The organism is Marinobacter sp. (assembly GCF_041690455.1).
In the GTDB taxonomy this organism is placed as follows: domain Bacteria; phylum Pseudomonadota; class Gammaproteobacteria; order Pseudomonadales; family Oleiphilaceae; genus Marinobacter.
The window spans coordinates 1-42,628 of sequence record NZ_JAWLHI010000032.1 but is presented as its reverse complement, the minus strand read 5'-3'; the positions used below and the strand labels follow the sequence as shown (position 1 = coordinate 42,628).

Below are 42,628 nucleotides of genomic sequence, written 5' to 3'. Positions count from 1 at the left end.
CGCCTGCGTGTACCTGCTCACGTTCGCCACTACCTATCCCATGCTGCTGGTTGGCGCCCTGGGGGATGGCCTGGCGGGTGGCTCGTTCATTGTCGGGGTTGCATACACCGCTGCCTGGTTCGAGAAGGAACGCCAGGGCACGGCGCTAGGCATCTTCGGTGCGGGTAATGTCGGTTCTGCGGTGACCAACTTCGGCGCGCCCTTCCTGCTGGTGGCTTTCGGCTGGGAGCAGACCGCCCAGATCTACGCTACGGTGCTGGCCATCATGGGCGTGGTGTTTATCATCCTCGCCAAGGAAGATCCGCTCGCTGCCGAGCGCCGCGGCGAGAAAGCCAAAACCTTCATGGAGCAGATGGAGCCGCTCCGTGAACTGCGGGTCTGGCGCTTTGCCCTCTACTACTTTTTCGTATTCGGCGCCTTCGTGGCCCTGGCCCTCTGGCTCCCGCACTACCTGATCGGCGTGTACGGCCTGGACATCAAGACCGCCGGCATGATCGCCGCGCTGTATACCATCCCCGCTTCCCTGTTCCGCATCCTGGGGGGCTGGCTGTCGGACCGGTTCGGCGCCCGGCGGGTGATGTACTGGACGTTCGGTGCCTCGGTTATCTGTACCTTCCTGCTCAGCTACCCGCCCACCGATTACGTGGTGCACGGTATCGAAGGGGATATCCGGTTCACCCTGGACATGAGCCTGTCGATGTTCGTCGTGCTGATCTTCACCCTGGGCTTCTTCATGTCCCTGGGCAAGGCGGCGGTGTATAAGCACATTCCGGTGTACTACCCGATGCACGTGGGCGCCGTCGGCGGCGTTGTGGGCATGATCGGAGGCCTGGGCGGGTTCATCCTGCCACTGACCTTCGGCGTCCTGAATGACATCACCGGCATCTGGCAGAGCTGCTTCATGCTGATGTTCGTGATCGTGGCCGCCGCACTGGCCTGGATGCACTACGCCATCCGCACCGCCGAACGGGAAGAGTGGGCCGCCAACGAGGAACGGACCGACCTGCCGGAACTGGCCACGCCACATCTGTTCTACCCGCTGAATCGCCCGCAGCATAAGCCTCCGTTCGTCAAGACACCGCCGAAACGGGACTGACACGGGTTTTCTCCGGCAAGCCTCACTTGCAACACTGTGCCCCCGGGATCCGGGGGCTTTTTACTGGCATACCCGGCGGGCTGACCAGGTGAACGCATCCTCGGCCAGGCCTGAGCCAAACATGACATCAGGGTAAATACCCTACCCCCAACCCCCCGCCAGCCATTAGAATTGGCGCCGATTTTCTTTACGCGGAGCTCCAGCATGTCCCCGGAACTGAGTCCTGTTACCGGTTTCAACACCCTGCGCCGGATCGAATCCAGCAGAATCTTTCAGGGTGCGGTCATTGCCATCATCATCCTGTCGGCCCTGACCATCGGCGCCAAGACCTACGACCTGCCCCCGCTGGTGGAGCAGAGCCTGAGTGTGATGGACAACGCCATCACCGTGTTCTTCCTGGTTGAGATCCTGTTCCGGTTTGCCGCCTGCCCGACCAAACGCCGGTTCCTGTTCGACGGCTGGAACCTGTTCGACACCATCGTGGTGATCGGCAGTCTGATCCCGCTGGACAATTCCGAGGCCGTGTTACTGGGCCGCCTGCTGCGGGTGTTCCGGGTGCTGCGCCTGGTCTCCGTGGTGCCGGAACTTCGGTTCCTGATCAACTCCCTGCTCAAGGCCATCCCGCGCATGGGCTACATTGCCCTGCTGATGTTCATCATCTTTTACATCTACGCGGCCATGGGCGCGCTGTTCTTTGCCAGAGTGGACGAGGAATTGTGGGGCGACGTCGCGATTGCCATGCTCACCCTGTTCCGGGTCGCGACGTTCGAGGACTGGACCGATGTGATGTACGCCACCATGGAACAGTACCCGCTCAGCTGGCTGTATTACCTCACCTTTATCTTCCTGACCGCGTTCGTGTTCCTGAACATGATGATCGGTGCCATTCTGGAGGTCATGAGCGAGGAGCAGAATGCCAAACAGGCCCAGAAGGCCCATGACGAACGGGATGAGATCGCCCGTCAGCTCCAGTCAGTACAGGCGCAGTTACAGGAGCTGACGCGGCAGATTTCGGAGCGGCGCTGATCAGCTGAATACCGGCTTGGTCATCGCCAGATGGAAAATGGCGCCGATCTGGACAAACGCCAGAATGGCCGCCACTACCCGGGTCGGGGCGCCCAGAGTGGTTTTCAGGGCAAACAGGCCTGCCACGATGTAGCCGATCAGCAGGAAGATCTTGGCCGTCAGCCAGCCGTGAACGAAAGGCATCCAGGGTGTCACGAACAGCAGGCTGATGGCCGCTACCAGCAGGATGGTGTCGTTGGCGTGGGGAATCCAGCGCAGCGGCGTGCGCCGCCATTCAGGCCGGCCGACGGCATCCATCAGCAACCTCAGGGCAAACAGCACCACCGTGATATATGCTGTAGTCATGTGCAGGTGTTTCAAAATCAGGTAGGCACTCATAAGACTTCCATTCTGAATCAATGTGATAGATGCATTGTACGCAAAGATACCCGGTTGGGGGTATGGTCATTTCCGGCACAAGGCAATAACATATAATATAAATATATGTATTAATGGAGGCCCGCCATGCAGGCAATCCCGACCTCGGCGACCACGGATGCAGCCAGCATCCGACAACTGTTCAGCTATCCGTTCCGCATTTTTTTCCTGTCCATGACCGTGCTAGCCCTGCTGGTGGTTCCAGTGTGGGTCATGCAGCTGACCGGTGTCCTGAGCCTGCCCCTGGCCATGCCCGGCCTGTTCTGGCACCAGCACGAAATGCTGTTCGGGTTCCTGACGGCGGCCATTGCCGGCTTTTTGCTGACCGCCGTTTGCGTATGGACCGGGACCAACAGGACCCACGGAGCCAGACTGGTGGCCCTCTGGGGAGTCTGGCTGGCCGGCCGACTTCTGCTGGCCTTCGGTGGTGGTTTGCCGGACTGGCTGGTGCACACCATTAACCTGGCGTTCCTGCCCCTGGTCATGATTGATGCCGGCTGGCGCGTCTGGCATGCACGGCAGAAACGGCAACTCATGATCCTGGTGGTTCTGGGCCTGCTCTGGCTGATGCAAATCGGGTTTGTGCTGCGCCTGGACATGACCTACAGCTACGGCGCCCTGATCATGGCCATGGCGCTGATCAGTATCATCGGCGGGCGCATCACGCCGGCCTTTTCCGGTGGCTGGTTGCGCCAGCGCGGCCTCGATGCCTCCAGTATCCGTATGATACCCGCGTTGGACATGGCCTCCCTCTTCTCCATGATCCTGCTGATGGCGACCCTGGTCACCGGCTGGCATACCGTGGCCGGGTTGCTCGCCATCGTGGCCGCAACGCTGATGCTGGTGCGACTGGCCGGCTGGAAGGGCTGGCTGGTCCGCAAGGAACCGCTGCTGTGGATCCTGCACCTGTCCATTCTCTGGGTTCCGGTGGCGCTGGCGTTGCTGGCCGGTACCCTGCTGGCCGGCTGGCCGTCCAATGCCTGGAGCCATGCCGCCGGCACCGGGGCTGTCAGCTGCCTGATCCTCGGCGTGATCGCCCGGGTTTCCCTGGGCCATACTGGTCGCCCGCTGGTACTGCCCCGGGGCATGGTACTGGCCTTCGTTGCCATTCATCTGGCGGCGCTGATCCGGGTACTCACCGCCCTGGATATCATCCCCTGGCATCCCGGCATCGGCAGCAGTACCGTGTTGTGGTTTGTGGCGTTCGGTCTGTTCCTGATCCGCTACACCGGAGTACTGGCCTCACCCCGGCCGGACGGAAAGGAAGGGTAAATCAGGAAGGGAGTAATAAAGCTGGCTGCCACTCAGGCAGCCAGCTTTTCTTTTGCCAACTCGGAAAAGACCGCGCGGGCTTGCCGGAACCGGTCGGCGGGAAAGTGGATGCTGATACCCTCAAGGGCGGCCATCAGCATTTCCAGGTGCGCATCCCAGCCGGCGCAGGCGATGGGCACCAGATCGTCATTGGGCAGGGACAGAGTCAGCCGGAGCCGGGTTGCCTCACCGGACTCGAGCGGATCAAGTTTCCAGGTCAGTGGCCGCTCCGGGTCGTCACCCGAACTCCAGGAATAGGCCAGCAGACGTGGTGGCTCACAGGCCCGGATGTGACAGTCGATGGGTGTTCCGCTATTGCCGAACTCCAGCTGTACCCTGCCACCGGCCCGCTGCTCGATAACGCCCGGCGCCAGCCAGCGAGCCAGGTGCACGGAATCGGTCAACATCTCCCACACCCGTACCGGCGAATGCTCAATCTGCCGTTCCAGTTGAATCTCGACCCGGTCACCCTGCAGCGCCAGATCACCCTCGATTGCCAGTTCTTCGCCATTCATAGATACCTCCGGGGAATCCCGTTTAATGACGATTCCAGATTCAGGTTCGGATCAGGCTAGCAAAGCGCCGGCATAGGATCTTTGATGACTGTCAATTGACCCTTGCCCGGGCTTTGGCACCCCGAATTCACACAATCAACCGACAATCATCCACTAAAGGTCAATAGCACCGGCCGGAATAGGCGCTAAAGTATGAGTAAATCATTTTGTAACTGAGACACTGGCACTATGAACCCGGATCATTTTGACAAAGAAGACCTGATCAAGTGTGGCCATGGCGACCTGTTCCCCGGCAACATGCGCCTGCCCATTGACCAGATGCTGATGTTCGACCGCATCACTCACATCGCTGACGACGATGGCCTGTATGGCAAGGGCAGCGTCGTTGCCGAACTCGACATCAACCCGGACCTCTGGTTCTTCAAGGTTCATTTTGTTGACGATCCCGTCATGCCCGGCTGTCTGGGCCTGGATGCCATGTGGCAGCTGGTCGGGTTCTTCCTGGCCTGGGGTGGCGGTGAAGGCAAGGGGCGTGCGCTCGGTTCCGGTGAAGTAAAATTTACCGGCCAGGTGCTGCCCACTGCCAAGAAGGTAACCTACCGCCTGGATCTCAAGCGCGTGATCCGGCGCAAGCTGACCATGGCGATTGCCGATGGCCGGATGGAAGTGGATGGCCGGGAAATCTACACCGCCAAGGACCTCCGGGTTGGCATGTTCACCTCGACCGATGATTTTTAGGAGTTAACAGGATGCGTCGCGTTGTAATCACCGGCATGGGGATTGTCTCCAGCCTGGGAACCAACCAGAAAGAAGTAGCCCAGTCCCTCCGCGACTCAAAGCCGGGGATTGGCTTCAGCCAGGAAGCAAAGGACAACGGCCTGCGCAGTCACGTTTGCGGCCAGATTGACCTGAACCTGCCCGAGCTGATCGATCGCAAGCTCTGGCGCTTCATGTGCCCGGCTTCCGGATACACCTACCTGGCCATGCGTGAAGCCATCGAGCAGGCCGGCCTCACCGACGAGCACATCAAGGCGGATACCACCGGTCTGATCTTCGGTCAGGGCGGCGCGTCCACCGTGGAACTGCTGGACTCCATCGACACTCATCGCGAAAAAGGCATCCGCCGGGTCGGTCCTTACCGGGTGCCCCGCACCATGGGCAGTGCCATCAATGCGTCCCTGGCCACCGGCTTCGGCATCCGCGGCATCAACTACGGCATCACCTCCGCCTGTGCCACCAGCGCCCACGCCATCGGCCACGCCGCCGACCTGATCGCCCTGGGCCGTCAGGATGTCATGTTTGCCGGCGGTGGCGAGGACATCCACTGGACCCTGAGCCTGCTGTTTGACGCCATGGGCGCCCTGTCCACCAAGTACAACGACACCCCGGAACTGGCCTCCCGCACCTACGATGCCGACCGCGACGGTTTCGTTATCTCCGGCGGTGGCGGTGTGCTGGCCCTGGAAGCCCTGGAACATGCCGAGGCCCGTGGCGCCAACATCCTGGCCGAACTGGTCGGCTTCGGTGCCACCTCCGACGGTGCAGACATGGTCGCCCCCAGCGGCGAAGGCGCGGTACGCTGCATGAAGCAGGCCATGAAGAATCTGGATGGCGAAATCAGCTACGTGAACACCCACGGCACCAGCACGCCGGCCGGTGACATCACCGAACTGAAAGCCCTGAAGGAAACCTTCGGCGACAAGATCCCGCCGCTGAGCTCAACCAAGCCGCTGTGCGGCCACGCCCTTGGCGCTGCCGGCGTGCACGAGGCCATCTACAGCCTGATCATGCTGCGGGAAGGTTTCATCGCACCGTCCGCCAACATCCAGAACCTGGATGAGGGTGCCGAAGGCTACCCGATTGTCCGTGAGCGCATGGACAACCAGAAGCTGGACCTGGTGATGAGCAACAGCTTCGGCTTCGGTGGCACCAATGCCACCCTGATCTTCAAGAAAGTCTGAGGGAACGGTATTCAGCCGGGGAAGTGCCCATCCAGCGCTTGAACGCCCGGCTGAATGCACTCAACTCCGAGAACCCAAGCTGCTCGGCGATTTCCACCAGCGGCTTGGTTTTATCCTGCATGTAGGTAAGCGCCTGCTTACGGCGGACCTCTTCCAGCAAGCTGGCAAAGGTCAATCCTTCGCGCTTCAGCTTCTTGTGCAGGGTGTAACGGCTCATGTGCAACTGGGAAGCCACAACCTCCACCCCGACCTTGCCACGGGCAAGCTGCACGGTGATCAGCGAACTCACACGGGCACTCAGCGACGCCCGCGCAACCTCCGGCCTCAGAGGCTCTGATGCCATGAACAATTCCTCCTGTGTTCTATCTGGCCTTATCTGCCAAGCGGCTTAGCGTACACATGTTAGCCGAAAACAATCAATAAGACCTTTGAGCGAGATCAAAGCCCGCCCTCACGTTTTCCGGCAAACTGCGCGCCCTTGTATGTCACCATGGCGGGACTGTACCCGCCCCGCACCGAGAATACCCGGAGTTTTGCCATGATCACCCCGGAACTGCTTGCCCCGGCGGGCACCCCCGAACACCTGGAAACCGCCTTTGCCTACGGCGCCGACGCGGTCTACGCGGGCCAGCCACGCTACTCCCTGAGAGTAAGGAACAACAGTTTCAAGGACGTTGCAGCCCTGGGCGCCGGCATCAACCGCGCCCACGAACTTGGAAAACAGTTCTACCTGGTCTCCAACATCGCGCCCCACAACAACAAGGTGCGCAGCTACCTCAAGGACCTGGAACCGGTGATCGAACTGGGCCCGGACGCCCTGATCATGTCCGACCCCGGCCTGATCATGCTGGTCCGGGAAAAATGGCCGGACCAGCCCATCCACCTCTCGGTACAGGCCAACGCGGTGAACTGGGCCACCGTCGAATTCTGGCGCCGTCAGGGCATCAGCCGCGTCATCCTGTCCCGGGAACTGGCCCTGAACGAAATCCGCGAGATCCGCGAGCGGGTTCCCGACATGGAACTGGAAGTCTTCGTCCACGGCGCCCTGTGCATGGCCTACTCCGGCCGCTGCCTGCTGTCCGGCTATATGAACCACCGGGACGCCAACCAGGGCGCCTGCACCAACGCCTGCCGCTGGAATTACAAGGAAGTCCAGCACAGCCACGACCAGACCGGCGACCTGATCGCCACCTCGGCCACCAGCAACGTGCAGGAAGTGGAACCCCGGGAAATCCTGCTGGAAGAACCCAACCGCCCGGGCGGCTTCATCCCTGCCTACGAGGATGAACACGGCACCTATATCATGAACTCCAAGGATCTGCGCGCCGTCCAGCACGTGTCGGAGTTGGTCAAAATGGGCGTCCACTCCCTGAAAATCGAAGGCCGCACCAAAAGCACCTACTACGTCGCCCGAACCACCCAGGTCTACCACCGCGCCATCGACGACGCCGTCGCCGGCAAAAGCTTCGACATGGGCCTGATGAACGAACTCGAAGCCCTCTCCAACCGCGGCTACACCGAAGGCTTCCTCCGCCGCCACCTACCCCAGGAATACCAGACCTACGAACAGGGCTCCTCCTTCCTCGGCACTCAGCAGGTGGTAGGCACTGTTGCTGATGCGGATGACCGATGGCTGACCATCGACGTCAAAAACAAATTCGCCCCCGGCGACCAGCTGGAACTGATCACCCCGGCGGGTAACCTGCGGTTCAGCGCGGACAGCATGGAAAATCGGAATGGCGAGTCCATGGGATATGCGCCGGGCAGCGGGCATGTGGTCAGAATCCCGAAGCCAAGCCAGCTACCGGAATCCCTGGATTACAGCTACCTCACGCGAATCCTGCCCGCCAGCGAATAGCAATTAGTCGAAGCCTCCGGGCGGGCCTGCCTCCCAAAACCGTGCATTGCCATGGATGGCAATGCCGAGCCCCCATGGACGGGTTCACGGCGTGTTTTGGGAGGCAGGCTCGCCCGGAGGCCACCCCTATCCTTGCAGTCCTACAGGTAAAACCTATCCCCCCCGATTGCCGCTACCTTAGTGCCCCAAAGGCCGATTAAGGTATAATCCCTACACGCTCGATTTAATACCTGACTATTTTACTCTGGTATTGTATAATCGCTCGCCAGAAGCAACGGATTCGCCCACTTGAAAGCATCGGGCATCAGAAATCCGTCATCCAAAAACCGATTGCGGGGCGTACTCACACCGTGAGCGACCACTGCAACACCCACCTAGACTGATGATAGCCGCCCGCCAGCCCAACCAAACGGCTGCCGGTGACACCAAGGGCCAAGAGCCCGAGATGAGAGAATTACGGAGCGACGATCATGGCGACCACCGACAAAGAGGTGAACGAGCTGATCAAACGGGAATACGAGCACGGCTTTGTGACAGAAATCGAAGCCGACACGTTCGAACCCGGACTGAACGAAGACGTCATTGCCCGGCTTTCCGCCATCAAGAAAGAGCCGGAGTGGATGCTGGAATGGCGCCTGAAAGCCTATCGTCGCTGGCTCGAGATGGACGAGCCGGACTGGGCTCACGTCGGTTACCCGAAAATCGACTACAACTCGATTTCCTATTATTCCGCGCCCAAGCGCAAGGAAGACATGCCCCAGAGCCTGGACGAAGTCGATCCGGAGCTTCTGAAAACCTACGAAAAACTGGGCATCCCCCTGCACGAGCGGGAAAAACTGGCCGGCGTGGCCGTGGACGCGGTATTCGACTCCGTCTCCGTTGCCACCACCTTCAAGGAGCCGCTGGCCAAGGCCGGCGTCATCTTCTGCTCCATTTCCGAGGCCATCCGGGACTATCCCGAACTGGTGCAGAAATACCTGGGAACTGTTGTCCCCCACGGCGACAACTTCTTTGCCGGCCTGAACTCCGCGGTCTTCTCCGACGGCACCTTCGTGTACGTACCGAAAGGTGTACGCTGCCCGATGGAGCTGTCCACCTACTTCCGCATCAACGCCGCCAACACCGGCCAGTTCGAGCGCACCCTGATCATTGCCGACGAAGGCAGCTATGTCAGCTACCTCGAGGGTTGCACTGCGCCCATGCGGGATGAGAACCAGCTGCACGCTGCCGTGGTCGAACTGGTGGCCCTGGACGATGCCCAGATCAAGTACTCCACCGTCCAGAACTGGTATCCGGGCGACGAGAACGGCAAGGGCGGCATCTACAACTTCGTCACCAAACGCGGTGCCTGCATCGGCAAGAACTCCAAGATCTCCTGGACCCAGGTTGAGACCGGCTCCGCCGTCACCTGGAAGTATCCGAGCTGTGTCCTGCGGGGCGAGAACAGCGTGGGCGAGTTCTACTCCGTGGCGCTGACCCACAATTACCAGCAGGCCGACACCGGCACTAAGATGATCCACCTGGGCAAGAATACCCGGAGCACCATCATCTCCAAGGGTATCTCTGCCGGCAAGAGCTCCAACGCCTACCGGGGCCTGGTGAAATTCGGCCCGGGCGCGGAAGGTGCGCGCAACTTTACCCAGTGTGACTCGCTGTTGATCGGCGACCGCTGTGGCGCCCACACCTTCCCGTACATCGAGAGCAAGAACAAATCCGCCATCGTCGAGCACGAGGCCACTACTTCCAAGGTCAGCGACGAGCAGATGTTTCTCTGCCGCCAGCGTGGTATCGACCCGGAACAGGCCGTTTCCATGATCGTGAACGGCTTCTGCAAGGAAGTGTTCAAGGAGCTGCCGATGGAGTTTGCGGTGGAAGCCGGCAAGCTGCTGGAAGTCAGCCTCGAAGGCTCGGTGGGCTGATCCGGCCGGACACCACAGGCAACGAATTCACACAGATTCAGAGATAGAGAGAAGCAAACAAATGCTGAGCATCAAGAACCTGCACGCATCCGTTGAGGGCAAAGAGATCCTCAAGGGCATCAACCTGGAAATCAAGGCCGGGGAAGTTCACGCCATCATGGGCCCGAACGGTTCGGGCAAGAGCACCCTGTCCCAGGTGCTGGCAGGCAACGAAGCATTTGAAGTCACCGAGGGTGAAGTCACCCTGAACGGCGAGAACCTGCTGGACCTGGAAACCGAAGAACGTGCCCGGGAAGGCATCTTCCTGGCATTCCAGTACCCGGTGGAGATCCCCGGCGTCAGCAACCTGCAGTTCCTGCGCACCGCCGTCAATGCCATGCGCAAGCATCATGGCGAGGAAGAGATGAACGCCGCCGAATTCATGAAACTGGCGAAGGAAGTCTCCAAACAGGTGGACCTGGATCCGGCCTTCCTCAAGCGTGGTGTCAACGAAGGTTTCTCTGGTGGTGAGAAGAAGCGTAACGAGATCATGCAGGCTCTGCTGCTGCAGCCGAAGCTGGCCATCCTCGATGAAACCGACTCCGGCCTCGACATCGACGCCCTGAAGGTAGTGTCCGATGGCGTCAACGCCCTGCGCTCGGAAGACCGCGCCATCCTGATGGTCACCCACTACCAGCGCCTGCTGAACCACATCGTGCCGGACTACGTCCATGTCCTGGCGGGCGGCAAGATCATCAAGTCCGGTGGCCGCGAACTGGCCCTGGAACTGGAAGAGAGAGGCTATGGCTGGCTGGGCATCAAGGATGAAGAAACCGCCGACAGTGCAGCCAACTAAGGAGGCCGCGGAATGAAACCAGCACCGACTCTTTCAGCCGCGTTCCTCGAATCCGCCGGCCAGTCCCTGCCCAAGGCGCTACTCGAGCTGCGCAAGCAGCGCGGTACCGCCCTGGTGGACATGCCGCTGCCGACTCGGAAAATCGAGAACTGGAAGTACTCCAGCAAGTACCTCAAGCTGACCGACGACATGGCCAGCACCCTGCCCTCGCAGGGCAAGGCGTTCGGTGGCCAGGAGGTACCGGGCTACCGAATCGTGTTCCTGAACGGCGTCATCCAGCCGGAAGCCAGCGAGTTTCCGCAGGTTGACGGCATCCGGGTTGCCAGTTTCCGCGACCTGGATGACCAGGAAGCCGCTGAACTGGCCGATCAACTGGACAACACCCTGGACGACAAGGCCGTGCAGCTGGCCCGCCTGAATGCCGCGCGTTTTGAGGACGGCCTGCTGATCCGCCTGGAGCCGGACGCCGTGCTCGACCAGCCGCTGTTCGTCATCCACGAAGTCACGGCCGATGCCAGCGGCTCCGCCTTCCCGCGGATTTTCGTTGACGCGGGCCGCCACAGCCAGGCGACCCTGGTGGAGGAATACCGCTCCAGTGGCTCCGAACCGGTCATGGTCAACACCGTCACCGAGTTCAAGCTGGCCGACGGCGCCAACATCACCAACGTCCGCCTGACCATAGAAGGCGAGAACGTCCAGCACATCGGCGCTACCGGTGTCCGCCAGCAGCGCAACGCCCGTTTCGAGAGCCACACGGTCGGGTTCGGCGGCCCCCTGCGCCGCCACGACCTGCAGGTTCGCCTGGAAGGTGAAGGCGGCGAGTGCAAACTCAACGGCGTGGTGGTCACCCAGGGCAAACAGCACTTTGACAACCACACCACCATCGAGCACGTGGCCGCCCACTGCAACAGTGAGGAGACCTACCGCAACATCGCGGCAGACCAGTCCCACGCAGTGTTCAACGGCCGGATTCATATCCACCAGGACGCCCAGAAGTCCAATGCGGATATGAACAACAAGAACCTGCTCCTGTCCAACGGTGCAGAGATCGACACCAAACCGGAGCTGGAAATCTATGCCGACGATGTGAAGTGTGCCCACGGCGCCACCATCGGTCAGCTGGACGAGATCTCCCTGTTCTACCTGGTGTCCCGGGGTATCGGCCGGCGCCAGGCCAATGTGCTACTGACCATGGCCTTCATCAACGAACTGGTTGAGCAGATTCCACTGCAGACGGTGCGTGAGACTGCCCACACCCGGCTGAACCAGTTCTTTGACCAGACCTTCCAGGAGGTGTGACCGGTAATGACTGACCTGTCCGTGGCAAACAGCGCCAGCGCCGCCGCGTTCGACGTGGAGGCGGTGCGCCGTGATTTCCCGATCCTGTCCCAGCAGGTGAACGGCAAGCCCCTCGTGTACCTGGACAACGGCGCCTCGGCCCAGAAGCCGGTCGCCGTGCTCGATGCCATGGACCGTTATTACCGGGAAATGCACTCCAACGTGCACCGGGGCGCCCATACCTTGGGCGACCGCGCCACCGCGGCATTCGAAGGCGCTCGGGAGACCGTGCGCAACTTTGTGAATGCCGCCAGCACCCGGGAGATCATCTGGACCCGCGGTACCACCGAAGCTATCAACCTGGTGGCCAACGGCCTGGCTCCCCGCCTGAAAGAAGGTGACGAGATCCTGGTCAGCCACATGGAGCACCACGCCAACATCGTGCCCTGGCAGATGATCGCCGAACGTACCGGCGCGAAAGTGGTGCCGATCCAGGTCACGCCCGAGGGCGAACTGGACCTGGACTCCTTCAATAGCCTGCTGAACGATCGCACCCGGATCCTGGCCATCACCCATGTTTCCAACGTACTGGGTACGGTTAACCCGGTGGCACCGCTGATCGAGCAGGCCAAGAAGCGCGGTATCCTCACCCTGATTGACGGGGCCCAGGCGGTCCCGCACTTCAAGCCGGATGTGCAGACGCTGGGCTGCGATTTCTACGTGTTTTCGTCCCACAAGCTGTTTGGCCCCACCGGTATCGGCGTGCTTTACGGCAAGGCCCAGTTGCTGGAGGAAATGCCTCCGTACCAGGGTGGCGGCGAGATGATCGAGCGGGTGTCGTTCGAGCGCACCACCTGGAACGTGCTGCCCTACAAATTCGAGGCCGGCACGCCGGCGATTGCTGAGGCAGTCGGCCTTGGCGCCGCCATCGACTACCTCGACAGCCTGGACCGTGGCGCCATGGAAGCAGCCGAGAAGGCGCTTCTCGAGCGGGCGAACCAGCTGGTGGAGACGGTACCGGGCATGGAGATCATCGGCACCGCCGCCAACAAGGTGCCGGTCATGTCCTTTAAAATCGCCGGCCTGCACCCCAGTGATATCGGTACGCTGCTGGATCAGCAGGGCATCGCCATCCGCACCGGCCATCACTGTGCCATGCCGCTGATGGATTTCTACGGAGTACCCGGTACAGCCCGGGCCTCCTTTGCGTTCTACAATACGCTGGACGAGGTGGACAAACTGTTCACCGGCCTGCAGAAGATCCAGCGCCTGTTTGCCTGATGGAGGTGGAATCATGACAGCCGAAGTCTTCACCCCGAGTGACGTAACCGTGACCATGACCCCGAGTGCGGTCAGGCACGTACGTAAGCAACTCGACAAGAAGCCGGATGCCAAAGGCATTCGCCTGGCCATCAGGAAGAGTGGCTGCTCCGGCTTCAAGTACGAGACCCAGTGGGTGGATGAAGCCGCAACCGATGACCGGGTATTCCACATCGACGGCGTGGACGTGTTCGTGAAAGAGGAACACTTGCCGATGGTGAACGGCATCGAGATCGATTTTGTCACCGAGGGCGTGAATTCACTCTTCAAGTTCCGCAATCCGAATGCCACGGCAGAGTGCGGGTGTGGAGAGAGTTTTACCGTCGCCTGATTGGTGACAACGGGGTCAGACATGAAGACGGGGTCAGATGAAAGCTTTCTTCTGACCCCAACTTAAACAAACCAAAGCACATTACGAGACCAGGCATGCAAGAACGGGAAGTGGTCCTGACCAAACGCGAGGTGGAAGCACGCCTCGTTCCCGCCGGAACCGAGATCATGATTCCGGCGGACACCTTTGTGACCATCACTCAGTCCCTTGGCGGCACTTTCACGGTAGCCGTCAACGGCAACCTGGCCCGGATTGAAGGCCACGACGCCGATGCCCTGGGCAAGCAACCGCTGGAAAGCAGCTTCGAGACCCCGGAAGACGGCACCGTCAACGAGAACCAGGTATGGGAAGCCCTGCGCAACTGCTACGACCCGGAGATCCCGGTAAACGTGGTGGACCTCGGGCTGATCTACGAGTGCAAGATCGAGAACGACACCGAGGAAGGCAACCACGTCTACATCAAGATGACCCTCACCGCCGCCGGCTGCGGCATGGGCCCTGTCATCTGTGACGACGTCAAACGCAAGGTCGAGCATGTTCCCAACGTGGACAAGGTGACCGTCGAACTCACCTTCGACCCGCCCTGGAACAACGACATGCTCACCGACGAGGCCAAGCACGAGCTCGGAATGCTGTAAAGGTTGCAAATGGGGTCAGAAGACGGCTTTCTTCTGACCCCGACTTCATCCTCCGGGCCTGAACCGCTAACATGGGGTCAGATGAACGCTTTCATCTGACCCCGTTTTAGAACCCGACCCTGGGATCTGAATTCCCCCGGGGTCTGAAGAAAGCCTTCTTCTGACCCCATTTTCACACCCAGGGCCAAAACAGCAGCAATCAAATGACCGCCACCAAAGAAGACTTCCTGAACAACCCCCTCGGAACCAAAACCACCCTGGAAGATGTCCTGGACGCCTTCGAATTCCTGGATGACTGGGAAGAACGCTACGCCTACATCATCGACCTGGGCAAGCAGCTGCCCGCCTTCCCGGACGATGCCCGTACCGAGGAAAACTACGTGCACGGCTGCCAGAGCCAGGTGTGGCTGATCCACCACTACGACGAAGCCAGCGGCAAGCTGTACCTGCTGATTGATTCCGACGCCATGATCGTGCGCGGACTCGCGGCGATCATCCTGGTGGCCCTGAACGGCAAAAGCCCCCGGGAGCTGCTGACCACCGATATCGACGAACTGTTCGAAGAGCTGGACCTGTTCCGCCACATCTCCCCCACCCGCGGCAACGGCCTGAGGGCCATGGTAGGCAAGATCCGGGACCTGGCCGCGGCGGAAGCCGCCGAATCCTGAGCGTGAACGGTGGGCGCCTCAGGGGTCTGATGAACGCTTTCATCTGACCCCAAGTTCGATCATGCCCCGGGGTGGCAGCCCTTGGGGTCTGATGAAAGCCTTCATCTGACCCCGTCTTGGACGCCAACCTCCGTGCATGGCTAAAGCTGGGGTCAGAAGAAGGTTTTCTTCAGACCCCACGTTGCTCCCGCACCCAACTTACACTTCGAAAACAATCTGTTACCACTTGTGTCATGTTCCCGAAAGGGACCTGCTCTAACCTGTCGGCTCCATAATATTTGTCCTCTAAACAAACCCAAGACAGGTATCCGAATGAGCAGTAACCGTCTGACCAGACTCTCCGTGGCCATCGGCCTCTCCATTGCCACCAGCACCGCCCTTGCCAGCCCCCAGCAGTTCATGTCCGCCCGCTCGTTTGCCATGGCCGGCACCGGCGTGGCTACCGCGCACCCGGCCGATGCGGCCATGACCAACCCTGCGATGATGGCAGCGGATCACCACGACTGGTCAGACGATTTCGGGCTTATGCTGCCGTCAGTCAACGCCCGCGCCGCTGATGAGGAAGAGACCGTTGACCAGATCGATGATATCCAGGACGTGATCGAAGAGTTCGACGGGCTGGTCACCGAATTCGAAAACACGTCCAATCGCCAAAACGCCGAGAACCTGGCCGCCAGCGCTGAGGATCTCCGGGACCGTCTGGTTGCCTTTGACGAGGACACCGTCCGGGTCAATGCCGGTCTGGGACTTGGCCTTGCCGTACCAGGCCAGAGCCTTTCGGTTGGCGTGTTCACCAATGCCAACCTGACCGCCACCGTGCGCGGGGAGCTGTCCGACAGCGACCGCACCCTGCTGGACAGCATCGTAACCGCGGCAGAATCGGGCTCACCCTCCAACGTGCAGGCCATCATCGACGGAGCAGCAGTCGACGACCAGGGCGATATCCGCTTTGATTCCCGGGGCCGCATCCTCGCCTCGGCCGTCGGTGAAGTCGGCATTGCCTTTGCCCGCGCCTTCGAGCTGCAAAGCGGTGACCGCTTCCAGCTGGGCTTCTCCCCCAAGTACGTGGAGCTGAGGACTTTCCAGTACACCGAAACCGTCTCCGGATTTGAGGACGATGAATTCGACGGCGACCAGTACGAGACCGACAAGAGCGGCTTCAACGTGGACCTCGGCGCCGCCTACGCTTTTGGCGACGAGCACCAGTGGAATGCAGGCGTGGCCGTGAAGAACCTGATCCCCATGGAACTGGACTCCGCCGCCAGCCGGCCTGAGCTGGGCGAACAGGTGCGCACCCTGGAACTCAACCCCATGGTCACCGCCGGCATTGCCCACAAGAGCGAGCATCATGTAGTGACCGCCGAACTGGACCTCACCAAGAAGGAAGCCTTCGGCTTTGAAGATGACACCCAGTGGCTCGCCCTGGGCGCCGAGTTTGATGCCTGGCGCTATGCCCAGCTGCGCGTCGGCGTGCGCCACAACCTGGCCAGCAACGACAACAATGACGGCATCGAAGAAGACACCCAGTTCACCGCCGGCCTCGGCCTGAACATTCTGGGTGCGCGCCTGGACCTGGGTGCGCTGTACAGCGATGCGGATGTGGGTGCGGCTATCGAGATTGGCAGCGCGTTCTGAGCTGAACCAGGAACATGGGGTCAGATGAAAGCCTTCATCTGACCCCTTCTTGGACGCCAACCACGGTGCCTGATCAAACTTGGGGTCAGAAGAAGGTTTTCTTCAGACCCCTGAGTCAGCCGCCCCCCGGAGCTCGCGCGGGGGTCTGATGAACGCTTTCATCTGACCCCTTTTTCATGTCCACCACACCCCCATTTGCTTACCTCCCGCCCACACCCGATAATCCCCCAACACCTGAACCAAAAACCAAAGGCCTCTGCATGCAAACCTACCTGGTCGGCGGCGCTGTCCGTGACGAACTGCTGGGCATTGACGTCAAGGATCGTGACTGGGTGGTGGTCGGCGCCACCCCGGACGAGATGCTGGCCAAGGGCTTCAAGCAGGTGGGCGCGGACTTTCCGGTTTTCCTGCATCCCCGGACCCGGGAGGAATATGCCCTGGCCCGCACCGAGCGCAAGCAGGGCCGGGGCTACCACGGCTTCAGCGTCTACAGCGCCCCCGATGTCACCCTCGAGGAAGATCTCAAGCGCCGGGACCTGACCATCAACGCCATGGCCAGGGATGAGCTGGGCCAACTGGTGGATCCCTTCCACGGCCTTGAGGATCTCCGCGCCCGGCAGCTACGCCATGTTTCACTGGCCTTTGCCGAAGACCCGCTGCGCATTCTCCGCACCGCCCGGTTTGCCGCCCGCTTCCAGCCCATGGGATTCGAGGTACATCCGGACACCATGGCATTAATGCAACAGATGGTCGACGAGGGCGAGGTGGATCACCTGGTGCCGGAGCGGGTCTGGCAGGAAGTCCAGCGCGCCCTGCACGAACAGGAGCCGGGCACCTTTTTCGAGGTTCTGCGGGACTGTGGTGCCCTATCCGTACTGATCCCGGAACTGGCGGATGACGGCACCCTGGCCATGGCACTGTCCGCACTTCGCCGTGTCGCCCGGAAGGACACCAGCACCGACCAACGCTTTGCCGCCTTGCTCCTGCCGCTCACCGCGGAGCAGGCAGTGGCCCGTGCGGAGGCCATGAAGGCCCCCAACGATTGCCGGGATCTGGCCAGGCTGGCCTGCCATTTCAAATCCGCACTGGCTGATTTATCCTCAGGCAAAGGCTCAACCGTTTCCGCGCTGCTCGAACTGCTGGATTATGCCGACCTCTGGCGCCGCGAGGCGCGTTTCCAGGCGCTGTTGCAGGTACTGGACTGCGCTTTGTCCGAAGACCTCGGGGCCCAGGTACACGCCCTGCAGTTCGCCGCCCGGGCGGCCGCCGGGGTCAATCCCAGGGAACTCCTGACTCAGGGATTCAAGGGCAAAGCCCTGGGTGAGGCAATCCGGGCAGAACGGCTGAAGCGTATAGAACAGGCATTGCCCGCATCCAACAGCTGAGGACAGACATGACTGACAACGCGCCCGTTGCACTGGTTACCGGCTCCGCCCACCGCCTGGGGGCCCGCACCGCCGAGATGCTGCACGACCGGGGCTGGAACCTGGTGGTTCACTACCGTACCCGACAGACCCAGGCCACGGCGCTGACCGAGAAACTCAACGAGGCACGCCCCGGGTCGGCGATCTGCCTGCAGGCTGACCTGACCCGGATGGACGATGTCCACCGCCTCGGCAAAGAGTCTCTGGCCCACTGGGGCCGGCTGGATGGCCTGGTGAACAACGCATCGGTGTTCTACCCCACCCCCAATGGCGAAGCCATGTACGACGACTGGGACCGGATAATGAACACCAACCTCCGTGCGCCCTTCTTCCTGCTCCAGACCTGCCTGACTGCCCTGAAAAACGCCCGCGGCAGTGTCGTCAACCTGATCGACATTTACAGCGAAAAGCCCCTGAGCAATCACCCCCTGTACTGTGCCAGCAAGGCCGGTCTGGCCGCATTGACCCGCTCCTGGGCCAAGGACCTGGCCCCGAATGTCCGGGTGAACGGGGTGTCACCGGGCGCAATTCTCTGGCCGGAAAACGACGGCGCTATCGACCGGAGCTACCAGAAGGCCATTGTCGAGAAGACCCCGCTGGCTACCACCGGTAATCCCGACGACATTGCCAGCATGGTGATCTTCCTGATGTGTGACGCCCCCTTTGTCACCGGCCAGATTATCTCCGTGGATGGCGGCCGCAGCCTGAACATGTAAGCCCGGCTGCTCCACCTCGCCCCGGCCAGGTTTTGGCCACCCACCCCTTTCCGGATACAATGCCGGCAGTTATCCATCCCAGAGCGCAGGGCTGGTGTCCCGCGCCAGCAAATATCGGAGAGATTCCATGCGTGATGTCGTCATTGTTGCCGCCAAGCGGACTGCCGTCGGAAGTTTTGGTGGTGGTCTGTCCAGCCTGAGCGCTGACCAGCTCGGTTCTGCCGTACTCAAGGCCCTGCTCGAGGAAACCGGTGTCGCCGGGGATCAGGTCAACGAGGTGGTACTTGGTCAGGTACTGACCGCTGGCTGCGGCCAGAATCCGGCCCGCCAGGCAGCAATCCATGCAGGTATCCCGGCATCCGTGCCAGCCATGACCATCAACAAGGTCTGCGGCTCCGGCCTCAAGGCCGTACACATGGCCGTCCAGGCCATCCGCTGCGGCGATGCCGAGCTGATGATCGCCGGCGGCCAGGAAAGCATGAGCCAGGCACCCCACGTGCTGCCCAACAGCCGTAACGGTCAGCGCATGGGCAACTGGACCATGATCGACACCATGATCAAGGACGGCCTGTGGGATGCCTTCAACGACTACCACATGGGCATCACCGCCGAGAACATTGTCGAGAAATACGGCATCAGCCGCGAGGAACAGGATGCCTTTTCGGCGGCCTCCCAGCAGAAAGCCGTGGCCGCCCGGGAGGCCGGCTACTTCGACGGTCAGATCGTTCCGATCACCATCCCCCAGCGTAAGGGCGACCCTCTGGTGGTGGACAAGGACGAGTGCCCCCGTGATGGTGTGAACGCAGAGGGCCTGGCCAAGCTCCGCCCGGCCTTCAAGAAGGATGGTACCGTCACCGCCGGCAACGCCTCCTCCCTGAACGACGGTGCCGCGGCCGTCATGGTGTGCAGCGCCGAGAAGGCCAAAGAGCTGGGACTGACCCCGATTGCCACTATCAAGGCCCACGCCAATGCCGGTGTGGATCCGACCATCATGGGCACCGGCCCGATTCCCGCCAGCCAGCGCTGCCTGAAACTGGCCGGCTGGAGCGTGGATGACCTGGACCTGATCGAGGCCAACGAGGCCTTCGCCGCCCAGGCCATCTCCGTCAATCGGGACCTCGGCTGGGACACCGACAAGGTGAACGTGAATGGCGGCGCCATTGCCATCGGCCACCCCATCGGCGCCTCCGGCTGCCGCATCCTGGTGTCCCTGCTGCACGAAATGGTTCGCCGTGATGTCCACAAGGGCCTCGCGACCCTGTGTATCGGCGGCGGCATGGGCGTGGCCCTGGCAGTGGAACGCTGACGACAATGCTCCATGTGGTGCTGTACGAGCCGGAGATCCCGCCCAACACCGGCAACATCATCCGGCTCTGCGCCAACACCGGCTGCCAGCTGCATCTGATCGAGCCCCTGGGCTTCAATCTGGAAGACAAACAGATGCGGCGGGCCGGGCTGGATTACAGCGAGTACGCCACCGTCAAGGTACACGCCAGTTACCAGGCGTTTCTGGAGACGGAACAACCCTCACGGCTGTTCGGGCTGACCACCAAGGGCAGCCGGTTCTATCACGACGTGAGTTATCAGGATGGTGACTACCTGATGTTCGGCCCGGAAACCCGGGGGCTGCCAGCGGAAGTGCGGGAAAGCCTGCCGGAAGCCCACCGGATCAGGGTGCCGATGCGCCCGGAGAGCCGGAGCCTGAATCTGTCGAATACGGCGGCGCTGGTGGTTTACGAAGCCTGGCGGCAGCTTGGGTTTAGCGGCGGGGTTTGACACGGATGAAGTTGGGGTCAGATGAAGGCTTTCATCTGACCCCGGGGTTCGACGCTGAGGTCAGCAGAAAAATGAAGATGGGGTCAGAAGAAAGCTTCCTTCTGACCCCGGAGTTCGGCGCTGACCTTTGCCTCAGGGGGCTGAGATAACTCAGGGGTCTGATGAACACGTTCATCTGACCCCATCTTCGCCGATCCCGCTTAGCAACCCCTGGGGTCTGAAGAAAACCTTCTTCTGACCCCGCTTTCAGCCCTTATCAGTGAGCCTGCTGCTCCCCACTCCCTTCGCCGGCACCCTCTTCCTGCTTACGCTTCAGCGCCTGGGCATAGATGGCATCAAAGTTCACCGGAGCCAGCATCAGTGCCGGGAAAGAACCCTTGGCAACCACGTTATCGATGGACTCGCGGGCATACGGGAACAGGATGGTCGGGCAGTAGGCACCAAGCATCTGGCCCAGTTGAGCACCTTCGATGCCCTGAACCAGGAACACACCGGCCTGCTGGATTTCCACGATGTAGGCGACTTTCTCACCGATCTTGGTGGTGACGGTCAGGGACAGGACCACTTCGTACTGGTTGTCGCTCACCTTGTTGTGGGAGGTGTTCAGATCCAGGTTCACCTGGGGCTTCCACTGCTCCTGGAAGACCAGCGGCGCGTTCGGTGACTCGAACGACAGATCCTTCACATAGATACGCTGAAGGGCAAACTGGGGTTGGTTCTGGTTTTCATTGCCTGCGGCTTGCTGATTCTCAGCCATGTTCGGTCCTTTGTGCTCTTGGTGGGCTTGGGGCCCGGTTATTGTCTTGTTTCGAAAATGGGGTCAGATGAAGGTGTTCATCAGACCCCTGAGTCAGAGACCCCGGAGTGTGAAAACGGGGTCAGAAGAAGGCTTTCTTCTGACCCCTTCTTAAATTCATGCCGGCTCCGGCGAATATCAAACAGTGCGGCAGATCGGGCCCGAGATCAAGGGCCGGGGCGCTGTTACTTTTTCACCAGCGGCAGGTTGCTGGCCTTCCAGTCACTGATACCACCGTTGAGGCGCACCACGTTGCTGAAGCCCTCGGCGTTGAGCTGCTTGACCGCCATGGCCGAATGCTGGCCCATCTTGTCGGCAACGATGATCTGCTTGTCCTTGAACTTGTTGAGCTCGGAGGCACGGCTCTTGAGGCTGTTCAGGGGAATGTTGACGGAGCCGGTGATGCGGCCTTCGCCGAATTCCTTGCGGTCACGGATATCCACCACCACGGCCTCATCCTTGTTGATCAGGTTGACCGCCGCCTGGGCGGACACCTTGGCACCACCACGGCGGGCCTCCAGGATCAGGATCGCCACCAGGAAGGCCACAAACAGCGACACCAGAATGTAGTGATTGACAACGAATTCGAACAAGCGGTCCATGAAAACACCCTGAAAATTTGTTTGGCGGGATTATACACACCCAGCCTGCTGCAAAGAAGGCGGGGAAAGAGGGGGTCAGAAGAAGGCTTTCTTCAGACCCCGGGGGTTGCTGAAGTAGGGGTCTGATGAAAGCCTTCATCTGACCCCATTTTCACGAACCAGCAACACTGCCTACATGGCTTGCGCGAATGAAAACGGTTACAATCTGAGCTTCTCTTTTATCAAGTTTTCCAACCAACCGGATGATGTGATGACCGCGACGCGCAAGCCGACTGCACTGATTATCCTGGACGGCTGGGGTTACCGTGACCCCGCCGAAGACAATGCCATCAGCAACGCCAACACCCCGTTCTGGGACCAACTGTGGGCCAACCAGCCCAAGACCCTGATCAACACATCGGGCATGTTCGTGGGGCTGCCCAAGGGGCAGATGGGTAATTCCGAGGTCGGGCACATGAACCTCGGGGCTGGCCGCGTGGTCTACCAGAGTCTCACCCGGATCGACAAGGATCTGGAAGAAGGCACGTTCCAGGAAAACGAAGTGCTGTGCGCCGCCATCGACAAGGCGGTGAGCAGTGGCCGCGCCGTGCACCTGATGGGCCTGATGTCTCCGGGCGGGGTCCACAGTCACGAGGACCACATCCTGGCGGCGGCCGAGCTCGCTGCCAACCGCGGCGCCAAAGAGGTCTACATCCATGCGTTCCTGGACGGCCGCGATATGCCGCCCCGGAGCGCCAAGCCTTCCCTGGAAAAGGCCTCGGCCAAGCTCAGGGAACTGGGTGTCGGCCGGGTGGCAACCATCGTCGGTCGCTATTTTGCCATGGACCGGGATAACCGCTGGGACCGAATCGAGGAGGCCTATAACGCCATGACCCTGGGCGAGGCCGAGTACACCGCAACCGACCCGGTTACCGCCCTGGCACAGGCCTATGAGCGCGGCGAGAATGACGAATTCGTCAAGGCCACCCACATCCAGGCTCCGGGCGAACCGGGCGGCACCATCAACGATGGCGACACGGTCCTGTTCATGAACTTCCGGGCCGACCGCGCCCGGGAAATGACCCGCGCCTTCGTGGATAAAGAGTTCGACGGCTTCGAACGCCGCAAGCACCCGGAGCTGGCCGATTTCGTGATGCTCACGGAGTACGCCGCAGACATCAAGACCTCCTGCGCGTACCCGCCAGAGCAGCTCACCAATGGTCTGGGCGAATACATGGCCAAGCAGGGCAAGACCCAGCTGCGCATCGCCGAAACCGAGAAATACGCCCACGTGACTTTCTTCTTCAATGGCGGCATGGAAACCCCGTTCGAGGGCGAGGACCGCATCCTGGTACCTTCTCCGAAAGTCGCCACCTACGACCTGCAGCCGGAGATGAGCGCGCCGGAAGTGACCGACAAGCTGGTTGAAGCCATCAAGAGCGGCAAGTACGACCTGGTGGTATGCAATTACGCTAACGGCGACATGGTCGGCCATACCGGCAAACTTGACGCGGCCATCAAGGCCGCCGAGTGCCTGGACCAGTGCGTCAAGCGCGTCGTTGAAGCGCTCGATGAAGTCGGTGGCGAAGCCCTGATCACTGCCGACCACGGCAACTGCGAGCAGATGACCGACCCGAACTCCGGCCAGGTCCACACGGCTCACACCATCGGCCCGGTGCCGCTGGTCTACACCGGCCACCGCAAGGTCCACCTCAAGGACGATGGCAGTCTCAGTGACGTGGCCCCGTCCTTGCTGACCCTCATGGGGCTGGAGCAGCCCAAGGAAATGACCGGGCACAGCCTGGTAGAACTGGACTGATCCGGACCAGTCTTGGCCTTGAAGCCGTTACTCGTCCTGGCACTCGCCCTCAGCTTCATGCCGGGGGCGATGTCCACACAGGCGCAGCAGCAGGAAGTCACCCCTGCCCAGATCGAAGACCTCAAGGATCGCATTGAGGACATCGACGAGTGGCTGGCCGATGCTGAAGAAGACCGCTCCGAGCTGGAGCAACAGCTGGCAGCGACAGAACGCCGCATTGGCGAACTGACCCGCGAACGCCGGAGCCTGCGCGAGAAGGCCAAGCAGCAACAACAGCAGCTGCAGGAACTGGAACAGCAGGAAGCATCCCTCAACGAGACCCTCAGCCGCCAGCGTGAAAGCCTGAAGCAACAGATCCGCTCCGCCTGGATGGAAGGGGATGCTCCCGCCGTCAAGGTATTACTCAACGAGATCGACCTGGACCAGATGGCCCGGACCATGACGTACTACGAGTATCTGAGCCGTAATACGGTTGAGCGCCTCGAAGCCTTCCAGAAAAGCCTCCGGGAGCTGAGGCAGACCCAGGCCAGAGTCGTCGTGACCCGGGCCGAACTGACCGATACCGAAGCCACCCTCAGCAAGCGCCAGCAGGAGTTATCATCCTCCCGAAAGGAACGGGAACAGACCCTCGCAGCGCTGAAAACCGAGATCCAGAGCCGGCGCAGCGAAAGGGATGAACTGGAAGCAGACCGCAAACGCCTTGAAAAACTACTCGAGGAAGTCCAGCAGGCCATTGCCAGCATTCCCGCACCCAACGAGTCACAACCCTTCCGGTCACTGAAGAACAAGCTGCCCTGGCCGGTCAAAGGCAAGTTGGTCAGCAACTATGGTGACCGCTATGCCGACGGCAAGCTCCGCCGCAACGGCCTGCTGATCAGTACCGACCAAGAGGCGCAGGTCAAAGCCATCCATTACGGCCGGGTGGTTTTTGCCAACTGGCTCCGGGGATTTGGCCTGATCACCATCATTGATCATGGTGATGGGTACATGACACTCTACGGCCACAGCAGCAGCCTGTTCACCAGCCCTGGCGACTGGGTGGCGGCGGGCGAGACCATTGCCGTGGCGGGCCAGACCGGCGGAACCGATATGCCCGCGCTGTATTTTGAAGTCCGCCATAATGGTAAACCGGACAACCCGCAGCGCTGGCTGGCAAACTGAGGCTGCGATGAGCCCACTCAAGGGCTGACAAACGGCGCAGCTGACGCCATACTGTCGTGAATCAGGGAAATACGTCCAACTAGTGGAAACAAAACGGGATATATTGATGAAACGGGTCAGAAGCACACTTCCGCCAGGGGTTTTACGCAAACTCACGCTTGCTACCTGTTTCATAACCGCATCGAGCCTGGCCTTTGCCCAGGATCCACAGTCCGAAGAATTGCTGGAAGGGATCCAGGACGGCGAGCAGGTGGAAATCAGCCTGCCCGATCCGGAAAAACAGCTCCCGCTGGACGACCTGCGCAAGTTCACTGAAGTGTTCAGCCGCATCAAGGATGCCTACGTCGAGGAAGTCTCCGACCAGCAACTGCTTGAAAGCGCCATAAAAGGCATGCTGTCCGACCTTGACCCCCACTCCACCTACCTTGCCCCCAAGGATTACGAAGAACTGGAAGAAAGCACCTCCGGTGAGTTCGGCGGCCTCGGCATTGAAGTGGGCATGGAAAACGGCTTCGTCAAGGTCATCGCCCCCATCGACGACACCCCGGCCCAGAAAGCCGGCGTACAGGCAGGCGACGTGATCATCAAACTGGATGAAAAGCCGGTCAAGGGCATGTCCCTGGAAGAAGCCGTAAAGATGATGCGTGGCAAGCCGGGCACCGTGCTCACCCTCACCATCATGCGCGAGGGCGAGAGCGCTCCCATCGAGATCGATGTCACCCGGGATATCATCAAGGTCACCAGCGTGAAATCACGCATGCTGGATAACGGCTACGGGTACGTGCGGATCACCCAGTTCCAGGCGGATACCGGCGGCCAGTTCAAGGACACCCTGAAGAAGCTCGAAAGCGAATACGGTGCCGACCTGGACGGCCTGGTCATCGACTTGCGCAACAACCCCGGCGGCGTACTGCAGGCCGCGGTAGAAACTGCTGACGCCCTGCTCGACGGCGGCTTGATCGTCTACACCGAGGGCCGTATCCAGAGCTCACGGCTGCGCTTCAGCGCCAAATCCGGCGACGTCATGGCCGGCACACCGATTGTGGTGCTGATCAATGGCGGCTCCGCCTCGGCTTCCGAAATCCTGGCCGGCGCCCTTCAGGATCACGAGCGCGCCGTCGTCATGGGCACCCAGTCCTTTGGCAAAGGCAGCGTCCAGACCGTTATTCCGCTGGATGAGACCCATGCTATCAAGATGACGACAGCACGCTACTACACGCCGGACGGCCGCTCCATCCAGGCCACCGGTATCAAGCCCGACATCGTGGTGCGCCCGGCGGAACTGACCGAACTCGAAGGCGGGGCGTTCTTCACCGAGGCGGATCTCAGCGGTCACCTGGAAGGCCAGAATGAAGGCCAGGAACCGGATGGCTCAGATGAGCAGGCATCGAATACCGTCTCCATGGTCGACCGGGATTATCAGCTGCGCTCTGCCTTGAACCTGCTCAAGGGCATGCACATTCTGAACCGCAGGGATAAAAACCCAGGGGAAGGACGCGGCGAGTGAGGCTGATTCTTTGCCTGCTACTGGCAGCTGCGTGTCTGGCCACTGCCAGCGCGAATGCGGGCGAGTCGCCGCGGGAACTGCCGCCCACTATCGCCATCATCATTGACGATATGGGGCACAACCTTCAGGAAGGCCGGCGGCTGGTCAACATGGACCAGCCCCTGACCCTGGCCTTCCTGCCCTACCGGCGCTTCACCGAACAACTGGCTACGCTCGCGCACCGGCAGAACAAGGAAATCATGCTGCACGCCCCCATGGCCAACACCCAGAATTTCAGCCTCGGTGCCGGCGGGCTCACACCGGACATGGATGAACACGCCCTGAGCCAGACTCTGCGTCGGTCACTCCAGTCCATTCCCTACGTCAGTGGCGTCAACAACCACATGGGCAGTCTGCTGACCCAGCAACTGCAAGCCATGGACTGGGTCATGAAGGAGCTCGACAAGTACCCGGTGTACTTCGTCGACAGCCGCACCATCGCCTCGTCCGTGGCCGGCGATGTTGCCACCGCCTACCAGATACCGAACGTGACCCGGGATGTGTTTCTGGACCATGAGCAGACCGAGGAGTTCGTTGACCGTCAGTTCAAGCTGCTGATCAAACGCGCCAAAGAGAATGGCAGTGCCGTTGGTATCGGACACCCGCACAAGGTCACTGTGGATTACCTGGAGAAACACCTGCCGCTGCTGGATGAGCAGGGCATTGCCGTTGCTACCGTCAGCGGGCTGTGGGCCATACGTAACGGGAACCGGGAGATGTTTGCGGAGGGGGAGAAGCAGGCGATTCGGCCGGCTTATGCGGCAAGGATCAAGTTGGGGTCAGATGAAAGTGTTCATCAGACCCCTGGGGAAGATGTGAACTAGGGGCCGGCGCTAAGTTGGGGTCAGATGAAAGCTTTCATCTGACCCCGTTTTCATGCCCGCTCAATCCCGGACTTCAATCCCCTGCGCCTTCATGAACGCCTTGGCCTCGGGAATCGTATGCTGCCCGAAGTGGAAAATGGAGGCGGCCAACACCGCATCGGCCCCACCCTTGGTCACACCATCCGCCAGGTGCTGAAGCTCACCGACACCACCTGAGGCGATCACCGGCACGGCCACTGCGTCACTGATGGCGCGGGTCAGGCCCAGGTCGAAGCCGATCTTGGTGCCATCCCGGTCCATGCTGGTCAGCAGCAGTTCACCGGCACCCATCTCGACCATCTTTCGGGCCCATTCCACGGCATCCAGCCCGGTGGGCTTGCGACCGCCGTGGGTGAAGATTTCCCAGCGCGGCTCCTCGCCTTCGGCACTGACCTGCTTGGCGTCGATGGCGACCACGATGCACTGGCTACCAAACCGCTCGGAGGCCTCACGCACGAATTCAGGATTGAACACCGCCGCCGTGTTGATGGACACCTTGTCGGCACCGGCATTGAGCAGCTTGCGGATATCCTCGACGGTACGCACCCCGCCACCCACGGTCAGGGGGATAAACACTTCCGCGGCCATGCGCTCCACCGTCTCGTAGGTGGTGTCACGGCTCTCATGGCTGGCCGTGATATCGAGGAAGGTGATTTCATCGGCGCCCTGCTCGTTGTACCGGCGGGCCACCTCGACCGGATCCCCGGCATCCCGGATATCCACGAAGTTCACGCCTTTGACTACGCGGCCCTTGTCCACGTCCAGGCAGGGAATGATGCGTTTTGCCAGTCCCATGGTAACTCCCTCAGCCGTTCAGGCTGTCACAGAAGGCCTGGGCTTCGGCCACATCGAGGGTACCCTCGTAGATGGCACGACCGGTGATGGCCCCGAGAATGCCCTTGTCCGCCACTTCCGCCAGGCGCTTGAGATCGTCCATATTGGTCACGCCACCAGAGGCAATGACCGGAATACCACCCTCTTCCGCCAGCTTCGCGGTGGCCTCCACGTTCACGCCCTGCATCATGCCGTCGCGGCTGATGTCGGTGTAAACGATGGCATCAACCCCGTCGTTGGCGAAGCGCTTGGCCAGATCCACCGCCATCACCTCGGACACTTCGGCCCAGCCATCGGTGGCCACCCGGCCATCCTTCGCATCCAGGCCGACAATGATGTGACCGGGGAAACGCTTGCACATCTCGGTCACGAACTCCGGCTCTTTCACCGCCTTGGTACCGATAATCACCCACTGAACACCGGCCTTCAGGTAGGCCTCGATGGTTTCGGCAGAGCGGATACCACCGCCGATCTGGATCGGCAGATCCGGATACTTCTTCGCAATGGCCTGCACAATCTCGCCGTTGACCGGTTCACCGGCAAAGGCGCCATTCAGGTCCACCAGGTGCAGACGACGGGCGCCGGCGTCCACCCAGCGGGTGGCCATCTCGACCGGGTCGTCACCGAAGACGGTGGAATCGTCCATCCGGCCCTGGCGCAGGCGTACACATTTGCCGTCTTTGAGATCAATGGCGGGGATAATCAGCATAGAGCAATGTCCGTGTAGTTCGTTCTGATGGCCGGCGTTACTTACCGGACCAGTCCACAAAGTTTTTGAGCAGCTGCAGGCCAGCCCGGGCACTTTTCTCCGGGTGGAACTGCACCGCAAAGATGTTGTCGCGGGCAACCGCTGCCGCCAGGTCGACGCCATAATGGGCTCGGCCGGCCATGTCAGCATTACCCTCGGCCTCGGCGTAGTAACTGTGCACGAAGTAGAAGCGGTCGCCGTCCGGAATGTTGTGCCAGAGCGGATGATCGATGGTCTGGAAAACCTCGTTCCAGCCCATGTGCGGTACCTTCAGGCGCCGGCCGTTCTCCACCAGGTTTTCGCCGAAGTAGCGAACCGCGGAAGGGAACAGGCCGATACAGTCCACGCCGCCGTTTTCCTCACTGCGGGACATCAGCGCCTGCATGCCGACACAGATGCCAAGGAAGGGACGATCCCGGGACACTTCCCGGACCAGGGTATCCACCTCCAGCCGGCGAATCTCCGCCATGCAGTCACGGATAGCTCCGACTCCGGGCAGGATGACATGGTCCGCCTCCCGTATCTGGTCGGCATTCTCGGTCACCAGCACGGTGACATCCGGGGCAACATGCTCCACCGCCTTGCGGGCTGAATGAAGGTTCCCCATACCGTAGTCGATGATGGCAACGGTTTTCATGGTCAAATGCGATGTCCTGTTGGTGACCGGTTACAGCGAGCCCTTGGTGGACGGGGTAATCCCCGCCATGCGCTCGTCCATCTCAATCGCCATGCGCAGGGCACGGCCGAAGGCCTTGAACACCGTCTCAATCTGGTGGTGGGTGTTCTTGCCCTTCAGATTGTCGATGTGCAGGGTCACCATGGAGTGGTTGACGAAACCATGGAAGAATTCCTCGAACAGGTCCACGTCAAAACCGCCCACGGAGGCACGGGTATAGGGCACATCCATGGACAGGCCCGGACGGCCGGACAAATCGATCACGACACGTGACAGGGCCTCATCGAGCGGCACATAGGCGTGGCCGTAGCGACGGATGCCTTTCTTGTCACCCACCGCCTGCTTGAAAGCCTGGCCCAGGGTAATGCCGATGTCTTCCACGGTGTGGTGATCGTCAATGTGCAGGTCGCCCTTGGAGACAATGTTGAGGTCCACCAGCCCGTGGCGGGCGATCTGATCCATCATGTGCTCAAGGAACGGAACACCGGTGTCAAAGCTGGACTTGCCGGTGCCGTCGAGATCGATCTCGACAGTAATCTGTGTTTCGAGGGTATTGCGTTCTACGCGAGCCTTACGTTCGGCCATGGAGACTCCGTCGTCATAAACCGGCTTGGTGCCGAAAACAATTTGTTTGCGGATTATACCTTTTATGCCCGCCGGAGTCCCGCAACCGCGTCAATGACCGTGATAGCTCAGAACGCCTTCTTGAGGTTGTTCATGTAGGTGTCCACGAGGCTGTTGAACTCGTGCTTGATTACCGGACTGATGGCCAGTTTCAGCAGGCTGGGCAGGGGTACGGTCAACTCCGCGCTGGTGCGGAATTTCACCTTGGTGGCATCGTCGCCGTTGGCAGCCAGGGTCCAGGAACCGCTTACCACGCCGTTACCTTCGCCCTTGATCGGCTCCCAGGTAATCTTGCCGGCTTCCTTGTCCGAGTAATACTTACAGGCATAGACCGACTGGATGGCGTGCTTGTCCACACCGACTTTTTCCATTTCCCAGCGATAGCTGTTGTCGCCGAGGTCGGTCAGCTTGTCGACCTTCGGGAAATGGCTGGCGGAACGCGGTACGTCGGCCAGCAACTCAAAGACTTCGTCGTAACCGGCGGGGATCTCCAGATCGCGGTTCAACTCGATCGACACAGTAATTGCCACAGCCCACTCCTTCTTGTCTTTATAAACTGTCTGCGGAGGCCGAAAGGCCCCTCACGGGGAAAATCAGGGGGAGTATTTTGGCCTATCACTACACCATTGTCATACTCCTGCGCTGTTAATTTGTTAACCCTGCGTTATCCTTAACTTTATTAGTCAGGGGATTCACCCTCAAGCTCCCGACGCTCACCGGAACAAGGAAGCTGTGATCATGAAAGCTGTTCGTTACCTCCTGATTGCCATTGTTGCCATCATCATCCTGGCAGTCGTGGCCATCGCGATCGCCATGGCGGTCATCGATCCGAACGATTACAAGCCGCAGATCGAAAAGGCCGTGGAGCAGCAGACCAACCTGGATCTGCAGCTGGAAGGCGATATCGGCTGGTCCTTCCTCCCCCTCGGTCTGGAGCTCAACAATGTGAGCGCCAACCTCGAGGAAGAGCGTTTCGTGGCCCTGGACCAGCTGGTGGCACAGGTGAATTTCTGGTCCCTGGTTACCATGTCTCCCCGGGTGAACACGTTTGTACTGGACGGTCTGGAAGCGAACCTGGTAGTCAACGAGCAGGGCGAAGGCAACTGGACCCGGATCATGCGCGAACCGGCGCAGGCTGAGGATGGCGCGCAGGCTCCGGAGGAACAACCGGCCGAACAGCCGCAGGAAGAAGCGCAGGCCGCCTCCGGCGGTGAGCCCCTGAACTTCAACGTGGAGAACGTCCAGATCAGCAACGCCCAGGTGCATTACACCGACAAAAGCACCGGTCAGGCGGTGACCCTGGAGAACTTTGCCGTCAACGCCAGTGACATCACCCTGGGTTCCGAATTTCCGCTGGAAGTCAGTTTCCAGGTGGACACCGCCAAGCCACAGCTCAAGGTTGATGGCAGCATCAATGCCCGGCTGGCGGCCAACGAGGCCCTCAACGACTTCGCCGTCTCCGGACTCAAGGCCGTGTTCGACATGAGCGGCGAGCCGTTCGGGGGCAAATCCGTTACTGCCGAGCTGGCCGGTTCAGCCAGGGCCAACCTGGAAAACGAGACCGCCACGCTCTCCGGCTTTACTGCCAGCCTGGCCAACCTTAACCTCACTACTGATCTCGAGGTTCAGGGCTTCGGCGACAAACCGGCACTTAAGGGCAACCTCGACATCCAGGAATTCTCCCTGAAAGAGCTGCTCAGCAACCTGGGCCAGCCGGCCATCGAAACCAGCGATCCCGATGTACTCAAAGCCGTTGCCTTCTCTACCAACATCGGCGGCTCACCGGGCACGGCGGCCCTGGAGAACCTCACCTTCAAGCTCGACGACACCACCTTCAACGGCTCCGGCAGCTACACCCTGGCCGACGGCGGCATTGTCTTCAATCTGCAGGGTGATGAGCTCAATGCCGATCGTTACCTGCCGCCCAAGGCCGAAGGTGAGGAAGCCGCCGCCAGCGAGGAACAGCAGACTGCAGAGGCCGGCTCCGCGGGAGGCTCAGGTTCCGCCCCCGAATCCGATCTGCTGCCGCTGGAAACCCTGCGGACACTGCTACTTGATGTGGATTTCGGTCTCGGCCAGCTGATCGTCAGCAACCTCACCATCAATGAAATCAAGGCCAGCACCACCGCCAAAAACGGCGTGCTCAAGATCGACGAGTTCAGCGGCAAGATGTATGAAGGCAGCTTTGGCGCCAACGCCACCATCGATGCCCGTAGCGACAACCCCAAATGGACTATCGCTTCCAACGTGACCAATGTGCAAACGCTGCCCCTGCTGACCGACCTGGCGGAAGTGGACATGCTCGGCGGTGGTGCCAACCTGAAGGTGAATGCCACCACCAACGGCAACCGCATTTCCGTGCTGCGCGAAAATGCCGATGGCCAGATCAGCTTCAACCTGGCCGAGGGTGAGTTCCGGCGCATGAACATGACGCGCATGGCATGCCAGGGCATTGCCCTGGTGAACCAGGAGCAGCTGACCACCACCGACTGGGGCACCACCACACCGTTCAACGACATGAGCGGTACCCTGGACATTAACGGCAACACTCTGTCGAACAAGAACCTGGTGGCCTCGCTCGCCGGCATGAAGCTGGAAGGCCAGGGCACCGTGGACATGAAGCAGACCACCCTGGACTATGAAGCGGGCCTGCGCATTGTGGGTGAAGTGCACCGGGACCCGGCCTGCCGGGTGACCGAATACGTGGAGAACGTGGTGATCCCGGTGGAATGCCGTGGCAACTTCTCCGAGGACCCGGCGGGTCTGTGCTCCTTTGACGGCTCCCGCTTCCGGGACACCCTGAAGACCATTGCGGAAAACGCCGCCAAGGCCAAGGTGAAAGAAGAAGTCGACAAGGCCAAGGACGAAGCCGAAGAAAAGGTGAAGGAAAAGATCGAGGAGAAACTGGGCGACAAGCTCAAGGGCCTGTTCCAGTAATGACCGACCGTTTCGCTGACAAACTCCTTACCTGGTACGACCAGCATGGCAGGCACGACCTGCCGTGGCACCATGACCGCAACGCCTACCGGGTCTGGGTCTCGGAGATCATGCTCCAGCAGACCCAGGTGACCACCGTCATCCCCTACTTCGAGGTCTTCATGGCCCGGTTCCCGACCGTGCAGGACCTGGCCCGGGCACCGGTGGACGACGTTCTGAGCCACTGGTCCGGACTCGGCTACTATGCAAGGGCTCGCAACCTGCACAAGGCCGCGCAACAGGTGGTTGAGGAATATGAGGGGGAGTTCCCGCAGGATCAGGAACAGGCGGAATCACTCACCGGCATCGGTCGTTCCACCGCCGCCGCCATCATCGCCCAGGCCTTCGGCAAGCGAGCCACCATCCTCGACGGCAACGTCAAACGGGTACTGGCCCGTTACCACGCGGAGCCCGGCTGGCCCGGCCAGACTGCCGTGCTGAACCGGCTCTGGGAACACGCCGAGGAGCATACGCCTGACGAACGCGTCAGAGACTACACCCAGGCCATCATGGATCTGGGCGCGAAAGTATGCACCCGCACCCGACCCGACTGCGAAGCCTGCCCGGTCAGCGCAGGCTGCCGGGCCTATGCGCTCGGCGAGACAACCCTTTACCCCGGCTCGAAGCCAAAGAAAGCCAAACCGGAAAAAACCACCTGGATGGTCATCCTGGAAGACAGCGACGGCCGTATCCTGCTGGAACGGCGGCCACCCAGCGGCATCTGGGGCGGCCTCTGGAGCCTGCCGGAACTTGATCCCGCCTATGGCCCTGAAGAGCTTTCGGAAGCCTGCGAACAGCAGCTGGGCATGACCTGTGGCGATCCCGAACTGATCAGTGGCTTCCGCCACACCTTCAGCCACTACCACCTGCACATCCAGCCCGCCCGCCTGCCGGTCACCGGCAGCTCGAAGATTGCCGATACCGGGCAACAGCGCTGGCTGCACCGCGACGAAGCCCTGGCCCTGGGCCTCCCCGCCCCCATCCGCGCACTGCTGACCGAACCGGAACAGGCAGCCCTGCTCTGAGGCGGCGGCCACCCCGCACGATCTGTTATCATTCAGCCAGCTTTCACATCGACACAGGAGCCGACATGAGCCGCACCGTATTCTGTCGCAAGTACCAGAAAGAAATGGAAGGCCTCGACTTCCCGCCCATGCCCGGCGCCAAGGGCCAGGACATCTTCGACAACATATCCAAACAGGCGTGGGAAGAGTGGCAGGCCCAGCAGACCATGCTCATCAACGAAAAACACCTGAGCCTGATGGACCCGAACACCCGGAAATACCTGCAGGCGCAGATGGAACACTTCTTCAATAACGAGCCTTTCGACCAGGCCGAAGGCTACGTTCCACCCGAGAAATAACGGCAGTTGGTCAAGGCCTGAGCAACCCTGAAAAGATTCAGAAATTTTTGCCTGCCGGCCTTGACTCATCAACCCTAAACCGGTTTAATAGCGCCCCGTTGCAGCGCAGTACCGCAACACGCCCGGATAGCTCAGTTGGTAGAGCAGGGGATTGAAAATCCCCGTGTCGGTGGTTCGATTCCGCCTCCGGGCACCACTAATTTCAAGCCGAATCAATAACTTACCAAGCGTAAGAGTTGATTCGGCTTTTTAGTTTCTGGCGATGCCGATACGCTCAAATACGTTGGTTTACGCCGGATTACGGACCTTCTCCCCCTTCGCTCCCCTTACCAAGTACTTCACTTCCAGCGCATCTTCAACTGCCGTTCGCGGTGGCCGGAGTTCGCCGCATCATTGCAAAGATTTGTAGGCCCAGCAGAATCACTGTCTAAAGTCTGGCCATTGAGCCGAAAAGATAACATAATCGGCTCAAAATATGACTTGAATAGATGGACTAATCGGCTCATGTATATCTGGGAAAGACCCGGCTGGCCTCACTTTAAATGGGAGGAGACAACCCTCCGACCAAAACTTGATGCTGTGCGCCTGTTGCAGGGGCGGCTGGTGGGCCGGACAGAAGCCGCTTCCGATCATGCAGATCTGGACGTAGAGATGGACGCACTGATCCAGAATGCCATTCGTACCAGCGAGATAGAAGGAGAGTTTCTGGATGTGGGCTCCGTGCGTTCTTCGGTTGCTCGACAACTTGGGCTGGAGCAAGCGGGGATCTCTGGCAGAACCACGCCGGAGTCCGAATCACTGGTAGCACTTTTGCTGGAAGCCACGCATGAGCCTGATCAGCCGATTACTCTCAACCAGTTGTGCCAATGGCAGTCCATGCTCTTCCCCGAAGGCCCCGGCCCCTTCTTGAAAATTCGCGTCGGGGAGTTACGCGGAGACCAACCAATGCAGGTGGTCTCCGGGCGTCTGGATCGCCCGAAGGTGCATTTCGAAGCGCCGCCCCGTGTTGGCCTGGAAGCGGCCCTGGATAGCTTCATCGAGTGGTTCAACAATCCACCACCGGGACTGGACGCAGTGCTCCGTGCCGGTATTGCACATTTGTGGTTGATCACCTTACACCCGTTTGACGATGGCAATGGACGCATTACCCGTGCAGTGACTGATCGCGCACTGGCCCAGGCTGAGCGACGGTCTGCGCGATTTTACGCTCTCAGTGCCGCTATTATGGCTCGCCGAAACTCGTACTATGACGTCCTGGAACAAACACAGAGTGGTGATCTGGACATCACAGGGTGGCTATCCTGGTTTCTCGACACATTGGAAGAATCTCTCCAGCAAGCGCTGCTGAGAGTCGACCGGGTTCTGGTTAAAGCAAGATTCTGGCAACACCACGCCACCACGGTACTGAACGAGCGGCAGATCAAGGTGCTGAATCGCCTGCTGGACACAGCTGGCGAGGAGTTTGAGCAAGGTATCAATACCCGCAAATACCAGTCCCTGACAAAGACCAGTAAAGCGACTGCAACCCGGGATCTGACAGATTTGCTGGAAAAAGGCTGCCTGGACCGGCTTCCCGGCGGTGGACGCAGTACCCGCTACACGTTGTCCCTGGGGCGGAACAAGAAAGAATGATTCCTGCCAAGGTAACACCACCGTATACCCACCAGGCCGGCCCCCCAACAGCCACCCTGACACTCCTCCTCGCCCTTTACCTGGCCCAGGGCCTGCCATCCGGCCTGTTCGCCCATGCCCTGCCCGTATTCTGGCGGGAAGCCGGCGTCTCCCTCACCTGGATTGGCGCGCTGAAACTGCTTGCATTGCCCTGGGTGCTGAAGGCGTTCTGGGCGCCGCTCGTTGACCGCAGCCTGATGCATGGCCAGACGCCTTTTTCCTGGATGTTACGGCTGCAGTTAACCGCTGCATTGCTCCTGATTGTGCTGGCATGGCTCGGGCTGGTACCCGGCAACGCTTCCGGCCTGGCAGTCGCCGCGTTACTGGTCATAACCATCAATCTCCTGATGGCGACCCAGGATATTGTCACCGACGGCCTGGCCGTGCGTTGGATTGCCCCACACTGGCGCGGGCTGGCCAACACCATCCAGGTGGCGGGCTACAAAGTAGGTATGCTCGTGGGCGGCAGCCTGGTGTTGATTGTCACTGGCTATCTGGAACCTGAAATCGCTCTGCTCTTTCCCGCCCTGTTGCTGATGGCACTGCTGTTTTTGGTGGGCCGATTCCGGGGCGTGCGCAAACCTCTTTCGCTGGATGCCGTACCAGACTCGGGTAATGGCAACCTGAGGGCTGCCTTCATCGGCTTCTGGCGCCAGCCCGGCATGTCGTTCTGGCTGCTGATGGTCATCGGCTACAAGGTGGCGGATGCCATGGGCTCGGGAATGATTCGTCCGATGCTGTCTGACGCTGGCTGGAGTTCGCAGGATATCGGCACTTTCACCCTCATCACGACCCTGGCAGGGCTTATCGGGGCTGCTCTCGGGGGATGGCTGTATACCCTGATGGGAGGTCATCGCGCCCTGATTCTGGCGGGCATTGCCCAGGCACTGACAATCATGGCGTGGGTTCTGGCCGCAGGACCAGCCGCGGAGATTTCAACCGTCTACGCCGTCGGCCTGGCCGAACAACTTGCCGACGGAGCATCCACCGTAGTGCTGTTCGCCATGATGATGAATGTCTGCCGAAGGCAATGGGCGGGTACCGACTTCACCGTGCAGGTGTCCATCCAGGTGGTCGCTGCAGGTTTATTTGGAGTGCTCGGAGGTGTGATTGCCGATCTCGGGGGTTACTCGGTGCTGATGATCACTGCCGGGATGGCTGGTCTTGGCGTCGTCGGGGTCTATGCTCATCGGGTAATAGGTAGAAGTATCTGATTGTTGGTTACTCGCGAATGCCTTTAAATTCGCGCCAATGAAACCCGGAGTTTGTCATCATGCTCATTGCCCTGCTCGCCATTGCTGTCGGCCTCATCCTGCTGGTCTGGAGTGCGGAGCGTTTTGTAGCAGGCTCGGCGGCCACGGCCGGCTATGTCGGCATGCCGCCGCTGTTGATCGGCATGGTCGTGGTCGGTTTTGGCACGTCCGCTCCGGAGATGGTGGTATCCGCGCTCGCCGCGTCCCAGGGCAATCCCGGGCTGGCGCTGGGTAATGCCTACGGTTCCAACATCACCAACATTGCCCTGATCCTCGGCATCACTGCGCTGATTGCCCCGATTGCCGTTCATTCCCAGGTAATGCGGAAGGAACTGCCGATCCTGACCGTGGTTACCCTGTTTGCCATCTGGCAGCTGTTTGACGGCACGCTGAGCAGGCTGGATGCCGTGGCCCTGGTCGGTGTGTTCTTCGCTGTGCTGGGCTGGAGCATCTGGTCCGGCATGCGCACGCCCGATGACCCGATGGCAACCGAAGTAAGCGCAGAATTGACAACTCATGCCATGCCGATTCGCAAGGCATTGTTCTGGCTGGTAGCGGGCCTGGTGCTGCTGGTCATCAGTTCCCGCATTCTGGTCTGGGGCGCGGTGGACCTCGCTACTGCTTTTGGCGTCAGCGACCTGATCATCGGCCTGACCATCGTCGCCGTGGGCACTTCCCTGCCGGAACTGGCCGCCTCGATCATCGCTGCCCGCAAGGGTGAGCACGATCTGGCGCTGGGCAACATTCTCGGTTCAAACCTGTTCAACACCCTGGCGGTGGTGGGCATTGCCGGCCTGATTACGCCCATCGGGGTGGCTGACGAGGTGCTGGTACGTGACCTGCCGGTGATGGCCGGCCTGACCCTTGCCCTGTTCGTGCTCGGGTACGGTTTCCGAGGCCCGGGCAGAATCAACCGCCTGGAGGGTGGGGCCCTGTTGGCAGTCTTCGTGGGTTACACCGCCTATCTTCTGGTAACCAATTTCTGAGCGGGCTCCATTCACCAGGCCGGGCGAACAAGGCTGCACCCTAGTTGAACGATGCTTCAGCCCCCGGCTTGCTGCAAACCTGCCAGTCCACCACATTGCCGTCCGGATCGAAGTGGACAAAGCCGGCGAATCCGTCATCGTGGACCCAGGTCTTTACGTATCCGACAACCTCGCCATCGTCCTTGCACAGATCGAACGTGGATTTGCTGTCGTCGGCTGGAGCTTCAGTTTCCGTTTCGTGGGGCTGGATAGTGAGTTGGGGATCATTGAGCGGGAAAAGTTCAAGGTGACGCGCGTTCATATGGGGCACTCCCTGATTACGAACGGTTACATTGAAAGCGTGCTCCAATATAACCCAGTTACATGACAGAAAAACTGCTCCCGATCAGTTTTCTAAGACCAATCCGGGATAAACCGTATGGTTTCAAGACAGTTTCTTTCTGAAGGTTCGGGCACTTCTTCCCCCGGATTGAAACAGGCATAAAAAAACCGGGAAGCAGAACTCCCCGGTTACACGAAATGACTCGACAAAAGAAAACTCAACGATGCAGATCGAGCTTTTCTGACTGGTACTTTGCCAGCGCAGCGTTTCAGAATTGTGACAGCTGGCCACCAACCTACCGAAGCACAAGAGAGCCAGGATCATAGCGCATCGAAATCAACCACTAACCCGGTCTGCGCTTCCAGAGATCCTGCCGGATGCCAGTCCATATCTGCCGATAAACTTCAGCCGCCGGACTCTGTGGCGCTAGCCGTTCAAGGGGAAGTCCGTCCTCGCCCATGCGCTCCACCACGCTGGCGTAAGGCACGGCCACGCCCATATTGTTCGCCAGAACCTCACTGCCCTGCTCCACAATTTCCTTGTGCAGGTTTTTCCGGCGATCAACCATGGAGAAAAAGGGGCGCAGCTTCCGGACGCCGAGTTTCTTGTCCTTCACGAACTGCTGCAACTGGTTCCAGCTGTTCACCGCCAGCCAGGTCGGCACCACCGGCACATACACCCGGTCCGCCACTTCCAGCACCTGCTCGATCAGCCGCGAAAGCGTGGGCGGGCAGTCCAGGATCACCAGGCTGGTCTCTTCAGAAAGAGGCGCGAGCATATCCCGCAGGACATTAGTGCCTGGTTCCTGCTCCAGCTTGATGTCAAAGTTGCGGAAACTGGTGTGGGCGGGGATGAAGTCCAGTCCGGGATAAACGTCGTCATGAATGAACTTGGCGATGGGCGCCTTGCCCTCGAGCAATTTGGATAACTTGCGCCCCTTCACCGTTTCGGCGCCTGCCAGGTAGAAACTCGAGGCGCCCTGGGGGTCCAGGTCCCATAACAGCGTGCGGCAATTGTCCTGGCTCGCCAGATAGGCGATGTTAACGGCCGCCGCTGTCTTGCCAACACCACCCTTGGGGCTGTAAAAAGCAATGATCCTCATTGAGGCATAACTCCCGACTTTCCTTGTGTAACCAGACCGTACAGGGTAGCAGCCACGCCATGGCCCTTTGTGAAGCTTTTGTTACACTGAACGCTTCGCAAGCTACGTAAAACCAAAAACAACGAGGTAACCATGAATTCGCCGTCGCACGTGTTTGATCAAGCGGTCTCACTCCGGCCCGTCAGCACCGGAGTTTTCTCGGGGCAAACGAACCCTGCCTACCAGAACATGGTGGGTCCCTTTGGCGGCGTGACCGGCGCCACCCTGCTCAATGCCGTACTCAGCCACGACGAGCTGCTGGGAGAGCCGGTGTCCCTGACGGTGCACTTCGCAGCTCCCATTGCAGAAGGCGGATTCGAAGCCCGGGCCCGACCGATCCGGACCAACCGTAGCAGCCAGCACTGGTTCGCCGAACTGGTCCAGGGAGACGAAGTGGTTGCCTTTGCCACCGCGGTGACCGCCAAGGGGCGCGACACCTGGAGCACCACCGATGCCAGTTTCCCGCAGGTGCCGGCGGCCGAAGATATTGAGCAAACACCCATGCGTCAGGGCGCGCCGGTGTGGACCCGGTGCTACGACATGCGGTTTATCGAAGGCGCCCTCGGCGGCCAACCGAGCGAAAACCACCCCTCGGAAAGCCTGCTATGGATGCGGGATGAACCACCGCGGCCGTTAGACTATCTGTCACTGGCGGCCCTGTGCGACGTGTTCTTCCCGAGGATCTACATTCGCCGCCCCAAGCTGGTACCGATCGGTACCGTAGCGCTGACCACCTACTTCCACGCAGATGCGGAGCAGCTACGCCAGCTCGGTACCGCCCATGTACTGGGCCATGCCCGGGGCCTGCATTTCGGCAAAGGTTTCTTCGACCAGAGCGCCGAAGTCTGGAGTGCCGATGGCCGGCTTCTGGCCACCAGCCATCAGGTGGTTTATTTCAAGGAATGAGAGATGGAAGGTTTTCGTAAAACCACGATCACGCGGCCTTGCGAAAACCCTCCACTCGTACGGTCTTGTCCCGGCTGCGCTTGTACTTGGTTTTGTCCTCGACAACCCGCATCTGGTATTTTGGCGTTCTGAGCTCCCGCTGCACGGCACTGTGCCGGGTCGCTTTGGCGCGTTTTTTGGCCATATCGGCTACTCCTCATTAATAGCTGGATTCAAACGCAGTTATTATAACACCCCTTGAGATTTCAAGAGCGTAAGGAATGACACTCACCCTCTGGCTGACCTTTCTGGTCGCGGCAATCCTGATCAGCGTCTCCCCCGGTGCGGGCGCTGTGAATACCATGAGCAATGGCCTGCGCTACGGCGTGAAACGGTCGCTGCCGGCCATCCTTGGCCTTCAGTTGGGCTACGGTGCGCAGATTGTTCTGGTGGGGGCGGGCCTTGGCGCCATTGTCGCGTCTTCCGCCACCGCACTGACCGTCATCAAGTGGGTGGGCGTCGCCTACCTGGTCTGGCTGGGTATCCAGAAGTGGCGGGAGCCGGTGATGGAGGCTGTCGAGGAAGATCAGAGCGCCATCAGTCACCGCCGGCAGTTCTGGAATGCCGCGCTGGTGAACCTGACCAACCCCAAGGCCACGGTATTCCTGGTGGCTCTGTTTCCGCAATTTTTGATCGCCGATGCGCCCCACGGTCCGCAGCTGATCACCATGGGCACCACACTGATCCTGGTGGATTGCCTGGTGATGCTGGGCTATGCCCTGCTGGCGAGCCAGCTGTTCCGGTTCATGACCACACCGCAACGGCAGCGGCAGATGAACCGGGTGTTCGGCGGCCTGTTCGTGACCGCCGCCATGGCATTGGCCAGCTTCAAGCGCGCGGCCTAGTGTCCCGTCTGGCTAATTCCCTTATCTACAGCTTGTCTCTGAGAGCTTTGAGCCAGTCGGGACACTAGCGCAGGATACACTCCCGGCTGTAGGCCTTGCTCAGGCGCCGCCGTTTTTCCCGCAGGCTGTTGCCGCGGTCATTCTTGTAACCTGCCCGTAGCTGGGACTGGATCCGGTCGAGCTTGTTCCGGTAGCCGTCGCACACCTTTTTCTGTTTGTCCTCGCTCTGGCGGGTACTGCGGGACTTCTGAGGCCTGTCCGTGGCCGACAGCATGGTTTGCACCTCGTCCCGCGTGGCAGAGATTTTCCGGGATTGCCGGAGGTTCTCGGACATGGGGACGGTGACCGGATTCCGGAGCTCGAGCTCCCGGTGCGGCAGACGCTTGGGTGGTTTGTCGGAGAAATGGATGGCGCCGTCGGCGTCCGTCCAGCGGTAGACTTCGGCATGGGCCGGGGTGGTGGCTAACAGGCAAAGCAGGGCTGTGGCCTTGATCCTTGGCATGGGTTCACGTCCTGTGAAGTTGGTTTTTTGAACGAGGGGTCAGAAGAAGGCTTTCTTCAGACCCCGGAGGTAGGGGTCTGATGAACTCGTTCATCTGACCCCGTTTTCACCTCGGAGCCAGACTATAGCCCACTTGGTGGCTAACTTGAACTTGGGGTCAGATGAAGGGCTTCATCAGACCCCTGAGATGTAGCCCACTTGGGGGCTGGGGTGAACTTGGGGGCAGATGAAGGTTTTCATCAGCCCCCTGGG

At 60.4% G+C, this 42,628-nt stretch carries 44 protein-coding genes and 1 tRNA gene; 31 read left to right on the top strand and 14 right to left on the bottom strand.

Translation table 11 applies throughout. The annotated features are described in order from the left end of the window. Positions 1–1,096: MFS transporter (locus ACESMW_RS09695; protein WP_372986825.1), on the top strand; the 1,096-nt coding region annotated here is incomplete at its 5' end. 204 nt (positions 1,097–1,300) lie between these two features. Further along, positions 1,301–2,122, top strand: coding sequence for an ion transporter (locus ACESMW_RS09690; protein WP_372986824.1), 822 nt, complete (start codon positions 1,301–1,303; stop codon positions 2,120–2,122). Here ACESMW_RS09690 and ACESMW_RS09685 read toward each other — a convergent pair whose 3' ends face one another. Next, on the bottom strand, positions 2,123–2,500 hold the full coding sequence (locus ACESMW_RS09685; RefSeq protein WP_372986823.1) for a SirB2 family protein: 378 nt from the start codon (positions 2,498–2,500) through the stop codon (positions 2,123–2,125). A gap of 126 nt (positions 2,501–2,626) precedes the next feature. Between ACESMW_RS09685 and ACESMW_RS09680 the strand changes: the two genes are divergently transcribed. Continuing rightward, entirely contained in the window at positions 2,627–3,811 is a 1,185-nt protein-coding gene (locus ACESMW_RS09680) for an NnrS family protein (RefSeq protein WP_372986822.1), read from the top strand. A gap of 32 nt (positions 3,812–3,843) precedes the next feature. Here the strand turns inward: ACESMW_RS09680 and ACESMW_RS09675 are convergent, their stop codons facing one another. After that, entirely contained in the window at positions 3,844–4,365 is a 522-nt protein-coding gene (locus ACESMW_RS09675; RefSeq protein ID WP_372986821.1) for an SRPBCC family protein, read from the bottom strand. A 228-nt stretch (positions 4,366–4,593) separates the two neighbouring features. Here ACESMW_RS09675 and fabA point away from each other — a divergent pair, with 228 nt between their 5' ends. Further along, on the top strand, positions 4,594–5,103 hold the full coding sequence (gene fabA, locus ACESMW_RS09670) for a bifunctional 3-hydroxydecanoyl-ACP dehydratase/trans-2-decenoyl-ACP isomerase (RefSeq protein ID WP_092006584.1): 510 nt from the start codon (positions 4,594–4,596) through the stop codon (positions 5,101–5,103). 11 nt (positions 5,104–5,114) lie between these two features. After that, complete coding sequence (fabB, locus tag ACESMW_RS09665) at positions 5,115–6,326, top strand: beta-ketoacyl-ACP synthase I (RefSeq protein ID WP_092006581.1); 1,212 nt, start codon at positions 5,115–5,117, stop codon at positions 6,324–6,326. Here the strand turns inward: fabB and ACESMW_RS09660 are convergent. Next, complete coding sequence (locus ACESMW_RS09660; protein WP_092006579.1) at positions 6,313–6,669, bottom strand: helix-turn-helix transcriptional regulator; 357 nt, start codon at positions 6,667–6,669, stop codon at positions 6,313–6,315. The genes fabB and ACESMW_RS09660 overlap by 14 nt on opposite strands. Before the next feature lie 195 nt (positions 6,670–6,864). On the opposite strand from ACESMW_RS09660, the gene yegQ reads away from it, so the two are divergent. The 13 genes from yegQ to trmL all read left to right on the top strand — a co-directional run bounded on the left by yegQ (position 6,865) and on the right by trmL (position 20,724). Further along, the gene (gene yegQ / locus ACESMW_RS09655) at positions 6,865–8,184 is read left to right on the top strand and encodes a tRNA 5-hydroxyuridine modification protein YegQ (protein WP_372986833.1); all 1,320 of its coding nucleotides are present in this window, start codon (positions 6,865–6,867) and stop codon (positions 8,182–8,184) included. A 470-nt stretch (positions 8,185–8,654) separates the two neighbouring features. Next, entirely contained in the window at positions 8,655–10,103 is a 1,449-nt protein-coding gene (gene sufB, locus ACESMW_RS09650; RefSeq protein WP_372986820.1) for a Fe-S cluster assembly protein SufB, read from the top strand. A 61-nt stretch (positions 10,104–10,164) separates the two neighbouring features. Beyond that, the gene (gene sufC / locus ACESMW_RS09645; RefSeq protein ID WP_372986819.1) at positions 10,165–10,938 is read left to right on the top strand and encodes a Fe-S cluster assembly ATPase SufC; all 774 of its coding nucleotides are present in this window, start codon (positions 10,165–10,167) and stop codon (positions 10,936–10,938) included. A 12-nt stretch (positions 10,939–10,950) separates the two neighbouring features. After that, positions 10,951–12,237 (top strand): Fe-S cluster assembly protein SufD, encoded by a 1,287-nt coding sequence (sufD, locus tag ACESMW_RS09640; protein ID WP_372986818.1) that lies wholly within the window; start codon positions 10,951–10,953, stop codon positions 12,235–12,237. Positions 12,238–12,243: 6 nt separating this feature from the next. After that, on the top strand, positions 12,244–13,497 hold the full coding sequence (locus tag ACESMW_RS09635; RefSeq protein WP_372986817.1) for an aminotransferase class V-fold PLP-dependent enzyme: 1,254 nt from the start codon (positions 12,244–12,246) through the stop codon (positions 13,495–13,497). 13 nt (positions 13,498–13,510) lie between these two features. Next, positions 13,511–13,867, top strand: a complete 357-nt coding sequence (locus tag ACESMW_RS09630; RefSeq protein ID WP_372986816.1) for a HesB/IscA family protein — start codon at positions 13,511–13,513, stop codon at positions 13,865–13,867. Positions 13,868–13,962: 95 nt separating this feature from the next. Next, complete coding sequence (sufT, locus tag ACESMW_RS09625) at positions 13,963–14,505, top strand: putative Fe-S cluster assembly protein SufT (protein WP_372986815.1); 543 nt, start codon at positions 13,963–13,965, stop codon at positions 14,503–14,505. A gap of 203 nt (positions 14,506–14,708) precedes the next feature. Continuing rightward, complete coding sequence (locus tag ACESMW_RS09620; protein WP_372986814.1) at positions 14,709–15,173, top strand: SufE family protein; 465 nt, start codon at positions 14,709–14,711, stop codon at positions 15,171–15,173. Between the two features lie 312 nt (positions 15,174–15,485). After that, a complete protein-coding gene (gene traF / locus ACESMW_RS09615) occupies positions 15,486–16,808 on the top strand; it encodes a conjugal transfer protein TraF (protein ID WP_372986813.1) in 1,323 nt (440 codons plus the stop codon). A gap of 260 nt (positions 16,809–17,068) precedes the next feature. After that, positions 17,069–18,193 (top strand): multifunctional CCA tRNA nucleotidyl transferase/2'3'-cyclic phosphodiesterase/2'nucleotidase/phosphatase, encoded by a 1,125-nt coding sequence (locus ACESMW_RS09610; RefSeq protein ID WP_372986812.1) that lies wholly within the window; start codon positions 17,069–17,071, stop codon positions 18,191–18,193. Positions 18,194–18,201: 8 nt separating this feature from the next. After that, entirely contained in the window at positions 18,202–18,948 is a 747-nt protein-coding gene (locus tag ACESMW_RS09605; protein ID WP_372986811.1) for a pteridine reductase, read from the top strand. Between the two features lie 127 nt (positions 18,949–19,075). Then, entirely contained in the window at positions 19,076–20,254 is a 1,179-nt protein-coding gene (locus tag ACESMW_RS09600) for an acetyl-CoA C-acetyltransferase (protein ID WP_372986810.1), read from the top strand. A 5-nt stretch (positions 20,255–20,259) separates the two neighbouring features. Beyond that, positions 20,260–20,724, top strand: a complete 465-nt coding sequence (gene trmL / locus ACESMW_RS09595) for a tRNA (uridine(34)/cytosine(34)/5-carboxymethylaminomethyluridine(34)-2'-O)-methyltransferase TrmL (RefSeq protein WP_372986809.1) — start codon at positions 20,260–20,262, stop codon at positions 20,722–20,724. Positions 20,725–20,980: 256 nt separating this feature from the next. Here the strand turns inward: trmL and secB are convergent, their stop codons facing one another. Then, on the bottom strand, positions 20,981–21,481 hold the full coding sequence (gene secB / locus ACESMW_RS09590; RefSeq protein WP_092006539.1) for a protein-export chaperone SecB: 501 nt from the start codon (positions 21,479–21,481) through the stop codon (positions 20,981–20,983). A 224-nt stretch (positions 21,482–21,705) separates the two neighbouring features. After that, positions 21,706–22,122, bottom strand: a complete 417-nt coding sequence (locus tag ACESMW_RS09585; protein WP_343811891.1) for a rhodanese-like domain-containing protein — start codon at positions 22,120–22,122, stop codon at positions 21,706–21,708. 250 nt (positions 22,123–22,372) lie between these two features. On the opposite strand from ACESMW_RS09585, the gene gpmM reads away from it, so the two are divergent. The 4 genes from gpmM (at position 22,373) to ACESMW_RS09565 (ending at position 27,451) form a co-directional block, all read left to right on the top strand. After that, on the top strand, positions 22,373–23,920 hold the full coding sequence (gene gpmM / locus ACESMW_RS09580) for a 2,3-bisphosphoglycerate-independent phosphoglycerate mutase (RefSeq protein ID WP_372986808.1): 1,548 nt from the start codon (positions 22,373–22,375) through the stop codon (positions 23,918–23,920). Positions 23,921–23,977: 57 nt separating this feature from the next. Then, positions 23,978–25,081 (top strand): murein hydrolase activator EnvC family protein, encoded by a 1,104-nt coding sequence (locus ACESMW_RS09575; RefSeq protein ID WP_372986832.1) that lies wholly within the window; start codon positions 23,978–23,980, stop codon positions 25,079–25,081. Positions 25,082–25,187: 106 nt separating this feature from the next. Next, on the top strand, positions 25,188–26,588 hold the full coding sequence (locus ACESMW_RS09570) for a S41 family peptidase (protein ID WP_372986807.1): 1,401 nt from the start codon (positions 25,188–25,190) through the stop codon (positions 26,586–26,588). 14 nt (positions 26,589–26,602) lie between these two features. Beyond that, the gene (locus tag ACESMW_RS09565; RefSeq protein WP_372986831.1) at positions 26,603–27,451 is read left to right on the top strand and encodes a divergent polysaccharide deacetylase family protein; all 849 of its coding nucleotides are present in this window, start codon (positions 26,603–26,605) and stop codon (positions 27,449–27,451) included. A gap of 60 nt (positions 27,452–27,511) precedes the next feature. Here ACESMW_RS09565 and hisF read toward each other — a convergent pair whose 3' ends face one another. The 5 genes from hisF to ACESMW_RS09540 form a co-directional block, all read right to left on the bottom strand. Continuing rightward, entirely contained in the window at positions 27,512–28,285 is a 774-nt protein-coding gene (gene hisF / locus ACESMW_RS09560) for an imidazole glycerol phosphate synthase subunit HisF (protein WP_372986806.1), read from the bottom strand. Positions 28,286–28,295: 10 nt separating this feature from the next. Then, on the bottom strand, positions 28,296–29,033 hold the full coding sequence (gene hisA / locus ACESMW_RS09555; protein WP_372986805.1) for a 1-(5-phosphoribosyl)-5-[(5-phosphoribosylamino)methylideneamino]imidazole-4-carboxamide isomerase: 738 nt from the start codon (positions 29,031–29,033) through the stop codon (positions 28,296–28,298). 37 nt (positions 29,034–29,070) lie between these two features. Then, positions 29,071–29,709 carry an imidazole glycerol phosphate synthase subunit HisH gene (hisH, locus tag ACESMW_RS09550; RefSeq protein WP_372986804.1) on the bottom strand — a complete coding sequence of 213 codons (639 nt, stop codon included), beginning with the start codon at positions 29,707–29,709 and terminating at the stop codon, positions 29,071–29,073. A gap of 30 nt (positions 29,710–29,739) precedes the next feature. Next, complete coding sequence (gene hisB / locus ACESMW_RS09545; RefSeq protein ID WP_092006521.1) at positions 29,740–30,333, bottom strand: imidazoleglycerol-phosphate dehydratase HisB; 594 nt, start codon at positions 30,331–30,333, stop codon at positions 29,740–29,742. 107 nt (positions 30,334–30,440) lie between these two features. Next, positions 30,441–30,902, bottom strand: coding sequence for an SRPBCC family protein (locus ACESMW_RS09540; RefSeq protein WP_092006518.1), 462 nt, complete (start codon positions 30,900–30,902; stop codon positions 30,441–30,443). A 208-nt stretch (positions 30,903–31,110) separates the two neighbouring features. On the opposite strand from ACESMW_RS09540, the gene ACESMW_RS09535 reads away from it, so the two are divergent. The 7 genes from ACESMW_RS09535 (at position 31,111) to ACESMW_RS09505 (ending at position 38,621) form a co-directional block, all read left to right on the top strand. Next, positions 31,111–33,309 (top strand): AsmA family protein, encoded by a 2,199-nt coding sequence (locus tag ACESMW_RS09535; RefSeq protein WP_372986803.1) that lies wholly within the window; start codon positions 31,111–31,113, stop codon positions 33,307–33,309. Continuing rightward, entirely contained in the window at positions 33,309–34,373 is a 1,065-nt protein-coding gene (mutY, locus tag ACESMW_RS09530; protein WP_372986802.1) for an A/G-specific adenine glycosylase, read from the top strand. Before ACESMW_RS09535 ends, mutY begins: the two co-directional genes overlap by 1 nt. 65 nt (positions 34,374–34,438) lie before the next feature. Beyond that, entirely contained in the window at positions 34,439–34,711 is a 273-nt protein-coding gene (locus tag ACESMW_RS09525; protein ID WP_092006508.1) for an oxidative damage protection protein, read from the top strand. A 120-nt stretch (positions 34,712–34,831) separates the two neighbouring features. After that, positions 34,832–34,907: transfer RNA gene (locus ACESMW_RS09520), tRNA-Phe, on the top strand. 308 nt (positions 34,908–35,215) lie between these two features. Beyond that, positions 35,216–36,343, top strand: a complete 1,128-nt coding sequence (locus ACESMW_RS09515; RefSeq protein WP_372986801.1) for a Fic family protein — start codon at positions 35,216–35,218, stop codon at positions 36,341–36,343. Continuing rightward, positions 36,340–37,596 carry an MFS transporter gene (locus tag ACESMW_RS09510; RefSeq protein WP_372986800.1) on the top strand — a complete coding sequence of 419 codons (1,257 nt, stop codon included), beginning with the start codon at positions 36,340–36,342 and terminating at the stop codon, positions 37,594–37,596. Before ACESMW_RS09515 ends, ACESMW_RS09510 begins: the two co-directional genes overlap by 4 nt. Positions 37,597–37,655: 59 nt before the next feature. Beyond that, complete coding sequence (locus tag ACESMW_RS09505; protein ID WP_372986799.1) at positions 37,656–38,621, top strand: calcium/sodium antiporter; 966 nt, start codon at positions 37,656–37,658, stop codon at positions 38,619–38,621. Between the two features lie 40 nt (positions 38,622–38,661). Here ACESMW_RS09505 and ACESMW_RS09500 read toward each other — a convergent pair whose 3' ends face one another. After that, entirely contained in the window at positions 38,662–38,922 is a 261-nt protein-coding gene (locus ACESMW_RS09500; RefSeq protein WP_372986798.1) for a hypothetical protein, read from the bottom strand. A gap of 364 nt (positions 38,923–39,286) precedes the next feature. Continuing rightward, positions 39,287–40,045: a ParA family protein gene (locus ACESMW_RS09495; protein WP_372986797.1), complete on the bottom strand. Its 759-nt coding sequence runs from the start codon at positions 40,043–40,045 to the stop codon at positions 39,287–39,289. 132 nt (positions 40,046–40,177) lie between these two features. Between ACESMW_RS09495 and ACESMW_RS09490 the strand changes: the two genes are divergently transcribed. Beyond that, entirely contained in the window at positions 40,178–40,990 is an 813-nt protein-coding gene (locus ACESMW_RS09490; RefSeq protein WP_372986796.1) for an acyl-CoA thioesterase, read from the top strand. A 28-nt stretch (positions 40,991–41,018) separates the two neighbouring features. Here ACESMW_RS09490 and ACESMW_RS09485 read toward each other — a convergent pair whose 3' ends face one another. Next, positions 41,019–41,174: a hypothetical protein gene (locus ACESMW_RS09485; protein ID WP_175497293.1), complete on the bottom strand. Its 156-nt coding sequence runs from the start codon at positions 41,172–41,174 to the stop codon at positions 41,019–41,021. A gap of 76 nt (positions 41,175–41,250) precedes the next feature. Here ACESMW_RS09485 and rhtB point away from each other — a divergent pair, with 76 nt between their 5' ends. Beyond that, positions 41,251–41,874, top strand: coding sequence for a homoserine/homoserine lactone efflux protein (gene rhtB, locus ACESMW_RS09480; protein WP_372986795.1), 624 nt, complete (start codon positions 41,251–41,253; stop codon positions 41,872–41,874). A 64-nt stretch (positions 41,875–41,938) separates the two neighbouring features. Here rhtB and ACESMW_RS09475 read toward each other — a convergent pair whose 3' ends face one another. Next, positions 41,939–42,376 carry a DUF4124 domain-containing protein gene (locus tag ACESMW_RS09475; protein ID WP_372986794.1) on the bottom strand — a complete coding sequence of 146 codons (438 nt, stop codon included), beginning with the start codon at positions 42,374–42,376 and terminating at the stop codon, positions 41,939–41,941. Positions 42,377–42,628: the final 252 nt, after the last annotated feature.

Excerpts from the sequence above, each read along its gene's own strand:
- ACESMW_RS09690 (WP_372986824.1), top strand. The coding sequence starts at position 1,301 with ATGTCCCCGGAACTGAGTCCTGTTACCGGTTTCAACACCCTGCGCCGG.
- ACESMW_RS09685 (WP_372986823.1), bottom strand. The coding sequence starts at position 2,500 with ATGAGTGCCTACCTGATTTTGAAACACCTGCACATGACTACAGCATAT.
- ACESMW_RS09680 (WP_372986822.1), top strand. The coding sequence starts at position 2,627 with ATGCAGGCAATCCCGACCTCGGCGACCACGGATGCAGCCAGCATCCGA.
- ACESMW_RS09675 (WP_372986821.1), bottom strand. The coding sequence starts at position 4,365 with ATGAATGGCGAAGAACTGGCAATCGAGGGTGATCTGGCGCTGCAGGGT.
- fabA (WP_092006584.1), top strand. The coding sequence starts at position 4,594 with ATGAACCCGGATCATTTTGACAAAGAAGACCTGATCAAGTGTGGCCAT.
- fabB (WP_092006581.1), top strand. The coding sequence starts at position 5,115 with ATGCGTCGCGTTGTAATCACCGGCATGGGGATTGTCTCCAGCCTGGGA.
- ACESMW_RS09660 (WP_092006579.1), bottom strand. The coding sequence starts at position 6,669 with ATGGCATCAGAGCCTCTGAGGCCGGAGGTTGCGCGGGCGTCGCTGAGT.
- yegQ (WP_372986833.1), top strand. The coding sequence starts at position 6,865 with ATGATCACCCCGGAACTGCTTGCCCCGGCGGGCACCCCCGAACACCTG.
- sufB (WP_372986820.1), top strand. The coding sequence starts at position 8,655 with ATGGCGACCACCGACAAAGAGGTGAACGAGCTGATCAAACGGGAATAC.
- sufC (WP_372986819.1), top strand. The coding sequence starts at position 10,165 with ATGCTGAGCATCAAGAACCTGCACGCATCCGTTGAGGGCAAAGAGATC.
- sufD (WP_372986818.1), top strand. The coding sequence starts at position 10,951 with ATGAAACCAGCACCGACTCTTTCAGCCGCGTTCCTCGAATCCGCCGGC.
- ACESMW_RS09635 (WP_372986817.1), top strand. The coding sequence starts at position 12,244 with ATGACTGACCTGTCCGTGGCAAACAGCGCCAGCGCCGCCGCGTTCGAC.
- ACESMW_RS09630 (WP_372986816.1), top strand. The coding sequence starts at position 13,511 with ATGACAGCCGAAGTCTTCACCCCGAGTGACGTAACCGTGACCATGACC.
- sufT (WP_372986815.1), top strand. The coding sequence starts at position 13,963 with ATGCAAGAACGGGAAGTGGTCCTGACCAAACGCGAGGTGGAAGCACGC.
- ACESMW_RS09620 (WP_372986814.1), top strand. The coding sequence starts at position 14,709 with ATGACCGCCACCAAAGAAGACTTCCTGAACAACCCCCTCGGAACCAAA.
- traF (WP_372986813.1), top strand. The coding sequence starts at position 15,486 with ATGAGCAGTAACCGTCTGACCAGACTCTCCGTGGCCATCGGCCTCTCC.
- ACESMW_RS09610 (WP_372986812.1), top strand. The coding sequence starts at position 17,069 with ATGCAAACCTACCTGGTCGGCGGCGCTGTCCGTGACGAACTGCTGGGC.
- ACESMW_RS09605 (WP_372986811.1), top strand. The coding sequence starts at position 18,202 with ATGACTGACAACGCGCCCGTTGCACTGGTTACCGGCTCCGCCCACCGC.
- ACESMW_RS09600 (WP_372986810.1), top strand. The coding sequence starts at position 19,076 with ATGCGTGATGTCGTCATTGTTGCCGCCAAGCGGACTGCCGTCGGAAGT.
- trmL (WP_372986809.1), top strand. The coding sequence starts at position 20,260 with ATGCTCCATGTGGTGCTGTACGAGCCGGAGATCCCGCCCAACACCGGC.
- secB (WP_092006539.1), bottom strand. The coding sequence starts at position 21,481 with ATGGCTGAGAATCAGCAAGCCGCAGGCAATGAAAACCAGAACCAACCC.
- ACESMW_RS09585 (WP_343811891.1), bottom strand. The coding sequence starts at position 22,122 with ATGGACCGCTTGTTCGAATTCGTTGTCAATCACTACATTCTGGTGTCG.
- gpmM (WP_372986808.1), top strand. The coding sequence starts at position 22,373 with ATGACCGCGACGCGCAAGCCGACTGCACTGATTATCCTGGACGGCTGG.
- ACESMW_RS09575 (WP_372986832.1), top strand. The coding sequence starts at position 23,978 with ATGCCGGGGGCGATGTCCACACAGGCGCAGCAGCAGGAAGTCACCCCT.
- ACESMW_RS09570 (WP_372986807.1), top strand. The coding sequence starts at position 25,188 with ATGAAACGGGTCAGAAGCACACTTCCGCCAGGGGTTTTACGCAAACTC.
- hisF (WP_372986806.1), bottom strand. The coding sequence starts at position 28,285 with ATGGGACTGGCAAAACGCATCATTCCCTGCCTGGACGTGGACAAGGGC.
- hisA (WP_372986805.1), bottom strand. The coding sequence starts at position 29,033 with ATGCTGATTATCCCCGCCATTGATCTCAAAGACGGCAAATGTGTACGC.
- hisH (WP_372986804.1), bottom strand. The coding sequence starts at position 29,709 with ATGAAAACCGTTGCCATCATCGACTACGGTATGGGGAACCTTCATTCA.
- hisB (WP_092006521.1), bottom strand. The coding sequence starts at position 30,333 with ATGGCCGAACGTAAGGCTCGCGTAGAACGCAATACCCTCGAAACACAG.
- ACESMW_RS09535 (WP_372986803.1), top strand. The coding sequence starts at position 31,111 with ATGAAAGCTGTTCGTTACCTCCTGATTGCCATTGTTGCCATCATCATC.
- mutY (WP_372986802.1), top strand. The coding sequence starts at position 33,309 with ATGACCGACCGTTTCGCTGACAAACTCCTTACCTGGTACGACCAGCAT.
- ACESMW_RS09525 (WP_092006508.1), top strand. The coding sequence starts at position 34,439 with ATGAGCCGCACCGTATTCTGTCGCAAGTACCAGAAAGAAATGGAAGGC.
- ACESMW_RS09515 (WP_372986801.1), top strand. The coding sequence starts at position 35,216 with ATGTATATCTGGGAAAGACCCGGCTGGCCTCACTTTAAATGGGAGGAG.
- ACESMW_RS09510 (WP_372986800.1), top strand. The coding sequence starts at position 36,340 with ATGATTCCTGCCAAGGTAACACCACCGTATACCCACCAGGCCGGCCCC.
- ACESMW_RS09505 (WP_372986799.1), top strand. The coding sequence starts at position 37,656 with ATGCTCATTGCCCTGCTCGCCATTGCTGTCGGCCTCATCCTGCTGGTC.
- ACESMW_RS09500 (WP_372986798.1), bottom strand. The coding sequence starts at position 38,922 with ATGAACGCGCGTCACCTTGAACTTTTCCCGCTCAATGATCCCCAACTC.
- ACESMW_RS09495 (WP_372986797.1), bottom strand. The coding sequence starts at position 40,045 with ATGAGGATCATTGCTTTTTACAGCCCCAAGGGTGGTGTTGGCAAGACA.
- ACESMW_RS09490 (WP_372986796.1), top strand. The coding sequence starts at position 40,178 with ATGAATTCGCCGTCGCACGTGTTTGATCAAGCGGTCTCACTCCGGCCC.
- ACESMW_RS09485 (WP_175497293.1), bottom strand. The coding sequence starts at position 41,174 with ATGGCCAAAAAACGCGCCAAAGCGACCCGGCACAGTGCCGTGCAGCGG.
- rhtB (WP_372986795.1), top strand. The coding sequence starts at position 41,251 with ATGACACTCACCCTCTGGCTGACCTTTCTGGTCGCGGCAATCCTGATC.
- ACESMW_RS09475 (WP_372986794.1), bottom strand. The coding sequence starts at position 42,376 with ATGCCAAGGATCAAGGCCACAGCCCTGCTTTGCCTGTTAGCCACCACC.